Genomic DNA, 56,729 nt, shown 5'->3' with positions numbered 1-56,729 from the left:
GCGGCGCAGGACGATGTGGTGCTTTATCGCGCGATCAGTCAGGAAGCACCCGAGATCATGGCCAAAAAGATCGAAGGCTATGCCGCCGAAGGCTACACCAAATTTCAGCTCAAGGTGGGTGGCGAGGCCAATGACGACATTGACCGTATCCACGCCACCCGCGCCGTTCTGAAAAAGACGGACCTGCTGGTAGCGGACGCCAATACCGGCTGGACCCGGCACGAGGCCGCCCGCGTGGTGGGAGCGATTTCGGGTCTGGATGTCTATGTGGAACAGCCTTGTCTGACCTATGAGGAATGCGTGTCGATCCGCCGCCGCACCGCATTGCCTTTCGTGATGGACGAGGTGATCGACACCCCCAACACGCTGGTCCGCGGCATTGCCGAAGACGCGATGGATGTGATCAACCTCAAGATCTCGAAAGTCGGAGGGTTGACCAAAGCCCGCCTTATGCGTGACCTCTGCGTGGCGCACGGCATCCCCATGACGATCGAAGATACCTGGGGTGGTGACATCACCACCGCAGCCATTGCACATCTGGCCCGTTCAACGCCGTCCGAGTTCACATTCTCTGCCACGGATTTCAATTCCTACGGCACGGTGGACATTGCCGAGGGTGCGCCAAAGCGTGTCAACGGCCGGATGACCGCACCCGCCCGTCCGGGTCTGGGCGTTACACCGATTTTCGACGCTCTGGGCGAGCCTGTCGCACAATATTGAGAGATCCGATGCGGAGCAGCAAAACCGTTCATGTCATTTCAGCCCATGCAGAAGGCGAAGTAGGGGATGTTATCGTTGGGGGTGTCGCCCCGCCACCGGGCGATACTCTGTGGGAACAGCGCAGCTTTGTCGCGGGCGACCAGACGCTGCGCAACTTCGTTCTGAACGAACCTCGGGGCGGTGTTTTCCGTCATGTCAATCTTCTGGTGCCCCCGAAACACCCCAAGGCCGACGCGGCCTTTATCATTATGGAGCCCGAAGACACACCACCCATGTCCGGTTCGAACTCGATCTGTGTTTCAACCGTATTGCTGGATGGCGGGATCATTCCGATGCAGGAACCCGAAACTCATATGGTGCTTGAGGCCCCGGGCGGGCTGGTTCGTGTACGGGCGGAATGCAGCGGTGGCAAAGCGCAACGCATTTTCGTGCAGAACCTGCCCAGCTTTGCCGACAAACTGTCCGTCCCGCTTGAGGTACCCGGATTGGATACGATCATGGTTGATACCGCCTATGGGGGTGACAGTTTTGTCGTGGTCGATGCACAGGCATTGGGATTCGAGATTGTCGAACACGAGGCCCGTGACATCGCCCGATTGGGGGTGAAGATCACCAATGCAGCCAATGAACAGCTTGGGTTTTCGCATCCTGAAAACCCGGATTGGGACCACATTTCATTCTGTGCTTTCTGCGGCCCGATCAGCCAGACCGAGACCGGATTAACTGGCAAATCTGCCGTCGCAATCCAACCGGGCAAAGTTGATAGATCGCCCACGGGTACAGCGGTTTCCGCACGCATGGCGCTGATGGCTGCAAAGGGGTTGATGTCGCCGGGTCAGACATTCGAGGCGGTCTCGATCATCGGATCACGGTTCACTGGCAGGATCGTCGATGCCACCGAGGTGGCGGGCCGTGCCGCGATTGTCCCCGAAATAAGTGGGCGCGGCTGGATCTCCGGCATTCATCAACACATGCTTGACCCAGATGACCCCTGGCCTGGCGGGTATCGCTTGTCGGACACCTGGGGTGTCTGACTAAACAGTGCATTGACCGTGCCCGCTCTCAGGGAAAGGCGGTCACAGAAGGTTCCATTCGCACTTGGTCTTACCTCGCTGTCTCAGCAGGGTTGAAACAACATGGATATTGGATGCATTATTAAACGGAGTGTCCTTAATCAGCTTTCTAAGTGGTCGCGTCGCGGCTCAGCTTGGAATAACCGCCGGTAACCGGTAGCTGTACCCAAACAAGTGGCAGGAAAAATATGGCAGGAAAGCGCGCAATAACCAAGCAAAGCCTACCAGATGTCATCGCGAACGATCTTCGTGAGCGGATACTGAATGGTGAACTTGCCGAAGGTGAAGCTATTCGCCAGGAAGCTCTGGCCGAGGAATACGACGTATCGCGGATGCCCATCCGCGAGGCCCTGAAGCGTCTTAACGCTGAAGGCCTGATTCAATGGGCCAATAATCGGGGCGGATCAGTCACTAAACACTCCCTGAATGAAATCGGAGAGATATTCGACCTTCGAATGCTTATTGAAGTCGATCTTTTCCGCAGAGCCATTCCGCAGATGACATCTGCCGACTTTGCACGATGCAACGACATATTGACACAGATGGAAGCGTCTTATGACGAGAATGACGTCGGGAAGTGGGGGATCCTGAACTATCAATACCACTCCGCCCTCTACGCGGCATCGCAGAGGAAACTGACAAATGAATTGCTGGATCGCGTCAATCTGCAATCAGACCGCTATGTCCGAATGCATCTGAGCGTTATGAAGCAGCGGGAACCGGCGAAAAAAGAACATCGAGAGCTGTTGAAACTGGCGCAAGCAGGGAACGTCGACGAAGCCTGTGACATGCTGATGCGGCACATCCGGCGAACAAAGGAACAGCTGCTGGAGATGATCGTGGCAAAACGCGCCATGGAGGAGACCTAACAGGGCGCTTGATTGTCCCCCTTAATTGGATACATTATCCATAACTTTAGAATCGTAGATATGGAACATTCATGACCTGCTCCCCTCATGGTAAGCACCTCATCGCTGGAAATTGGCTTTCAGGTGACACGGTTTTTCAGTCACAGCCCGCTTTTGGATCTTCACACAGTTTTTCGGTGGGGCGTCTTCAGGATGTTGATGCAGCTGCGGAAGCTGCCGAAGAAGCGTTCTGGAGCTATGGTTTTTCGACCCGAGAAGACCGCGCGGCATTTCTGAATACCATAGCAGATGAGATCGAAGCCCACGCCGAGGCGATTACTGCAATAGGCACGCAGGAAACCGGCCTGCCCGAGGCCCGTCTGCAAGGGGAGCGGGGTCGCACATCGGGCCAACTTCGCTTGTTTGCCACACATATTCTGAGCGGTGAGTATCTGGATCGGCGCCACGACGGCCCGTTGCCAGACCGCTCGCCGCTGCCGCGCCCGGATCTGAAAATGATTCAGCGCCCTATTGGCCCTGTCGCCGTATTCGGTGCTTCGAATTTCCCTTTGGCCTTTTCAACTGCAGGCGGCGACACCGCAGCCGCTTTGGCTGCTGGGTGCCCCGTTGTCGTAAAAGGGCACAGCGCTCACCCGGGCACCGGTGAGATCATAGCCGAGGCCATACATGCTGCCATCGAACGCTGCAAAATTCATCCCGGTGTTTTCAGTCTGATTCAGGGGGGTGACCGGACCGTGGGTTCCGCTTTGGTACAACACCCGCTGATCAGGGCTGTCGGATTCACTGGCTCATTGGCTGGTGGTCGGGCACTGTTCGATCTATGTGCCGCGCGTCCTGAGCCAATCCCGTTTTTCGGCGAACTTGGCTCGGTCAACCCGATGTTCATTCTCGATGCTGCGCTGACGAACCGGGGCGACAACATTGCTCAGAACTGGGCGGGGTCGCTGACCATGGGCGCAGGTCAGTTCTGTACCAACCCCGGGGTCGCCGTTATGCTGGCGGGTACAGAAGCGGACCGCTTCGCTGAGACCGCGCGAACCGCCCTGTCAAAGACACCCGCGCAGACCATGCTAACCGACGGCATCGCCGACGCTTATCGAGCTGGTCAGGCAAGGATCGCCAATACAACAGGTGTGCAGGAGGTTCTGACCTCGATGTGTGGCCAACGCACCGCGTCCCCGCACCTGTTTCGCACCAATGCTGTGAACTGGCTGGCAAACGAAACCCTTGGTGAAGAGGTTTTTGGCCCGCTAGGCGTTATTGTGACCGCCGAAACGCCTGACGAAATGCAGGCCGTCGCACACAGCCTGCAAGGTCAGCTGACCTGTACCCTGCATATGGATGATGCGGACATGGACACCGCGCGTTCCCTGATGCCGATCCTCGAGCGCAAGGCCGGACGTGTGCTGGCCAATGGCTTTCCCACGGGCGTCGAGGTCTGTGACAGCATGGTGCATGGCGGCCCCTACCCCGCTTCGACCAATTTCGGTGCCACCTCGGTCGGCACATTGTCAATCCGGCGGTTCCTGAGACCCGTATGTTACCAAAACATGCCGGACGCATTGTTGCCCGAACAATTCCTCTGATCCTTCAACAACACGCTGCAAAAGCATCAAGGCTCATCGCGAGAAAAGCGATGAGCCACGTGCCCTATGCGCGAATTTGACGGGTGCTGCGCTTTGGCCTGTTCAATTGCTTTGCTAAACACCTGCCAGTTAGCCCCACTTACGGCTCTCTTTTCCATTGGTGTTAGCATGTTGTTCATACCTACTGACCATGGCGGAGACCATCGCCCACATATCCGTAAGTGTTTAAGCTGGTAAACGCGGATTAAAAAAACAACTTGCTACAAATACACACCATAATGCATAAATATTGCTAGCATTTTAGAGCATTTGAATAAGAATAACACATTTCTGGGGGCAAAAATCGAGCTTGGCGCGCTTCGCGCTTACTTAGACCCGTCGGGGGAAGGGGCTCTGGTTTGACTTGGTTAAAGATTGTGTTGGTTGTATTTGTTGTCGCGCTCATGCCGGCGCAGGCCCTTGCCAACATCGGAACAGTTATCAGCGCCAAGCAAGGCGCTCAGATCATTCGCGCCGGAAACACTCAACCTGTCATTTCAGGAATGGACGTTGAATCAGGCGATACGATATCTACAGATCACAGCGGTTTGGTACAGATCGTATTTGTGGACGAAACAAAAATTGCCGTTGGCCCCAATGCGCATATGGTGTTGGACGTGACTATGCTGCGCGGCAATCGAAAGGCCAAAAGCTTTGCCGTGCAGGCCTTGGGTGGCAGCTTTCGATTCATTTCCGGCAAAAGCCGAAAAGGTGCATATTCGATCAAGACACCGACTGCGACTATGGCCGTTCGTGGCACGACTTTCGACATGTGGATCGTATCACAAACCCAGAGTGCAATGCTTGTACTGCACGGAACGGTTCAAATGTGCAGTGCACAGGGGTCTTGCAGGTCCACAGGCCGCGTATGCAGCATGTATGCCACCAGTGGAGGCGGGACAGTCGGGCGGCCTGCTGATCAGGAGCAGTATGATCAGGCGCTGAAATCTGGTTTCCCATTTGTTCAGTCGCAGGAAGGCCTGCTGCCTCCATTGCAGGTGAGGGTTGAGGGGTGTTCTGGCGAAGGTGCACCCGTGCAGCAGGCCAGAGTCGACAGGGCCGACATTCGCAGAACTGCGCCGCAGCCGCGCGCAATCAGCGTCGCAGCACCGCCATCGCCCCCGTCACAACCAGAGCCGGAAGTAGAACCCGAACCGGAACCGGAAGAACCTGAACCAGAAGAACCTGAACCGGAACCGGAAGAACCTGAACCAGAAGAACCTGATCGGGAGGAACCAGGTCAGGAAGATCCAGAGCAGCAAGAATCAAATAGTGAGCTGCTCCGGTAGCGTTGTCGGAAAAGCTGAAATGGACTCACTTGTCCGGAGAACGACGTGAGCGACGAGAAGAGCAAAACCAGGACAGGGAAATGGGCGTTCCGCCTTGTCGGATTGTGTCTGATCCTGGTGGGCTGTTTCGTCAGGGTCATGGATCCCTATCCGGTGCGAATGACCCGTCTGATCTATTTCGACGTTCTGCAAAGGTCATCTCCGCGAGAGTTCAATCCCGACCTTCCCATACGGGTTGTAGATATTGACGAAGCCTCTCTGGCCAATTGGGGGCAATGGCCCTGGCCCCGGACTCTGGTGGCGCAAATGGTTCAGAATCTGGGTGAATACGGTGCTGCGGCTATTGCATTTGATATGTTGTTCGCTGAGCCTGACCGGTTTTCCCCCGCACGGCTTCTGAACGATCCATCGCTGGAAGGGGTCCTCACAGTTGGACGGCACGCTCAAAAGCTCGATAATGATGTCTTGCTTGGGATGGAAATCGCCTATTTGCCGGTCGTTCTTGGGACTGCCGCACGAATGTCGGCGGAAGGAAACCCCATCACTGCAAAAGCAGGTATCATTGAATTCGGTGAAAATCCCGCCGCGGGTCTAATTTCAGTTCCTCATTGGACGCCAATTGCGCCTCCGTTGGACCGGACCGCGGCAGGTATTGGTGGGGTCAACGTCTCGCCCATCGGCGGAACCGGTATCATGCGCCGCGTGCCGGTTCTTTGGCGCGGGCCGGATGGGCTGTTGCCGGGTCTGTCAATTGAAGCCCTGAGAGTTGCCTTGGGCGAGACCAATATTGTGGCCGAAGGTGCACAGGATGAAACAGGCATCATGTTGGCGGTTGAGGTCGGGGGATACCGGATACCAACAACAGAAAACGGCGAGATTTGGCTGAGATACAGGCGCGATGCGCCCGAGCTGTATATTTCGGCCAACGATATCCTCAAAGGCTCGGATGATGCGGACGTTCGGGCGGAAGTTGAGGGGCGGATCATACTGATCGGAACGTCGGCCGCCGGTTTATTCGATATGCACCAGACGGCGCTTGGCGAGAGCGTTCCCGGCGTTTCAATTCACGCCCAGGTGCTGGAACAGGTCCTGACCAACGAAATGCTAAGCCGCTCGGATGTGACTGCAGCGCAGGAAATGCTTGCCTTCGCCTTTCTCGGGCTTGTCGTGATTGCCGTCATGTCCAGTTTTGGTGCGGTTGCATCTTTCATTGCAGGCGGTGTCGCCGCTGCCGCCGTTCTGATATTGAGTTGGCTGGTCTTTCAAAACCAGTCGGTTTTGTTCGACGCCACATTTCCGCTTATCGGTGGCATGGCTAATTTCGGGCTGCTGGCAGGATATCTTTTCCTGTCTACCGAACGGGAAAAGCGCAAAATCCGAAAAGTCTTTTCTCATTACGTCGCCCCGGAGATCCTTGATGAGATGGAAGCCTCGGGACATCAGCTGCAATTGGGAGGTGAGACGCAGGATATCACAGTGATGTTTTCCGACATCCGGGGTTTTACACCTTTGTCTGAGTCCGCATCTGCCACCGAGCTGGTCTCGCTGCTGAATGCGCTTTTTTCCAGTATCGGCGACCAGATACTGGCTGAACGAGGAACCATCGACAAGTTTATCGGCGACGCTGTTATGGCGTTCTGGAACGCGCCTTTACCTGTCGCTGACCACCCGTGCCGGGCTGCATTAGCCGCGCTGAAGATGCGGCGCGCTTTGGCAGAGTTCAATGCATCCGACATCATGCGAAACCGCCCCCCTATCGCGCTGGCAACGGGGCTTGCGACCGGACAGGCCTGCGTCGGCAATATCGGCTCGCAGAAACGGTTCAACTATACGGTCATCGGTGACGTCGTGAATGTCTCAGCGCGGATCGAACAATGCTGTCGAACGGTCGGCTACGACATCGTCGTTTCAAACGGCGTCCATGAAATCACGCATAGGAATCTGGCCATGTTAGAGGCCGGGCATGTTGATCTGAAAGGCAAAGCCAACCCGGAATCCGTCTTTGTTTTGGTGGGCGATCAGGCCCTGTTGCAAACAGCGGCGTTCCAGGAACTCAGGGTTGCACATGCAGAGCTGATTTTGGCGATCACAAATCGACACCCTAACAGCCTGGTCAATACCTTGTGCCAACAGTGCGAAAATCTGGCTGAAGATATCGAGCCCGGCTTGCGTCAGTTCTACAGGGCGCTGTCCGGTCGTGCCGCTGACTTCCGGTCGAACCTGCCATCCGGGCAATTCATGTTCACACGCCACAATCTTGCATAACCAGTCATGTTTTCCAGCGATTGCCCTCTTTGGGTTACGCTCACACCAGAACAAACTGGTGCAGAACGGGTCGAAAACTGCCGTTACTGTAATCTCTGTCCGTCATTCCCGAAGTAATATGCGCGGCTGGGATCAAACCCGAATTGTACATCGTCACCCGGGGCAATCGCGTGCTGGCCAAACAACCGGACTGTGATTGGCACGTTGCTGGTTTGCAGAATGACATTTGTATCACCACCCAGCTGTTCAACATGTGAAACGGTGCCGGCAATCGGTCCGCCACTTTCCAAGCGGATGTCTTCCGGGCGCAACCCAAGTTCACGCGCATCGCCCGGGGTCAGGCTGTCTGCGGGCAGAAAATTCATGGATGGTGAACCAAGAAATCCGGCGACAAAGCGGTTTGCCGGGTTGTTGTACAGCTCCATCGGGGTGCCGACCTGTTCCACCCGTCCGTCGCGCAGCACCACAATCTTGTCGGCCAGTGTCATCGCTTCTGTCTGATCGTGCGTGACGTAGATCATCGAAGCCGAGAGTTGCCTGTGTAGATTTGCAATCTCAATCCGGGTGTTCATGCGCAAAGCGGCATCAAGATTGGACAGCGGCTCGTCGAACAGAAACAGCTTGGGTTGGCGCACGATGGCGCGACCGATGGCAACACGCTGGCGCTGCCCCCCCGACAGTTCGGATGGGTAGCGGTCAAGGTAGGGCTCCAACCCCAGCATCCGGCTCGCCTCGGCGACGCGCTCGTCGATCACGGTTTTCGGCTGGCGTTCCTGTTTCAGGGCAAGGGTCAGGTTGCCGCGTACATTCAGGTGTGGATAAAGCGCGTAGCTCTGGAACACCATGGCGATGCCGCGTTTCGAGGGCGGGGTCAGATTGACCTGCTCGCCAGCAATTCTGATCTCGCCCGATGTGGCGTCTTCAAGCCCCGCAATAACGCGCAGAAGAGTGGACTTTCCGCATCCGGAAGGGCCGACAAAAACCACAAACTCGCCGTCCTCAACCTCAAGATTGATGTCCTTCAGGACCTCTACATTGCCAAAAGATTTGTGAATGTTTTTCAGTGACAGGGCGGTCATTGGCGGGTCTCCTCAAGAGAAACGGGTTGGCCGGTGCGGATGCTTTGGTCAGCGGCCAGGCAGATTGCAAGGGATTGTACGGCGTCGGACATGTGGCGGGTCAGGTCGATATCCTCGGCGATGGCGCGCAGCATATAGGCTTGTTCAGCATCGCAGAGTTCCTGATGACCGGGCTCATCAGGCATGTCGATAGTCCGGTCGCCCTGCGGCGTGTGAACCAGAAGGCCACCAACCTTGGTATGACCATCGATGTCTGCTGACGCGCCCTTGTTTCCGTCGGTGATCGAAACAGACCCGTTGGGCGAAACGATGTCCTTCACGAAAAACGCGGTTTCGGACATCATCGGACCCCACCCAGCCTCGTACCACCCGACCGAACCGTCGTCGAACACGACCTGGAACTGGCCATAATTGTACATGTCAGGCGCGATTTCATCCGACAGGCGCAGACCCATGCCATGAACGCGAAGGGGTTTTGCGTCGGTGATCTGGCACATCACATCGACATAATGCACACCACAATCCACGATGGGTGACGTGGTCTGCATCAGGGCCTTGTGCGTCTCCCACTCAGGCCCTGAGGATTGTTGATTCAGGTTCAGACGGAACACATAGGGGCCACCCAGAGTGCGAGCCTCGGCGATCAGGCGCATCCAGGATGGGTGGTGGCGCAGGATATAGCCCACCACCAGCTTTCGGTTCAGCCGCGCCGCTGTTTCGACCACACGCCGCGCATCGGCAACATTGGTGGTGAGTGGTTTTTCGACAAACACATGGGCACCCGCCTCCATCGCGGCGCAGGCGTAATCGGCGTGACTGTCCGAGTAGGTCGCGATCACAACCAGATCGGGTTTGGTTTCGGTCAGAGCGGCTTCAAAACTTGAATACACCGAATAGCCCGTCAGATCAGGGTGATCCACGCGGCCGGATCGGTTCACCAGCCCGACAATCTGCGCGTCCGGGTGATGGTGATGTGCCAACGCATGGCTCAGCCCCATGTTCCCAAGGCCTACGATCAGGACGCGGGTCATTTCACCGCTCCTGACGTGATGCCGCGGATAAGCTGTCGCGAGAAGATCACATAGAGGATCAGCACCGGCAGGATCGCCATTGAAAGGGCTGACAGGACCGCGTTCCAGTCTGTCACAAACTGACCGATGAAGACCTGGCTCCCCAGCGTCAGTGTCTTGGTCTCTTCCGCAGGAGCCAGGATCAGCGGGAACCATAGATCGTTCCAGATCGGGATCATGTTGAACACGGCAACCGTTGCCATTGCCGGACGCACCAGCGGCAACACAAGCCGAAAGAAGATTGTGTATTCGCTTAGCCCGTCGATACGGCCCGCATTCTTGAGGTCGTCACTCACCTGTTTCATGAACTCGCTCAGGATGAACACCGCCAAGGGCAGGCCCTGCGCCGTATAGACAAGGATCAGCGCCCACAGGGTGTTCACAAGCCCGGTCGCCACCATCATTTCAAGGATGGCCACAGTGCCGATGCGGATCGGGATCATGATTCCAAGCGCCAAGTACAGACCCATAAGCATGTTGCCCTTGAACCGGTACTCACTCAGCGCATAAGCCGCCATTGCGCCAAACAGCAGGACCAAAGTCAGGGATGCAACCGTCACAATCAGAGAGTTCTGGAAATAAAGGAAGAAATCCCCCTGCTTCATCACTGTCTGATACCCGATCATCGAAAAACTGTCGGCATCAGGCAGCGCCAGCGGTTCGCGAAAGATTGCCTTGCGGGTCTTGAAGCTGTTGATCAGGATCACAAAAACCGGAAACAGAGCGATCAGCGTATAAAAGATCAGAGCACCATGCATCGCGAAGGTGTTTAGCGGGTTGGAGCGGGCCTTGTTCATGTCATCTGCTCCTTACAGCTGGTACCGGCGCATCCGGGTCTGGATGCCGAAAAGGTAGACACAGACACCCAGCAGGATGATTGCAAACATCGCACCAGCGATGGCCGAACCCATATGCGGGTCACCCAATTGCAGCTGGAAGCCAAAGAATGTGCGGTACATGAAGGTGCCAAGAATATCGGTCGAGAAGTCAGGCCCCGCCAAGGCACCCTGTGCAGCATAGATCAGATCGAAGGCGTTGAAATTACCGACAAATGTCAGGATTGAGATGATCCCGATCGAAGGCAGGATAAGCGGCAGCTTGATCTTCCAGAAGGCACTTGTGCCGGTGATGCCATCCACTTCCCCGGCTTCCAGGATTTCCTCAGGGATCGATAGCAAGGCCGCGTAAATCAGCATCATAGGGATACCGACAAACTGCCAGACCGAAATCAGCGCCAGAGTGGTCAGAGCGTATTCCTCCTTCCCCAACCACGGGGCAAAGAGGGATTTCAACCCAACCGCATCCAGCATCGAAGGCGCGATGCCCCAGATGGGCGACAGGATCAGTTTCCATGCAAATCCGACGATCACAAAGCTCAGGATTGTTGGAATGAAGATCGCCGACCGATAGAGCACCGCAAATCGCAGGCGCGGATGGCTGAGCAGCGCTGCCAGCGCGATGCCGATGGGGTTCTGTACCAGCATGTGAATCAGAAAGAACCAGAAATTGTTGCCCAGCGCATTCCAGAACTGTTCCGACCAGATCGGATCGAAAAACAGCGTTTGAAAGTTCTGCAGTCCAACAAAAACGCGGCTCTGGTCGACCTCAGAGTAAAGGGCCAGACGGAGCGTGTTGAACAGGGGAAAGATCATCACCGCTGTGTAGACAAGCACGGCTGGTGCCAGAAACACGACGATATGCCAGCGGATGCGGGGGCGGGTCATGGGAACGCTTTCGATGGAATGCTTGGCGTACCCGGGCAACTCATGCTGCCCGGGTATGGTTCAGCTTACTGATGTGGTGCGTACCACGAGGCGAGGCCCGCCTGTAGTTCTGCACCCAGCTCTTCAGGCGACTTGGCACCTTTGATCGCGGCAACGGATGCGCCCCAGGTCTCGTTCTCGAGGTTTGGTGTGCCGCGGGACAGGATTTGATAAGTCGAGCGGATGGTCGATTCACATTCTTCACGCCAACCGACGATTTCCTTGGCCAGCGGGTCCTGCAACTCGACCGGAGTGCTCGACAGCGGGAAGAAGCCGGGCAGAGCGTTGCCGAAGATTTCAGCAAACTCGGGGCTTGCGACCCAGGTCAGGAATGTTTCAGCGGCTTCAGGATTCTTTGTGGCCGCGTTCATGCCGATGCCAATATCCGTGTGGTCCGAGATATAGCAGGTGTCACCTGCGTTCTGAACCGGCGGCTTGAAAGCGCCCATTTCGAAATCGGCTTGTGCGTTGAAGCCGGAAATCTCCCATGATCCCGCAGGATAGATGGCTGCGCGGCCCAAAGTGAAGATGTTCTGGCTGTCGGGATAGGTCTGTGCTTCGTACCCATCACCCAGATACGCACCCCAACGGGCCAGCGTCGCATAAGGGGCTGTCCAGGCTTCATCGGTCAGCTTCTGTTCGCCTGCGATCAACGCCTGACGACCTTCTTCACCCTTCCAGTAGTTCGGCCCGATGTTGTTGTAGCCCATCGTGGCAGCTTCCCACTGGTCGTTGGTACCCATTGCCATTGGGATGTAAGTGCCGTCTTCCTTGATCTTGTCCAAAGCGGCAAAGAACTCGTCTTCTGTGGTCGGCACTTCGAGGCCCAACTCGGCAAAAGCGTCCTTGTTGTAGATGAAGCCGTGAATAACCGATGCCATCGGCACGCAGAAGCTGGCCGAACCGTCATCCGTCTGCCAGGCAGACTTTGCAACGTCCGAGAAGTTGTTCATCGCCTCGACCGAGGACAGATCGGTCAGGTGACCGGCCTCATAAAGCGCCAGCGAAGCATCGAAGGGGCGGCAGGTAATCAGGTCACCGGCAGACCCCGCATCAAGTTTCGAGTTCAAAACCGCGTTGTATTCTGCCGGGGCAGACGGCGTGAACTGGACTTTGATGCCAGGATGCTTTGCTTCAAAGGCCGGGATGATCTGGTCCTGCCACAGTGTCAGGTCATCGTTACGCCAGCTTTCGATAGTCAGGGTGACGTCCTCGGCATAGGCGGCAGAGGCTAACAGCGTCCCACCAAGCAAGGCCAGTTTCAGGCTATTACGTTTCATTGTACTCTCCCATTTGGTTTGCAGTTATTTATCAGGTGTCAGTGCCGCGCTCAGAACTCCGCCCGCTTCTTTCAGGCGCGCATTGGCTGCCGCCAGTGAAACGCCGCGAGCGGCGATGAGAATGGCGGATTTGGTGTCTCCTTGCGCTTCAGCCAAGGCGTTATGGGCGGTGCCTGCATCAACTCCGGCGATCCGGGCGACGATGCCGGTCGCACGCGCCCGCAGCTTTGCGTTGTCTGCTCGCAGGTTGACCATCATGCCCTCGTGAACATGACCCAACTTGATTGCCATAAGGCTGGACAGCATGTTCAGCGCGATTTTCTGGGCTGTACCGGCGCCCATTCGGGTTGAGCCTGAAATCAGTTCAGGCGGGGTGGCAAGCAGAATCGCGTGATCGCATTGCGCCAACAGCGGGCTGCCCGGGTTGTTGGCTATCCCGATCGTGCTGGCACCCGCGGCACGCGCAAGTCGCGCGGCCTCAAGTGTATAGGGGGTGGTGCCACTGGCAGAGACAGCAATGACCGTATCGTTGCACGTAAGCACGGCCAGCCCGTCGATCAGCCCATCGGTATCGTCCTCGGTTCCACCGGGCATATGCGCGGATTGCGGCAACCCTCCGGCCATCAGGATATGGACTTGGTTTTCATCAATGCCGAAAGTACCGCCCAGTTCCATTGCATCAGCCGCAGCCATCAGCCCCGAAGACCCCGCCGCCGCGTAATACAATGAACCACCTGATGCCAGACTGCGGGCCATGGCGTCGGCACCGTCGCAAATCGCACGCAGGGCGCCCTGTGGGGCACCGGCCGCTTCCTGCTGACCCCTGGACAGGGTCAGCGCCGCCTCTTCCAGCGGTCGGTTGCCCAAATCGTATGCGTCCGGGTGGAGTTGTTCTGTGATGTGTGGCAGCACGTGTTTCTCCTCGTTGCCAGAAAGCATACCTATACAATACCATTTGTCCACTAATTTTTTTTCAGCCGCTATTGGCCTTATTAATCAATGTATTTTTGATCTTTCTGCCCTTATTGGATTTACTTTGGCATTTACATTTCAGCATAGGCATTATATAGGTATCATCATGTTTAGGTCGAAAAACAATCCAATCATCGCAGCAGACGGCGGCGGAACAACCTGTCGGATCGCTTATGACGATGGGGAGCAGCGGCTGGTGGTCGAGGTTGGCCCCGCCAACGTCGCCAGCGATTATGACGGCGCGATTGTGCGGCTGAAAGACGGCCTGAAGATGCTTGCAACCAAGCTCAATGTTCAGCCTGACACCCTGAGACCGGTACCGGCGTATTTTGGACTGGCCGGTGTTACCGGCGAACAGATCGCCCAGCGAGTAGCCGCGGATTTGCCGTTGGACAGGATACTGGTCGAGGATGATCGCCACCCTGCGCTGGCGGGTGCGCATCAGGCAACCGATGGTGCAATCGCTCATTGCGGGACGGGTTCGTTTCTGGCCCTGCAATCGCAAGCCGGCCGACGCTTTGCCGGTGGCTGGGGCTCTGTGCTGGGGGATGAGGCTTCTGCTCAGTGGATTGGGCGCAGAGCGCTTTCCGTTACGCTGGATGCATGGGACGGGCTGGTCTCAATTTCCAACCTGACCGAGGACTTGCTGAACGAATTTGGCAGTACAAGCGGCATTGTCGCTTTCGCGGCTGCGGCCCAGCCTCATGAATTCGGTCAAATTGCGCGACAGGTGACAGCGGCAGCGAGGTCAGGGGACGAACGGGCGGTTTCGCTTATGCGCGAAGGCGCCGCGCATCTTTTGCGGGCACTGGAAGCAATGGGTTGGACCCCGACCATGCCATTATGCCTGACCGGGGGTATTGGCCCCCATTACGAGGCGTATCTGCCGGATCGTGCGCGTGGCGCAGCTACAGAGCCCAAAGGTGCGCCTATCGACGGGGCCATCGCCTTGGCCCGGGCTTTTCAAGTGGAGCATTCGGCATGAACGCAGCATCCTTTCTGGCTTCTGACGACTGGCTCGAAAACAGCGGCGGGCCGCGTTATGTCCGGCTACGTCAGCGACTGGAGGAAGGCATCGACGCTGGTGTCCTGCCCCCGAATTCCTCATTGCCGCCCGAGCGCGAGATCGCCGAGATTACCGGCCTGTCCAGGGTCACCGTGCGCAAGGCCATTCAGGAACTGGTGAAACAGGGCGCAATCGTGCAGCGGCAGGGTTCCGGATCTTTCGTACGGAACGCCGCGCCAAAATTGGAACAATCGCTTTCGCATCTGACCTCGTTCAGCGAGGACATGCGCCTGCGCGGCATGGAATCAACCTCCAAGTGGTTGGAACGGGGCGTTTTTCTGCCATCACCCGAGGAAACGGCGGTGCTCGGGCTGCCCGCTGACGGACAGGTGGCGCGCATTTGCCGCCTGCGAGAGGCTGGTGGACGCCCCATGGCAGTCGAACGTGCCTCGTTGCCATTGGACATTCTGCCAAATCCGCTTGCCGTGCGCGACTCACTCTATGATCTACTGGAAGAAAGCGGCTGCCGACCTGTTCGCGCCATCCAGAAGATTTCCGCCGTTAATCTTGAGGCTGAAGATGCCGCACTGCTTGGCGTCGCCGAAGGCGCGGCAGGGCTGAGCATCCAGCGGATTTCCCATCTGGAAGGCGGGCGTGTCGCCGAGTTCACAAAATCCAACTATCGCGGCGATGCCTATGACTTTGTGGCTGAGCTGCGACTCACTCCATGATCTGCGATTCCGATGGAAAGGCTGCCCCGATGACCCCGAAAACGACCCTGATGCGTCAGGAAATCGAAGAAATTCCTGTTGCTGTCGAGCGATTACTCAGCAATGGCGGAGACGCCCTGAGCACAGCAGCAGACGTCGCCCGGAACGGTGGGCTGAAGTTCATGATTTCGGCGGCGCGTGGCTCTTCAGACCACGCCTGCACCTTTCTGAAATACGCAAGTGAATTGCTTCTTGGCTTGCCGATGGCATCCGTCGGCCCATCGGTCGCGTCAGTGTATGGCGCTGACCTGCATGTGGCCGGGGCGCTTTGCCTTTCTGTTTCACAATCAGGAAAAAGCCCGGATATCGTGCAACTTACGCAAAGTGCGCGAAAGGCCGGGGCCAGCACCGTAGCAATCACAAATGACCCATCTTCCCCCCTTGCACTGGCGGCTGAGGCGGCTTTGCCGCTGCACGCAGGCCCCGAGCTTAGTGTAGCGGCGACAAAGACATTCGTGACCTCGCTGGTTGCCGGGCTTTGGCTGCTGGCGGAACTGAAAGGCGACAAAGATCTTCTGGCTGCGCTACGTGGCCTGCCCAGGCACCTTGATGCCGCCACGCGGTGTGACTGGAGCAGAGCGGCGGCGGCTGTCACCCAAAGCTCGCTGTATACGCTTGGTCGCGGACCAAGCGTGGCGATCTCGAACGAGGCCGCGCTGAAATTCAAGGAAACCTGCCAGATCCATGCCGAAAGTTATTCCTCGGCCGAGGTGCTGCATGGCCCTGTCTCGATCGTGGAAGGCGGATTTCCGGTTATTGCCTTTGCCGCCAATGATCCCGCAGAGCCGCTGTTGGCCGAGGTTGCCGACACGCTCGCAGCCAAGGGGGCACAGGTATTTGCCACCAGCCCAATGGTCACAAAGGCCGAGGTGCTGCCTCATGTCCGCACGGATCACTGGCTGACGGACCCGGTAGCCGCCATCGTGTCCTTTTATTCAATGGTCGAGCAGGTCGCTGTACAACGCGGGATCAACCCGGATGCGCCACGTCACCTGCGAAAAGTGACGGAAACGGTATGAGCGACCAGGCGACCATCTACCACGGCGGGCTTGTTTTTGACGGCACCAAACTGCACGACGGTGCCGCGCTGCGGCTGGAGGCTGGCCGCATCACTGACATAGGCGTTGACGTGAAGACAGACGCTGGCAAGCTTGTCGATCTGCAAGGTGATATACTGGCCCCCGGCTATGTTGACCTGCAAGTGAATGGCGGTGGCGGAGTGATGTTCAACGCCGCCCCGTCTGTCGAAACGCTTGCGCGCATTGCCGAGGCGCACCGGACGCTTGGGGCAACCTCGATCCTTCCCACCCTGATCACGGATACCGCAGCCAAGACCCGCGCCGCCATCGAAGCGGTCAAGGCCGCGATTTCTGCGGGTGTACCGGGGATCGCTGGCCTGCATCTGGAAGGGCCTCATCTTTCGGTGGCTCGGAAAGGTGCCCATGATGCAGCCCTGATCCGCCCCATGGATGACGAGGACCTGACGACGCTTGTCACGGCTGCGCATGCCCTGCCCGCATTGATGCTGACGGTTGCGCCTGAAAACGTATCAATTGCGCAGGTAAAAGCGCTGGTCTCGGCCGGTGCCGTTGTATCGCTGGGCCACAGTGATGCGGATTTTGATACCTGCCTGTCTTATGCCAAGGCCGGTGCGTCCTGCGTGACGCATCTGTTCAATGCCATGAGTCAGCTGGGCAATCGATCTCCGGGGCTTGTCGGGGCGGTTCTGGCCTCGGGTCGATTGAACGCCGGACTGATCGCTGACGGCATTCACGTTCACACCGAAGCCATGCGCACAGCCTGGGTCGCCAAGCGGGGCCCGAGCCGGATATTTCTGGTCAGCGATGCGATGGCACCGGCTGGCACGGACCAGCGCATGTTCGAACTGGAAGGCCGCCGCATTTCCCGCAAAGACGGCCGTTTGACACTGTCTGATGGCACTTTAGCGGGGGCTGATTTGGACTTGACCACAGCACTGCGTGTCCTGACCACGCAGGCAGAAGTGCCGTTGGAAGACGCATTGGCTGCCGCAACTCGCATACCCGCCGAAGTGACAGGATTATCCGACGCGGGGCGGTTAACCATAGGAGAGCAATGCCCGCTGATCCGCATTGCCAGAGATCTGAGCAATGTAGCCGTGCTGGTTTGACCCAGCACACCAAACGTTTTTTGCGTTGCTCAGAACCAGTGTCATAAGACCTGCGCTGACAAATGCCCGAGTTTCTGCAACCAGTAGCCAATTCACTGAACGGGAACGGATTTCAGATAAGCAGCAATGGCCAATCGGTCTTCATCGCTTAGTTTCGAGGTGTTCTCGATGACTTCGACCATTTCGCCTCCGGCGCTGTCATAATCCGGTGTGAAACCGGATTTCAGATATTCAGCGATGTCAGCCTCGGACCAGTCAAGCTGGGCGGTGGTCAGACCGGGGATGCGCCCCTTGCCATTCGGATTTGGCGCTCCGGTCAGCCAGAGATCCCGCTTCAACCCTCCCAGTCCGTTTCGCGGTGTATGGCATTCCGCGCAGTGCCCTAAAGCTTCCACCAGATACCGCCCCCGGATTTGCTGATCGGTCAAATCACCTTCAACCACCCAGCCCGAGCCTGAAAACACAAATTTCCACAACCCCAGCCCGCGCCGGATATTGAAAGGGAAACCAACGTCATGCGGGATACTTGCCGCATCAGATGCAGGCAGGGTGTTCAAAAACGCATGAAGCGCCGCGACGTCCTCGACCGTCATCTTGGCATAAGAGGTATAGGGAAAGGCCGGGTAATAATGTTGTCCCTTTGGTCCTGTTCCGTGTTTCAGGGCATTGGCCAGATCCAGCACGGACCATGATCCAATTCCGGTGTCTGGATCACTGGTGATGTTTGGAGCTACAAACGTACCGAAATCCGTTTCAAACCGGCGCCCGCCTGCTAGAACAAGCTTTCCTTCCGCGCGGGCATCCGGGTCCGAGTGGCACGAGGCGCATCCTGCTGAATAGAAGACAGACGCCCCTCTGGTCACGTCGGGGGTCAGACCGGCCAACTGTGCCGGATCAACTCTTTGCGGCCGGGTTAGCAGCAAACCGGCCAACCCGACCATAAACATGACTAGAACGGCGAAAAGTAGAATGCGCCGCACTGATCAATACTCCTTTAATTTTCTGGTGCTCTGTATGCTTTGTGACAGGCCGAACAGGCTCCGCCAAGTTGGCCCATCGCCCCTTTCAGAGCTTCAACATCCTGACCTGCCGCAGCCTGCATCGCAACAGCGGCATCGGCCAGTGCCTGCCCTTTGGCCCCGACATCTGCGAAGTTTTCCCAAATAGCGGGCAAGGCGCGGGTTGACGGGTCTGACACATTATCCGATCCGGCTGGCCACATCGCGGACTGGTCGATCTGCGACACAACGACAATATTATTTGCGGCTCGCGTAGCCGCTTCGGCATCATATTCTGCCTCTCCCTTGGCCATGGCGCCCAACGTGCCAAGGTTGAAAGCGTAAAGCTGCATAATCGAAGTCCGCGCTTTTACAGCCGGGTTTTCGCTATCCTGAGCAATTGCAGTTCCAACTACGGCCAAGGACAAAAGACCTGCCGCAAAGATCGAAGACTTCTTAATCATGGTGTGGCTCCCTGTTTAATGTGCCATATGATAGCTTGAACGATTTTTCTTGTAATTGTTTGTTATTCGGCCTCTCCTGTTCATTTATGAACAACGACAATTGGGACGATATTCGGTATGCCCTCGCCGTCAGCAAACACGGCTCGTTGAATGCGGCGGCGACAGCCCTGGGCGTTGCACATGCAACCGTCCTGCGCAGAGTTGCCGCCTTCGAACACCGATATGGCTGTGTTGTTTTTCGGAAAGACCCGTCAGGGTATTCAGTACTTCCCGAAGCCAGAACAATTCTGTCCGCCATGGAAAGCGTTGAAGACGCCGTGCTTTCGGTAGAACGCGCCGTTGTGGGCGCAAATCGTTCGCCTGCGGGTCATGTGCGTATCGCGTCCACGGACAGCCTTTGCCAGTTTGTCCTGCCACAGATACTAAACTCAATTTCCGCCCTCTATCCGAGCCTCGAACTGACGATCCTCAGCGGTAACAGTCACCATGATCTGACCAGGTTAACTGCGGATATAGTTGTCCGCCCTTCAGTTCAACTTGGTGAAGGGTTGACCGGAGAGCGCGCAGGAACGTTGTTCTTTGGGGTTTACAGTGACGGTACCCGTGACCAAAAATGGATGCGGCTTGATGGGGCTCTCAGCCGTTCACTCCCGGCCAAATGGTTGGCTGAACATGTTCGCGCCGATGACATGACAAACGGAGCAGACAGTTTTCTGGTGCTTCAGCAGATGGTTGCATCGGGTGCGGGGCGAGCTTTGTTACCTGCTTTTATTGGCGACGCTGATCCCCGGCTTCACAGGTTGAACGACATTGATCCCAGAATCGAGGTTCCACTTTGGGTCGCGACGCTAGAGGAAATCGCACACACGCCAAGATTTGCGGTCGTGCAACGGGCTCTGGTTGAACACCTGCCGCATGCGCTGGCTGGGTGACGTCACAATTGTAGTGTCCTGGTAGGTCGCTTTGCGTTGAAATCTCCTGCAAGCCGTGGCGGGTGCCCTGCACCTGCAACAGGACATCCTGCGCCGCGATGCACAGGTTTTCACCGCCGCTCCAGGTAGTCCATTCCGTATCTGCTTCGCAAAGACGTGTCAAAGGTACTTTGGGATGGGCCAGATGTGCGACACCTTGCTGCGAACATTCCAACGCAAGTGGTGGAAAGCCCCAGAGATAATGTGCCGTCCGCGTCATTCATCATTTACAAATAAAAACATTCATCTTAATGATTATGTATGAGCAGAGACCCACATTTCTCCCGGCGCACCTTCCTGTCTCAGGGCGCATGTCTGGCGCTCTGCCTGCGACCCAGCTTTGCGATTGCGGAGATGACACTTGGCCAATCGGCAAGGATTTCGACTTTGTCAGATGGGTATCTGTCGTTGCCGCCCGAAATGGTCTTTGGCGCAATGCCCGAGGCAGAGCTAACAGAACTTCTGAACCGCTATCAGGCAGATCTGACCAGTTACCAGCCCGAGTGCAACATTGTGCTCTACCGCGATGACCAGAATACCATACTGTTCGACGTTGGAGCCGGGCCCGACTTCATGCAAACCGCTGGCAAACTTCCGGAAACTCTGGACGCCGTCGGGTTGTCTCCGGATGAGGTCACGCAGGTGATCTTCACCCATGCACATCCAGATCACATCTGGGGTGTGCTGGACGACTTCGGAGATCCACTCTTTCCCAATGCCAGATTTCATCTTGGCCGCACGGAATGGGACTATTGGTGGAACCCCGCAACCGTGGAAACGATAGGGGCCGACCGCACGGCCTTCGCGGTGGGCGCAAAGCGGCGCATGGAAGCCATCGAAGGCATGGTTGCGTTTTTTGATGATGGGCAGGAAATCCTTCCCGGTATCGCAGCACGCGCTAGTTTCGGGCACACGCCCGGACATATGGCCTTCGAGATTCGCAAAGGCAGTGACGCGGTGATGGTCGTGGGCGATGCGCTCGGCAATCCGCACGTCGCGTTCGAGCGTCCGGATTGGCGCAGCGGTACGGATCAGGACCCCGACGCCGCGGCAAGTGCACGGAAATCGCTGCTGGATCAGATTTCTCATGCCCAAATGAATATTATTGGATTCCATCTGCCAAATGGCGGATTTGGCCGTGTCGAAAAGGCCGGTTCGACCTATCGATTTATTGGAGAGCCTGCATGATGCGCGCTTTGTTGATTGCCTGTACCCTGGCCACACAAACCTGGGCCAGTGAGGATATTGCTGACCAGTACCCGCAGAGCGTTCTTTACTCGAAACCTGTCGAGTTTATTCCCGGCGTCTTTTCCGCCATCGGTGCAACCGCACCCCCAACCTATGAGAATTCGGGCCACAACAACAACCTCAGCTTCATCGTGACCGGAGAGGGCGTTGTCGTCATCAACGGTGGCGCGGCTTATGCGCTTGCCGAAGCGCTTCACAAAGAGATCCAAGCGATCACGGATCAGCCCGTGAAGCTTGTCTTTAACGAAAACGGTCAGGGGCACGCCATGCTGGGGAACGCCTACTGGTCGGAACTTGGAGTGCCCATCGTCGCTCATTCAGATGCGGCGGCTGAGTTCGAAGAATATGGGCCGCAAATCCTTGAAGGGATGCAGGCATATAACAAGGACAAGGCAAAAGGAACTTTTCTGGCCGGTCCGACAGAAACGTTTGACGATGAATACATCGTCGAACTCGGCGATTTTCGCATCGAGGCCAAACATCTTGGACCTGCGCACAGCCCCGGCGACATTTCGATCTGGTTGCCCAATCAAAGCCTTGTCATCGCAGGTGACATGGCATTTCACGAACGTATGCTGCCGATCTTTCAGGACACCTACACCGCAGATTGGCTTGAGACCTGGGACAATGAGTTCGAGGCACTGGAAGCCACATATGTGATCCCGGGGCACGGTCATCCTACGAACATGGATCAGGTGCGCCGGTATACACGTGATTATCTGGTCTACCTGCGCGCAAAGATACTGGAACATATGGATGCAGGCGGGGATCTGGCCGAGGCCTATTACGTCAACCAATCCCCTTACGCCCATTTGGACACGTTCGAGGAACTGGCCACAAAAAACGCCGGTCGTGTCTACGAACAGATAGAATTCGAATAAGTCAGGACCGCCGAAGAACGAGCATTCGCATCATCATCCGATGGGTGGCGACGGCCCCGACCCACATCGAGAAGACGGCAAGCCACGCAGTTAGCGACAAGGACGATCCCCCGGACAATCCGGCACCAACGGCGCAGCCACCTGCCAACATTGCACCAAATCCCATCAAGACGGCCCCCACAAGGTAGCGCTCCATCGGAGTATCCGGGCCAAATTGTTCGATCTTCCACTCGCCGGAAAGAATGGCAGAAACAGCGGCGCCAATTGCAACGCCCGGAACCAGACCAATGCCAAAGGACAAGGCAATTTTCCGCTCAGCCACCAGCGCCATCAATGTGTCCGTTGCCGGGCCGGTGAACGTGACCGAAGACACCGGCACGACGTCGAAGGAGGCTTGTGCAATCGCAAATGTCATCAACCAGCCAAGCGCCACAGCGACACCAACTCCGGCTGCCATGACAATCTTTGTCATTGTAACCTGCTGGCGCGCTGCAAACACGACGGCCAGAACAAATGTCCCTGCGGCAAAGGCGGTGTATGCGATCGGCGAAAACCCAAGTAGTGCCGAAAGGTCGCGCGCGTTACCACCTGCGATCGTCCAAAGACCGGACAGCGCCTCGCGCGCGGGGCTGAGCACACCTGTGTAAGCCGCTTGCGCGACCAACGTCAGAACCAGCCCCGTCACCATAGCCCTCAGGTTGCCGCATGAGGCCAACACCAACAGGCGCGACGCACATCCGCGCGCCAAAATCATTCCGACGCCAAACATCAAACCGCCGATCACCGCGCCACTCAGGCTGCCTGTCGACGCAATTGACCGCGCCTCGGACAAATCCAGCCATTCAATCGAGACGAACCCCTGTACCAGCGTCAGCGCCGACGTGAACGCGACCAGCCAGACGGCCAGACGGGGGCCAAGCTCGCCCTCGGCGACTTCAACAGTGGATGCCCGCAAACAGAATTGAGATTTCTGAGCGGTGACTCCGAACAGGATGCCAACAAGCAAACCGGCGGCAGCCAATGTGCCCGAATCTCCCAGCAGATCGATGAGGCGTTCCATAGACAAAACTCTCACCTCTTTACGTGTCCGTCTTTGCCTTCCGTCAAGTTCTCACTGTGCGGCCATCGGTTTGCGCGCAAGCTGGCACTGTGTCCACAATGCACCCAACGCCTCGACCAACAGGGTTACATCTTCTGACGAATGTACAGGTGACGGCGTAATCCGAAGGCGTTCGGTGCCTTTCGGGACAGTAGGATAGTTTATCGGCTGGATATAAATCCCGTAGTCGCGCATCAAAACATCCGAGATGAAGCGGCACTTGACCGGATCACCGACCATGACCGGGATAATATGGCTTGGGTTGGGCGTGTGCGGGATGCCCAAAGCGTCCAGCCTGCTCCGAACCTCGCTTACGCGTTGCTGATGCAGGCACCTCTCCTCATTGCTTTGTTTGAGGTGCCGTACGGACGCTGCGGCACCAGCGGCGACGGCCGGGGGCAATGCGGTGGTAAAGATAAATCCGCTGGCAAAAGAACGGACAAAGTCGACAAGTTCCTTTGACGCCGCGATGTACCCACCAACCACGCCGAACGCTTTGCCCAACGTGCCTTCGATGACCGTCAGGCGATCCATCAACCCTTCGCGTTCGGCGATGCCACCACCACGCGGGCCATACAGCCCTACTGCATGAACCTCGTCCAGATAGGTCATCGCGCCGTATCGATCCGCCAGATCGCAGATTTCGGCAATCGGTGCGATATCGCCATCCATCGAGTACACACTTTCAAACGCGATCAGTTTTGGCGCGTTGAACGGCAGGTCCATGAGATGTCGTTCAAGGTCCTTCAAATCGTTATGCTTCCAGACCCGCTTTGCGCAACGACTGTGACGGATACCCTCGATCATCGACGCGTGGTTCAATTCGTCGGACAGAACCGTGATACCGGGAATTCGCGAAGCCAGAGTTCCCAAAGCAGCCCAATTTGAAACATACCCGGACGTGAATAGCAGCGCTGCTTCCTTGCCATGCAGATCCGCAAGCTCCTGCTCAAGCAGAACATGTTCATGCGTGGTCCCCGAAATATTCCGAGTCCCGCCAGCCCCTGCGCCACAGGTGTCGATCGCTCGGTGCATGGCCGCCAGAACCTTTGGATGCTGACCCATTCCCAAATAATCGTTCGAGCACCAGACTGTGACTTTCTCAGGTCCGTTTTCTGCATGGTTGTGTGCAGTTGGAAATGCTCCGCAATGACGCTCAAGCTCGGCGAAGACCCGGTAATTTCCTTCGGCCTGCAATTGCCCTAGCTGATCACGAAAAAACTGTTGGTAGTTCATGTCAGTTTCCAACGGCTTCTTCTACGATACCGGCCAACAAGGCTTCGACTTTCTCCATTGGTCCGTCAGGATAGCTTCGGTAGCCCACTTTGACACCGCCTTCGTCCTCGGCCACGAAGATCCCGTAGGGGCAATAGCCGATATTCATCGGGTCAGCCTCCATCATTTCGCGCGAGAGCCTTGCGGAACAGAAGATAAATATTTCAGCAGCTGCGAATATCTGTTTGTCGCTGCCGACATCCGCCCCCGTCCGGTTCAGCATGTCACCAACATGGCTCACATAATCGATAACCAGCCCCTGGCCAACAATTGCTGATTCAACGGCAAAGGTGGCGTCATCAAAGCTGCCGTCAAAGGGGACGGCAATGACCTCCCCTGCAAAAACCGGGTTTGCTAATGCAACCGAAAAAGCGGCTGATGCGATAAAGTGTTTCATGATGATGTTCCTCCTCCTGAACCACATTTCTTCAGATTTCACCGCCAAGGCTTTGACACCGGTCAAAGCCTTGGCGTTTCTTAACCGAACATGTCCGATGTGATACCGGCATACCAACCCAGCGACTCTTGGTAGGTTGCTTTTCTCAGGTCGGAGCCTTCGCCGGTCTGGCTGATAAAGCCGTCCACCTTGGCAATCTTTTCTGGCGTTGCTTCATAAGTCGCACCGACCTTGACCCCGTCATCCGTATCAATGAGCGACCAGCACGTGTTCGAAAACTTGGCCGGGAATATCTTTGATCCGGTCAATGCACCGCGAACGGCATTGGCGCAGACTTTCGCCTGGCTGTTGGCCGAAAAACCGGATTTCGGCATGTCGCCTTGCTGGCTGGCATCACCAAGAACATAGATGTCAGGGTCAGCTTTCGATGACATGTCCGCCGCATTCACCGGTGCCCAGTTGCCATCGGTCACACCGGCCATTTCCGAAATACGCCCGGCTTTCATGGCCGGGATCACGTTGCAGACATCGACCTGGGTTTCTTCACCATCGATGGTCACCGTCATGGCATCCGGATTGACCGAGACATTGCCGCCGCCAAAATCCTCTCCGATCCAGTCGATCATGCCTTCGTAGTGGTCGGCCCAACCTTCCTGGAACAAAGACATCTTGGAGAATTTGTCTTTCGGATCAGCAATGATGATTTTCGCTGTCGGATTGTTCGCCTTCAGCACATGCGCAACCATCGAAACCCGCTCATAAGGTCCGGGGGGGCAACGGTACGGGTTCGGCGGCGCGACCATCGCAAAGGTTCCACCCTCGGGCATCGCCAGAACCTGCGCCTTCAACAGCTCGGTTTGAGAGCCCGCCTTATACGCATGCGGCATCTTGTTCTGTGCAGTCACATCCCACCCCTCGACCGCGCCATCGACAAAGTCGATACCCGGGCTCAGGATCAGTTTGTTATATGGAATAGATCCGCCACCCGCTAACGAGACGGTTTTGGCGTCGCGGTCGACACCGACGGCCCAATCGTGAACCACGTTGATACCGTATTTTGCGGCAAGCGTGCCATAGCTGTGCGCAATGTCCGAAAGCTCCTGAAACCCGCCCAGATACAGGTTCGAGAAAAAACAAGTGTAATATGTTTTGGACGGCTCGATCAGGGTGACGTCAATCTCGCCCTTGCTGTCTTTGGCAATATAGCGCGCGGCGGTTGCGCCGCCTGCCCCGCCCCCGACCACCACGACACGGGGCTTTCCCTGCGCCAGCACCATCGGGGCCGACAGCCCGGCGGCAAGTACCCCTGCGGTTCCCAGAAATGTCCGTCTGTTGAGTGTCATCGCGTTTCCTCCCCTTGGGCATTGTCACTGTGGGTTGTTGAAGTAAGCGGCCAATGCCGCGATCTCATCGCTGCTCAGGCGGCCCGCGATCATCTGCATGACGGGATGGGGCCGCTGCTTGTCCTTGTAGGCGTGCATGGCGACAACGAAATCCTGGTCGGGCCAGTAAACGATCGAGGGAATCCCATCATCGCCTCCCTCTATCTGGTGGCATGTCGTGCATTCGCTGCTCAGATATTCGCCGTATTCCGGATCACCCTGTATCGCGAGGATTTCGGGGTTGACGGAATGGTCCGTTCTCTTTGCCGTTGGGTCGGCTTCGGGGATGTCCTGCGGGTTGTCGGAAAACACACGCAAATAGGCAATTACATTGGCCCGATCTTCCGGGTTCTCGAGCCCACGAAAGCTCATTCTGGTGCCGGATGCGAATGCGCGGGGGTTTTCAATGTAAGCCGACAATGTGTCGGCGTGCCATTCCAGCCCCGAAGTACCTGCACGGATCAGGCTTTTGGAATAGGTGAACTCCTCTAGCCCGGCAGCCCGGCGGCCAAATACACCATTCAGGTGCGGACCGATCCTGTTTTCAGCATCGGCGCCGACCTGATGACATTCTTTGCATTGGGCAAACACAAGTTTGCCGGCTACAGCATCGCCCAAGTCTTCGGTCGCGGTGGCGGCAGTTGTCAGTATACTCGCAGCAAACATGACACCTGTTGCCCACCGCCGCCACATGATCAGCTTCCGAACGACTTCAGGTAAACGATGACCGCGTCGATTTCATCCTGTTTCTTCAGCCCGGCAAAGGACATACGCGTCCCCTTCATGTAGGCTTTAGGCTTGGCCAGAAACGCGGCCATCTCTTCATCCGTCCAGATCAAGCCATCCTCGGCGGCAGCTTTCATGGCCTTGGAGTACTTAAAGCCTTCGACGGCGGCCGCATTGGCACCGGCAACGCCGTTCAATGCCGGACCCGTGCGATGCTTGGCCCCTTCGCCGACCTGATGGCATGACTTGCACTTCTTGAAAACTTTTTCGCCATTTTCGATCATTTCGGGATCAAGTGCTGCTATGTCCTCAGCAGGTTCTTCGACTTCGACGGATGTTTTTTCGTATACAGACGCCTGGTCCGGACTGTCAGCCCCGGCTTCGTCGGGCGTTACATCCAGAACGGCGGCGCGCATGGTGATTTCCACGCCTTCTTTGCAATCCGACATGCATGGCTCGTCCGTCCAGAAATGCGCCTCGGCGGTTTCGCGGTCATCCGCGATGAAACCCCCGGCATTCGGCATTTCCACTTCAAGGAAGTTTTCATGCGACAGCGTGAACTCATCATCAACAATGTCATTTGAATAAAGGATATAGGCGACAATCGCGTAAACTTCGTCAGGCTCCAGCGTTTGTGCGTCTCCAAACGGCATCGAACGGTTCACATAGTCCCATACCGTCGAAAGGTGCGGCCAGTAGGAGCCCACTGTTTTCAGCGGGTCCTTATCTGCAAGCGTGCCCTCGCCGCCCGCCAGTTTCGGCCAATTGCCCACACCTTCTGCAAAATCGCCATGACAAATCGCGCACCGTTCGGTAAAGACCTCTTCACCGGTGAACACGTCGCCGGACCCTTCGGGCAATCCGGTTCCGTCAGGCGCAACGTCGTGGTCCCATGCTGCGATTTCTTCGGGCAACGCAGGGCGCCCAAGTCCAAGCTTGTTTGCATGGGCTGGAACCGCCACGCACAACCCAAGGGCCGAGGCGGCCAATAGCTTACGATACTTCGACATTTTCCGCCTCTCCGTTTTCCTTGATCCACCAGGTCTGGATACAATTGTTGTGGTAGATCGAGTTCTCACCACGCACGTCGCGCAGCTGAGCTTTGCTGGGTTGGACGTAACCGGTCGAATCCTTGGCGCGGGCCTGCAACAGCATCTCTGTACCGTCCCAGTTATGGTCCAAGTAAAACCGGGTCAGCGCCTTGTCTGTTCCGGGGGCCGCCAGACGGGCCGGAACCCAGTTTTTGCCACCATCCACCGACACATCGACGCCGGTAATTGAGCCCCGCCCGGACCAGGCCAACCCGGTGATCACCAACGGCCCCGGCCCATGCGTGATCGGCGCTTGCGGGCTGGGCGAGGTGACGACCGATTTGGCGTCCATTACCCATGTCCATTTGCGTGATGTTCCGTCTTCGAGTGTATCCGTATACTTGGATGTCTCTTCGCGACTTTCGATAGCAATCTCGGTGACCTCGACCCGGCGCAGCCACTTAACCCACATGTTGCCTTCCCAGCCGGGAACGACCAGCCTGACCGGATAGCCGTGTTCTTTGCGCAAAGCCTCTCCATTGGCTTTGAACGCAACAAGTACGTCGTCCATTGCCTTTTCCAGTGGGATTGAGCGGCCGTTCGAGGAAGCATCCGCGCCTTCGACGTAAACCCATTTGCCTTCGGTCTTTACCCCCGCTTCTTCCAGCAGGGTGCGCAGCGGCACACCGGAGTATTCCATGTTGTGGATCATTCCGTGCGTGAACTGCGCGCCGTTGAGCTGCGCACCGGCCCATTCCATACCGGTATTGGCAGCGCATTCGCAGAAATAGATACGGTTTTCACGCGGGAAACGTTCCAGATCTTCATATGTGAAGATCAGCGGAGTTTCGACCAGACCGTTGATCATCAGACGGTAGTCCGCCTTGCTCAGCTCGATCGCACCCGAATGGTGCCGCTCGAACGCGCATCCCTGCGGGGTGATCGTACCGTCCAGCGCGTGGATCGGCGTGAAATTGATCGAACTGATCGTGTCTGCGGTCAACCACTCGACATTGCGCCGTACAACATCACTCTCGAATTGGATTGGCAGGCCGTAGGGGGTTGCATCCACGCCTTCGCCCGTTGACTGTGCCCATTCCTGAACCTGCGTGATCAGCGGGTCAGGGCCTGCGGCGCGCGCCGCTGAGGCTCCGACCGCACCTACGCCAACCGCGGCGGCACCGCTTAGAAACTGGCGACGCGATGGGGCTTTTCCCCTTGGGTTCTCGCTCATCTTGTTTGCCTCCGTCATTCGATCAGCAAATCTTGTATTCAATGTTTGAAGTTCGGTTCGCGCTGTCAGGCTCCGATCACCTCGACCGATGTATTCGGTTCGACAGTTACGGTACCCTGGCTGCGAATGTGGTTTTCGACGACATCCCAGATGGGCGGGCCTTCGGTGCCTTCGTTGACGCTGGCCCAACCGGCCACAACATAGGATTTCGCCGGATCAATCGCCTCACCAGTCTTGAGCAGGGTCATGTCGCTGATCCGCTGCCCTTGCGGTTTGGTCACATCGATACGGTATCCAAGTCCGCCGACACGAACCATGTCGCCACCCTGCTGGTAATAGGGATCGGGGTTAAACAGGTTGTCGCCAACATCCTCGAGGATCACGTGAATGAATTCACCCGTCATTTCCGTGCGATACGCATTCGGATAAGACATCGAGGTGATGTTCCAGATATCCTCACGCGTGATCTCGTGACCGGGCAGAATCGACGGACCCCAGCGCACACCCGGCGACATGGCAATATCCGCCTCGCGCTCGCTGATCAGTGCGTCACAGATCAGATCGTCCCACGTGCCATTGAAGTTTCCGCGGCGATACAGCAGCGAGTCCGTCTTGCCAATCACTTCGCTTAGCGCCGCATCATATGGTGCACGCTGTTCGTTGATCAGGGCCGTGATTGCCGGATCAGGCGCGATGACGTCTGAAAAGATCGGGATCAGCTTGTGCTTCAACCCCATCATCTGGCCATCCCGCACGTCCAGATCAACGCGGCTGACGAACTTGCCGTTCGAGCCGGACGCGATGATATGCGTCTTTTCGACCAGAACCGGTTCAGGCAATGCGTCATGGGTGTGACCGCTCAGGATTACGTCAATCCCCTGAACACGGCTCGCCATCTTCTTATCCACGTCAAAGCCGTTATGGCTGAGGACAACGACCACATCGGAACCGACGTCGCGCACCTCGTCCACCATGGCCTGCATGTTCTCATCCCGGATCCCGAACGAGTATTCCGGGAACATCCAACTGGGGTTGGCAATTGGCATATACGGGAAAGCCTGTCCGATAACGGCAACTTTGGCCCCGCCGCGCTCGAAGAACTTGTAGGGCCTGAATAGTTCCGCAGGTTCATCCCATTCCGCGTCAAAGATATTCTGACCTAGCGCCGCAAAGGGCAAACCTTCGACGATCTCGTTGACCCGCTCGCTGCCCAACGTGAACTCCCAATGGAATGTCATCGCATCGGGCTTGAGTGCATTCATCACGTTGACCATGTCCTGACCCGCCGTCTGATAGCAGGTATACGAGCCATGCCAGGTGTCGCCCCCATCCAGCAACAGCGCATCTGGCCGGTCGGCACGGATGGCGTTGATAACAGTCGAGACCCGGTCAAGCCCTCCGACGCGGCCATACGTTTTTGCCAATGCAGCAAAGTCATTGTAGGTAAGCGCATAGGCGGACGGGCTGCCATCTTCGATTCCGTAAGCCTTGCGAAACGCGGCCCCCGTCACATGCGGCATTTGCCCGCGCGCGTCTCCGATGCCCAAATTGACCTCGGGCTCGCGGAAGTAGATCGGTTTAAGCTGCGCGTGGATATCGGTGATGTGAATCAGGCTGATATTTCCGAAGGTCTCAAATTCCAGCAACTGGTCCTGGCTCAGGCTTTGCTGGGCCGCCAGCCTTGCCCAGTTCCCTAAACCGGATGCCCCATATAGCGCTGAGGCCGCCATGGAGACCTGTAGAAAATCACGTCGCGATATCATCTGTCGGCTTTCCTGTTTCACATATAAATGTGTGAATGTAGTAGAAATGAAAAACCCGCGCCCGACAATCCCGGCGCGGGTTCTTTGTTACTGGCGTACCGACGGCGTTTCGACCGAAAGCCCATTGCCGCGCGATGCTACATAAAGCTCCAGTGCGCGGAATTCGTCCGAGCCTTCTGCAAAGGTTTCAGCGCGTGTATCGCGAATACAGCCGCGGAAGCGATTGTGGCGCGAGATCAGCTTGGCCTGTTTCAGACGATAGGTCGGGAAACCGTTGACCATCCCCTGGCTCAGATGGTCGGCCCGGATCATGTTGCCCCAGTTGTCTTCGTGACAGTTGGCGCAGCTCAACTCCAGCTGACCATATCGTGTGTAGTACATTTCCTTGCCCTGCTCCCAATACGGGGCCGCATCACCATCAATGGCGACATTCATGGGCAATCCACGCGATTGCAGAGCGATCAATGCCACCACACCCTGCATATCCGCACCCGACCACTTCCACGCGTCCGCTTCCATGCGTTCCGTGCGGCACTTGTTGATCAGGTCTTCCATTACCACCAGCTTGCCGGTTTCCGCATCGACCTTGGGCATAGATGCCTGCAACCCCTCAAAGCTTTCCACGTCACTGTGGCAGGACGCGCAGCTTTTGCCAGCCGCCCCATCGACAGTCTGGTACAGGTCCGAGGCCTGATCGACAAATACCATCGCCGGGTTGTCGAAATCGTCGATCTGCAAAGCCTGGGTTTCATCGGTCCTGAAATGCCACCCTGAGTAGATCGTATCGAAGTTCTCGACATGGGCCGGGGCTTCGGTCACCGAAACCATTTCCAGTTCTTCGTTGATCACCAACTTGTCTTCGTCAGGTCCGGCGGCCACTGATACTGGGAATGCCAGAACTGCCGCGATCGCCGTGAGTGCTTTTTTATTCATTGCGTTCCTCCCTTGGGTGATCAGCGCAGGTTTCGCCACCGGCGCTGATCTGCCAGTGCGGTCGAGCCGTCAGGCGATCTCAATCGAGTTTTTTGTGTCGTAAACAGAACCGTCATCGTCATACCACGTGAAGACGAATTCCCCGGCTTCGGGCACGGTTGCATCGAATTGAAAGTACGGGTTTGTCGAAATCGCTGGTTCCATGGCCACGTCTATCACGAGCTGGCCGTTAAACTCGCAGGTGAATCGGTTGATGATCGACCGCGGGATAACGTTGCCTTCCTTGTCCTTTCGCTGACCGCTTTCCATATTGTGGCTAATCAGCGTTTTGATCGTGACTGCTTCGCCAGCAGCGGCTGTTTTTGGAACCTTGACGCGGGGTTTTACACCGGATGCCATTGGTTGTTCTCCTGTTCTTCAGGGCGCGCGGCGATCAGCCGCCGCAGCCGCCAATTGTCACTTTTACGGTTGCCGAGGCCTTGGCAAAGCTGCCATCAGCCATTTTGGCCACAGCAATGACATCCTGCGTTCCGGCAAGTCGAATACGGGTCGAAGCCGCCTGTGCAGCAGCCAGCGGGCCAAAGTTGAACGTGGCAACGCCGGGCTCGGGGTTTCCGGCCGCTACGATCAGGATCGCAGCCGCACCCGGCGCGCTGACTTCGATCGGAACGGTGTTTCCGTTCTCGGCAATTTCCGGCGCCGTCAGTGTCACACCGCCGTCGGCCATGTCTGCACCGCCAGTAAACGCGGCTATCGCGTCTTCCGCAGCCGCATTTGCGCGGAACGGCATCAGGGTCAGGACCGCAGCGCCCAGACCAAGAGCCAGAGTCTCGCGACGAGAAAATTCCATTTTCAATCTCCTTTGGATCCTCACGAATTCACGCCTGAAAGCGTGATTATTGTTCTTTTAGGGTTGCGAGGAACGCGACGACGTCCTCAATTTCCTGTGCAGTCAGGATTGACGTCAAAGGCCCTGATGGGGCTTTGCCCGTATAGGCGTCGCCCGGGCGGATATAGCCGTCATCCTTGTAGAAGGCCGGCATGACCGTTCCGTCAAACGTCATCTTGGCATTTGCGACCAGTCCTCGAAGCTCCGCCTCGGACCACCGGTCCCCGGCCCCATCCAGCAGCGGACCGACTTCGCCATGGAACGGAATATCCGCCAAAGCCGTGACCTGATGACAGGCCACACAGTTGCCCTTGGATTTCTCGCCCACGATGACCGCACCGTTTGCCGCATCGCCAGCGACGCCGGTCAATGAAGCCTCCACCGCGCCATAATCGTCGAACTGTACCTCTTTTGGTCCTGTTTCTGCCGCGATGGCGGCACTGCCTGTTATGATACAGGCCAAAGTCAAGTGTCTCAGCTTCATGATCCCTCCCATTTGCTACCGCGCCGATGGCGCTTTGCGACCCAAAGCCTCTGTGTACCGTAGTCGACGGGCAGGGTTCATCGCAACATTAAATTCATCTTAATGAATTTTTTTATTTATATTGCAACACGTCAATCTTGCGAAACATTGTTTCTCTCTTGAATGCGGCGCGCGTGATACCGTTGAAAATCTTCCCCGTTATCAAGCTCGTACCGTTTTTCATTGACCCAGGTAAAAAGATCGAGGGTCGTTCCCTTCGAGAACGCCCCGGGCATGACCGCAACGGCCGCTTCGATTGCTGTGGCATCCTCTGACACGTCCTCCGGCAAGAAAACCAATGTAGGGGTGAACAGAATCCCCCATTTGCGCATCAGTGATCTTTGCTCGGCTTCTTCTCCGTCAAAATCGGTGGCCATCGTACTTCCGTGTAGGTCCAGCTGAACGACAAAGAAGTTTTCTTCGATATACGCAGACAGGTCGGGTTGCGGGAAAACCTCTTCATGCATCTTTTTGCAGTAGATGCAGCCCTGTTGTTCAATGAACAGAACCAGCCGCTTGCCTTCCCCCCTCGCTTCTTCAAGGTCTTCACGAAGGTCTTTGAACGTGTCTCGCATCCACGGCGTTTTATGCAGACCGTCATCCCCCAGTTCAGCTGCGTAAACCGCCCCAGCAAACAGCCCTGCAATCAAGAACAATACTATCCGTTTCATGGTGTTCTCCCGAATTAGCCAATGGCCGCCAGCCAAGGCATGTGATCCAGCATCCATTGTGCGATTAGATTTATGGAATTGGTCGCGATCAGGATGCCAAAAAGAATCAGCAAGACACCCATCGCCTTTTCAATCATTCCCAGATGTTTCCGGAAACGTGCCATCCATTGCATGAAGGGCCGAACCAGAAAGGCTGCCAGAACAAACGGCGCTGTCATGCCAACCCCATAGACGAACAAAAGCACGGCACCGCGCCAAGCGGTCTCGGTTCCAGCCGCCGTGAACAGGATCGCCGCCAAAACCGGCCCGACGCAAGGCGTCCAGCCAAAGGCAAAAGCCAGCCCCAGAACATATGCCCCGATCACGCTTACATTTCTCGTCTCACCGATGTCTGCACGAAACTGCCGATACAGGAAGCCGATACGGAAAAGACCCAGAAAATGCAGGCCCATCGCGATGATGATGAGCGCAGCGATCCATCGCAGAATGTCGAAATACGCGCGTACCATCTGACCGAAGATCGACGCCGTGGCCCCAAGCGCCATGAAGACCGTTATGATCCCAGCGGCAAAAGCTATCGCTGACAGGGTCGCCCGGCGGCGAACATCCGGGGTGATCGTCGAACCGGCCGAAATCTGCTCCATCCCGACGCCCGCCAGATAGCTGAGGTAGAACGGGACTATGGGCAGAATGCAGGGGGACAGGAAAGACAAAAGCCCCGCGATCAGAGCCCCTGCAAACGTGATGTCGAGCATGGTCAAATCCGTCCTGACAGGCTATTATTCATACATTCAAAATAATAAAAATATACTACCTCGGTCAATCGGAGCTTTTGATGCGTCACGCAATTCAAACATTGTTCGTCATCACATTGTTGATCTGGCCTGCTGCGTCGCGGGCCGAAATGGTGTTGCTGATGGCGGAAGAAGACGGGTGCATGTGGTGCGCCCGCTGGGACGCCGAAATTTCCGAGATCTACCCGCTGACAGCGGAAGGAAAAGCTGCCCCATTGCAACGAACGGACATCCACGCAACCACGCCCGAAGGGATTACCCTGGATCGGCCTCTTTTCTATACGCCGACCTTTGTTTTGCTGGAGGACGGTCAAGAAATCGGCCGGATCGAGGGTTATCCTGGCGAAGACTTTTTCTGGGGGCTATTGGGTGTTTTACTACGTGACGCCGGAGTAATGATCGAGAGCTCTGGTTAAATCCTCAGGATTTACATATACTGTTTTGAATACGTGAAGCCACGAAAGCGAGAGGATCTTGTTGGACAAACAGTCGAAACTGCCCGTGTTCACCAAGGACATGTGCGACGAGGACTTGGACAGGATGATGGATAACGCCCAGACGGCGTCCAATTTCCTCAAGGCGATCAGCCATGAGGGGCGGCTGATGATTCTGTGTTATTTGTCATCTGGCGAGAAATCCGTCACGCAGATGGAGGAAATGCTGTCGGCCAGACAAGCTGCCGTTTCCCAGCAGTTGTCCCGCCTGCGCTTTGAAGGGCTGGTCAAGACACGACGCGAAGGCAAAACGATCTACTACAGATTGGCGGACGACCGGTCGACTCAGATTCTGGAAGTCGTCTACAATCTTTTCTGTCGGGACAAGTAGAAGCCCGAGAGAAACACCGCCAGCTTTGGGAGGAGACTGGCCATGTTCGAACTTCTGGGAGACGCCAATTCAGTTGCGCTGGTCGGTCTGGTCGGCGGCATTGTACTTGGGCTTGCCGCGCGCATTGGGCGGTTCTGCACCTTGGGTGCGATTGAAGATTATCTTTATGCAAATGACGACCGGCGCCTGCGTATGTGGGCCGTCGCGATTGGTGTTGCGATCGTCGGCAGCCATTTGGGCATGGCGTTAGGGTGGATTGATCCACTCAGCACGACCTATATTGCGCAGACGTGGAATCCGATCGGATCGGTCATTGGCGGATTGATGTTCGGATATGGCATGGCCATCAGCGGAAACTGTGGCTATGGCGCGCTCGCGCGCCTTGGCGGCGGTGACCTTCGGTCATTCGTCATTGTCCTGATCGTGGGCCTTTCCGCATATGTGGTCATGTCCGGCCCTCTGGCCTATGTCAGGATCTGGCTTTTTCCCGAAGCCATGGATCTCGGTAATCCACAAAGCGTCAGCTTCCTTGCCGAACGGCTGACGTCGATACCTGCATGGGTTACAGGAACGCTTGTCGGCTCTGCCATAGTAGTGTTTGCCCTGACAAATGATCGTTTTCGTAAATCACCTGCGCAGGTTTTTTGGGGTGCGGCGGTCGGATTGGCAGTCGTTTCAGGCTGGCTTGGCACCAATTGGGTAGCCACACACGGGTTTGACGGTGAGACCTTGCAGACACACACGTTTGCCGCGCCTTTGGGTGATACCGTGTTCTATCTCATGACCGCCTCAGGCACCACGCTCTCGTTTGCGGTCGGTTCAGTTTCAGGGGTTCTGATTGGTGCTTTCCTCGGGTCATGGTCAAAAGGTCATTTCCGCTGGGAAGCCTGCGAAGATCCACGTGAGCTTAAGCGGCAGATGCTGGGGGCGGCGATAATGGGGCCCGGAGCAATAATTGCGGTTGGATGCAGTGTCGGACAAGGCATCTCCGCTTTTTCTCTGCTGGCCTATAGCGCACCCATAACCTTTGCGGCGATCTTTGCCGGAGCAGCTCTTGGCCTGCGACAGCTTGTGTCAGGATTGTCTTTCATTCCCGAGCGTTAAGCCCCACCACACGCTACGGTTTCTTCGTACAGTCCCTGCGCAGGTTTTCGGCGCATGCTTCAAGCACCGAAAACCTGCAGCAGACCTTTCGATCAGCCATTGGCCATGATGGAATCCAGTGTGTCATGTTCCGCTACAAAATGGTCTGGAGCGACTTCTTGCAGCTTTGGAACATAATCACTGCGACCGTTGACCAGCCGACTGGGCAAAAAACGTAATGCAGCTTTGGGATCAAGCGGCGATGGCAGCTCACCCGGCAGTTTGAGGCGCTGCCGCGTCCGCTCTACATCCGGGTCCGGTATTGGCACGGCCGAAATCAGCGATTGAGTATAAGGGTGGATCGGTTCCGAGCAGATCACCTCACCGTCACCCATTTCCACAATCCGACCAAGATACAGAACCATGATCCGGTTCGATACCGCACGCACAACCGACAAGTCATGGCTGATGAATATCATCGACAGGCCAAATTCCTGCTGAAGTTCCTTTAGCAGCTCGACAATCTGTGCCTGAATGGAAACGTCGAGCGCTGAAACCGCTTCGTCACAGATAATCAGCCTGGGCTTGTTGATCATCGCCCGTGCAATGCCGACGCGCTGGTTCTGACCTCCGGACAGCTCGTGCGGGTAACGGTTGATCATGTTGGCCTGCAGCCCGACCCGCTCCATCATCGCGGCGACCATCTGCTTGCGTTCCCGGTCCGTAAGATCGGGGCGGTAGGTTTTCAGCGGCTCAGCAATCGACGCTGAAATCGTCATGCGTGGATCAAGACTGGCCAAAGGGTCTTGGAACACGATCTGCAGGTCCTTGCGGTACTTGTTCAGCTCGGACCGCTTCAAGCCGACGATCGGATGGCCCAACCAGCTGACGCCGCCCGCGCTGGGTTCGATCAGTTGCAAAACCGCGCGCGCCAGTGTCGATTTTCCGCAACCGGATTCGCCCACGACACCCAGAGTTTCGCCCTTGCGAATATCAAAACTGACACCATCGACAGCCTTCAGCGGAACCTTGCGCCCGAACAACCCGCCAGAGACATGAATGGGGAAATGAACTTTGACGTCATCGACCTTGAGAAGGGGTTCTTCGACCTTTTCCAAAGCGCGCGGCGCGTCGCCGGCATCAATCCGGGGCATCGCCTCCAGCAAGGCCCGCGTGTATTCGTGTTGCGGATTTCGGAACAGCGCGCGTGTTTCGCCGGCTTCGACGAATTCGCCCATCCGCATGACCTGAACCCGGTCGCACATGCGCGCAACAACGCCCATGTCATGCGTGATCAGTGCAATCGCGGTTCCCTCATCCTTCTGCAGATGAACCATCAGATCAAGGATGTCTGCCTGAACAGTGACATCCAGCGCCGTCGTCGGCTCGTCCGCAATAAGCAGTTTGGGACTGCACAGCATCGACATCGCAATCATCACACGCTGTCGCATTCCACCGGATAATTCGTGCGGGAACTGGTCCAGACGGCGGCCCGCTTCGGGAATGCGCACCCTGTCCAACCACTCCAGACAGCGCGCGCGCGCGGCTGACCCCTTCAGGCCCTCGTGGACCTGCAGCACTTCACGCATCTGTTGCCCAATCTTCAGATGTGGCGTTAATGCAGTCAGAGGATCCTGAAAGATCATGCCGACATCGTCGCCGCGAATCTGGTTCAGCTTGTTCACTGGCAGGTTCAAAATCTCCTGACCGTTCAGCTTGGCTGACCCGCTGGCATGTCCGGCAGGGGGCAGCAAACCCATTGCCGCCATGAAGGTCTGGCTTTTGCCGGATCCACTTTCACCGACGATACCAAGGCATTCGCCCGGATTGATATCAAAACTGATGTCTTTGACCGCCTCAACGACACCATCGGGGGTGTCAAACCGGACGCTCAGGTTCTTTACGGAAAACAGACTCATATCAGCGGTCCTTCGGGTCCAAAGCGTCACGCAAACCATCGCCGATGAAGAACATCGTGATGATAATGGCGACATAGAATGTCAGCGGGAACATCAATTGCCACAGCGTTCCATAGCCCATGGTTCCCGCCCCTTCTGCGATCAGCCTCCCCAGCGACGTGTAAGGTTCTGAAATCCCCAGGCCCAGAAATGAGATGAAACTTTCGGTCAGGATCATCTCGGGCACCAGAAGCGAGGCATAGACGATCACAACACCCAGCAGATTGGGCAAAATATGACGATACATGATCGTAAATTCACTGACGCCCGCCGCTCGGGCGGCCTCGATGAATTCGCGGTTCTTCAGGGCAAGCGTCTGCCCGCGCACGATACGTGACATGGTCAGCCAACCAACCGCGCCCAATGCGATGAAAAGTGTGAAGAAGGATCGCCCGGCAACAACCAGCAGAAGAATGATGATCAGAGTTGTCGGGATAGCCAGAAGGATGTCGACAAAACGCATCATGGCGCCATCCGTCCGACCCCCAAAGTAACCGGCAGTAATGCCATAACACGTACCAACGATCAGAGCGGTCGCCGCCCCGATCAACCCCACAAGCAGGGACGTCGTGGTAGCCTGAATGACGCGGCTGTACAGATCGCGCCCCAGATCATCGACACCGAAATAGTGACCCGTTTCCATCGACGGCATTCCCATGCCCCGGACATCGCCCATGACATTCCAGTCGATCTCTTCATTGCTCCAGACCGCAAAATACGGGCCAAGGATTGTGAACAACACGATAAGCAGCAAAATGAACACACTGGCCATTGCCGCTTTGTTTCTTACAAAGCGCATGCGCGCGTCCTGCCAGAGCGAACGCCCCTGAACGGCTGTATAATCGGTGATTTCTTCGGCCAGATGCGCGGCTTTTTGTGATTTTCCTAGCATATCCAGCCCCTCAGTAGCGGATCTTCGGATCGAACCAGGCATAGGCCAGATCGGTCAGCAGGTTTACCAGAACGGTCAGAACGCCATAGAGGATCGTAACCCCAAGCAGCACAGCATAGTCGCGTGACAAGGCCGAGCCGACATAAGCCTGCCCCAGACCACCGGTCGAGAAGTAGATGTCAACAAAGACGGATCCGGTCAGCACATAAACAAACACCGGCCCCAGATAAGATACGACCGGCAGCAAGGTCGGCTTCATCGCATGGCGCCAGATCACGGTTCTTGTCGGCAGGCCCTTGGCACGGGCGGTTCTGATAAAGTTCGAATTCAGAACCTCCAGCATTGAAGACCGGGTGATCCGTGCAATCGATCCCATGTAAGATGTCGCAAGGGCGATAACCGGCATGATCAGATAGGGCCATTGACCACCATTCCACCCACCGCCGGGCAACCATCCCAGCCACAGGGTGAAGGTCAGGATCAGGATCGGACCCATGATGAAGTTGGGCAGCGCCTGCGCTGCAATCCCCAGCCCAACCGCAAAGTAGTCGATCCAGCTGTTGTGCCGGATCGCGGCGGCAATCCCCAGCCCGATGCCAACCACAGTAGCGACCAGAAAGGACAGCGACCCATAGGTCAGCGAGATCGGAAAGCCCTGCGCGATGATGTCGTTCACATCGCGGTCCTTGAACTTGAAGGACGGTCCAAAATCGAAATGCACAACGATATTGTACAGATAGTCCCAGAGTTGCTTCCACAACGGCTGGTCCAGACCATACCGCGCCTCGATATTGGCCAGAACCTGCGGCGGCAATGTCCGTTCCGAGGTAAAGGGCCCACCGGGCGCATAGTGCATCAAAAAGAAACAGGCGACGATCAGCAGCAGGATCGTCGGTATGGCGGTCAGCACCCGCCGAATGACATAGGCAAGCATTCAATGCCCCCAATAGATGGCGCTGCCCCGAAGAAAACTTCGGGGCAGGTCATGGTCAGAAGATGATTACTCGGCGATTTTGTAGAGGTTCTTGGAATACCAGTTTTGCTCTACGTTTTTGACCGGCCAGTTTCCGACATCGCTGTCCATCATGTAGACACCAGCATAGTGATAGATCGGGATAACGGGGGTTTCCTGAGCGATAATACGCTCGACCTCGGTGTACAGCGGTGCCGGATCGTCCGAAGTTTTGGCTTCGGCCAACAACTCGTCCACACGGGCATTGTTATACTTGCCGTCGTTGTAGCCCGAATCCGACTGCAACAGGTCAAGGAAGGTTGAGGCTTCGTTATAGTCGCCACACCACGCGCCGCGGGCCAGATCAAAGTTCTGGTTGCCCCGCTCTTCCAGGAAGACTTTCCATTCCATGTTGGCCAGTTCAACATTGGCGCCCAGTTTTTGCTTCCACATCTGACTCAGCGCGACAGCAACTTTCTTGTGGGCTTCCGAAGTGTTGTAGACCATCGAGAAGGTCAAAGGGTTATCCGCACCAAAGCCGGCCTCGGCCAACAGTTCCTTGGCCAGCTCATCGCGCTCGGCCTGGCTCATTGACGCCATTTCAACGACCGGAACCGTAAAGCCTGCGGTTGCTTCTGGCACAAATGTATACGCGGGCGGCTCGCCACCGGCCTTGATGTTCTTGGTGATGATGTCCCGGTCAACGGCTAGCGACAGAGCCTGACGAATTTTGGGGTTCTTGAATTCTTCAGGGCCGCTGTCAGACACGTTAAACGTGTAGTAATAGTTGCACAGGCGCGGGAAGCTGATGGCCTCGCCCGGATGCTCTTCTTGCAGACGCGGGAATTGACCGGCAGGAACTTCGGTCCGGTCCAGTTCACCGGCCAGATAGCGGGTCAGGGCTACGTTTTCATCATTGATGACCAGTGCCACAACCTTGTCGATGATGGTGTTGTCATTGTCCCAGTACATCTCGTTGCGCTCACGGACCGAACGTTCCTGCGGCAAGTGCTCGGTCAGAACATACGCGCCATTCGACACGATGTTTCCCGGTTTGGTCCATTCATCACCAAATTCCGCGATCACCTTCTGAGGTGCCGGGAAGGTTGTCGAATGCGTCGTCATCTGCGGGAAATACGGCAGCGGCGCGCTCAACGTGACTTCCAGGGTTGTGTCATCGATGGCTTTGACGCCCAGATCATCAATCGGCTTTTCGCCTGCGATGATTGCCGAAGCGTTTTCGATCGACATCAGCTCCATGAACCACGCGTAAGGAGAGGACAGTGCCGGATCAACTGCGCGTTTCCAAGCAAAAACGAAATCTCCGGCGGTTACCGGGTCGCCATTCGACCATTTCGCATTGTCGCGCAGTGTGAAGGTGTAAACCTTCTTGCTGTCATCGACGGTGTAACCTGTTGCAACGCCCGGAACCAGATTGCCATCCTCATCCTGGTTCATCAGCCCTTCAAACAGGTCACGTACAATTTCAGCACCGGAAACGTCTTCGACAACCTGCGGATCGACCGAGCTGTGCTCGTCCAGAATGCGGTAGGTAAAGGTCTGATCGTCCGCCAGCGCTTCGCCGGTTTCAGGATGCGTGCCAGCGGCAAACGCGGCACCTGTGATCATGGTCGACGACAAAAGCCCCGCCACTGAGTTCCGAATGTATCTGTTCATGATTTCTCTCCCATAAGTTCGTCGCTGCGCGGCCCCACTTGATCGGGGTCGCACGCAGCAGCCGGATTAGACCGACGCCCGCTGAGACTTCGTTCATTTCGATTTTGATTTTGCCAATTCGCAAGGAACACTGCGTCGCAGCTTTCTTGGTTTCTGTCGGTAAAGAAGTTGCGAAAGTTGTCTTTCGCTGCCGCAAACCGTGACATCTTTTGGCTCTGGGATAAAGCCTTGATGAAATTTCAAGCAACCATAAGCAGAAATATCCCCAACGACCTGTCGCTGGCAATTTTCTGAGGATCGGCCCGGTTTTCGTGACATTTTCGTGAAGCCACGCGGGTTCCGAACGATCCCTCGTGCCCGAATGGCAACCGCATCCCGGTCTCCGACAAACCAAAACGGCGCGAATCAGTGGCGACGTTTTAACAATCCTGCAATCCGTTACCCGTCACGCGTGGTTTAGAATATCACCGGTCAGAACGTTGAGCTTTGCAAGCCCCTCTCGCAAGTGGTCTTCCGGCAGTGCGGAGCTGAACCGAAAATGGCTTTCGACCCCTAACCGTGAGCCGGGAATGACAAGCACATCTTTCTCGCGCAACAGGCGCAAACTCAGCTCTTCCGACGCGATGGAAAGGTTGAACCGGACAAAAGACATGGCTGAGGCCTGAGGCGGTACAACAGAAAACACACCTTGGTGTCGCGCCAATTCCTGTGTCAGCACATCGAACCCGGTGCGGATCAGACGCCGCGCACGGTCTTTCAGCTTGGACCGTGCCGGTTCAGCAAGTGCCTTGTCCGCCAGTTCCATTGACAGAATCGACGCCGCAATCGAAGCATATTCATGCCGCCGCCAGCACTTTTGAATGATGTCTTCTGGACCAACCAGCCAACCCAGCCGCAAGCCCGGCAAGCCATAGGCCTTTGACATGGAGTTCACCACCAGCACCCGATCTGTGCTGCCCCAGAATGACGGTGTTTCAATGTCCCCTTCCCGCTCAGTTCCGGCGTAGACCTCATCGACGACAATCCAGGCACTGACACGATTGGCGGCCGCTATGATGTGCGCTCGATCGGTGTCGCTCAACACTCGGCCCGTCGGGTTGTTGGGATTGACCACATGAATGATACGCGTTTTGTCATCGACAGCGCGGTCCAGTGCTTCAGCGTCGATGCCCCATCCGTTCGCCTCAAGCAGATTGACCCAACGCACCTCGTGCCCACGATTGGCGACATTCCCCGAAATCTGTTCATATGTCGGACGAAAACACACAACGTTGTCCCCGGCGGTCAGCAAGGTATTTGCCACCAGAGTATTGGCCTCAGTTGCTCCGACCGTAACCATGACACCATCGGGCGACGCGCTCGGATAAAACCCGGCAATGGTTTCGCGCAGGGATTGCTTTCCGTTGACTTGCGGATAGTCGATCATGGTCGCCAGCAGTTGATCCAGATCGATTTCCGCCAGATCCACCAACCCCTTCAACGACATCGGGTGCACGCCACTTTCCGAGAAGTTGAAAACCACACCATGTTCCATTTCAGACAAGAATTGTTCGACATGAAAGGGAAGAAAACTCTCGGAAACCATGATGCGTTCTTTACTCGGGCCAGGTCGTTCGATACCGGCAGATCGGCTTCGATTGGGTGTTCGTATCTGTTTCCCTGGTCAACTGAACGAGGAGATCCCGCAGGATACACAGCAAAAGTCAGTTATTCGGCAGCGTCCACGCGAACCGTCCTGATGCCCGGATCGACGCGGCTGTAGGCAGCCAACAGTCGCGCTGTCCACTTTTGCGAAATATAGTCGGCCATGAAGCGTGACGGCGCGACAAGAACAACGCGCCCCCCTGCCCTTTCTGCTTCGGACAGATGTTGAAACCAGCTGGCCCATAGTTCTGGATCGCGCCCGTGAAGAATCGCCTGAACCTGAGACCACACATCCCCTTCGGTGCTTTCCGGGGCATTTGGTTTGGTCGCGAAAGGAATAACATTCGTTTCAGGTTCTGGCACGTCGGTCATCCGGGCTTGAAAGTCTGTTCCGATAACAGGCCAAACCTCTTCGGTGTCTATCAGGATTTGTTTCAGGTCAATCTCGTACACAGCAACACGACCCCGCGCAGCAGGCCGTTTTACCGTTATCCAACCTAATGCGCGAAATCTGGACATTTCGCGCTTTACTGTTCTTTCGTTCACTGTCCACAGGCGCGCAATTTCTTCCCGCCCAATGGATAATTCGTTGTTACGCCAGTTATATCGGGTCGTAATCAACGCAATGATACGCAGAATACTTCGTTGCCGGTGCTTGTCGCCTGACAGCGCATGAACGGTCAGTGCGGACAGTATATCATATTTTAAAGCCGGCGCATTTCGCCCGACCGGTTTCGCAAGCTGCATACCCGTTCTCACCGCTCTGTCTGCCTCAGGCGGGTGTGTCCCGCCAATCTCGCGCCGTTTGCCAACGCTTTTCACCATCTTGGGATAATTAGCGTCCAAAGCTTCGATTCTGTCAAGAAGAGACTGGAACTTCGCCTGATCTTGTGCGGATCAATCTCAAAAAACTAAAAGAAATTTGGTGAAGTATTGGTGATGGGGGCCATTCTGGGTGTCCCCCTATCGGCCCTTTATGTCCCCCAATATGTAGCATTTCTTGCCGGAATGCCCCCCTATATACTGGTCGCCGGGGGCCTTCCGGGCCTTTTGGTATTCACAGGGTCCGCCGAATCGCTTCGTAGGGTTTAAGGCCTTGTTTTCTTACCCACGGGTAAGAGCGCACCCTCATCATAATTTCTTTTGCGTAAAGTGCAAATCAGGCGTAAATAGGAAGCGAGCAGAAATTTACGTTCCAAACTACGAGACCTGAGGCATGTACACGCACGAAGACCTGAACGCATTGCGCAATCAGTCCCTCAAATTGCAGGGCTGGATTCGCCAGCAGACCTTTAGCCCTGAGATGGAGAAAACGCTCCGCCGGTTTTCCAGTTGGGAGGTGTCCGAACTGATCTTCCGGGTTAACCAGTCGACCTTTCGCGGAAAGCTTGCAGCCGATCCTTCCCTGCCTGGCGGAGAAGTTGAGCCCGACGGGCGTCAGCGCTGGTTCAGCCTGGAAGAAGTGAATGAGCTGCGGCGACGGCTCAAGATTAATCGCAAGTCCCTGATGCCCCCTCGCCCTGAAGGCAAGCGCGCCATTCGTGCGGCTGTCGCAAACTTCAAGGGAGGCGCGGGAAAGTCGACCGTGGCGCTGCACCTCGCCCATGCGGCCGCCCTGGACGGGTATAGGGTCCTCGTGGTGGATTTCGACCCTCAGGCAACATTGAGCCATTCGATGGGCCTGACGGATGTGGCCGAAGACTACACGGTTTGGGGGATCATGGCGCGCGACCTCATTCGTGAGACAGAGCGCATGAATAACCGCCCCGCCGCTGCGGAATCGGGAACCACCCTGCCCCGCCGGGAGTTGCCGCCCGCGATAACGGACATGGGCCTTGGTGATCTGCGAATTGGTGATTTCATCAAGAAGACCTCTTGGTCGACGATCGATGCGATACCTTCCTGTGCGAACGCAGCCTTTGTTGAATTTGCGTCGGCCCAGTACCGGCACCTGAATCCCGAATGGTCCTTCTTTGCGTCGGTTTCCCGGTATCTGGATCAGATTCCGGATGATGCTTATGACCTCATTCTGTTCGATTGTCCGCCCGCAATCGGATACCAGTCTATGAATGCGGTCTTTGCCGCTGACATGCTTTATATCCCTTCTGGGCCCGGATATTGGGAGTATGACTCGACCACATCGTTCATCGGCCAGTTGGCAGAAGCGTTGGAAGATCTGGCCTATGGGTTCGACAAGACCTTACCCACGGGTAAGATTGGATTGCCCAAAACCTTCTGTGAGTTGCGGTTCCTGTTGACGCGGTATGAACCGGGCAATGCGCTCCATCTGGCGATGTTTGATGCCTTTAAGAAGGTCTTTGGCGAACATGTCGCTCAGCACCCGGTAGAAATGACCCGCGCGGTGGAGCAGTCGGGACGTTTTCTGAGTTCGGTTTACGAAATGGACTACCGCGAGATGACCCGCGAAACCTGGCGGCGTGCCCGCTCGACTTTTGACAATGTGTATGAGGAATTCCGGGGCGTAATGTTATCGGCCTGGGACAAGGTGGAGGATGACGCATGAGCCGCAAGCGGAGAATGTTCGATATTGACCTACCTACTATGGATGACATTCCTGTTGGTAAAGTACCGGACAAAGTTTTTGAAAAACGACGCGGTCCAATGGCCGCGGCAATTTCGGAAAATGCCGACGCTTTACGTGATCAGCAATCGACGGAACAATCCATCCGCGCCGAAAACGACCGTCTTGCACATGAACTGGTTCGGCTGAGAGCCGAAGGTTTGGTGACAGAACGGGTGTTGCTGAATGACGTTGTCACAGAAAAACTGACGCGAGATCGCAAACCAGGTCCTGATCCGGAACTGGATGAACTCAAAGATTCGATCCGGGACATCGGCTTGTCCAACCCGATCCGTCTGGAACGCAGATCGGACGGGCTGTATGAATTGATCCAAGGCATGCGCCGTTTGTCCGCCTATCGTGCTTTGTACGATGAGACCGGGGACGAAACCTACGCCAAAATTCCAGCGGGGATTTCTGACGCGGGTGATCTGGACAACAGTTACCGGCGCATGGTTGACGAGAACCTGATCCGAAAGGATATCTCATTTGCGGAAATGGGCGCCCTCGCCCGTGCATATTCCGAAGACCCAGCGAATGACTGTCCGGATGTCGACAAAGCGGTTTCCACGCTGTTTAAGTCTGCCAGCTATACTAAGCGTAGCTATATCCGGTCTTTCGCCAGTTTGTTGCTGATGCTGGACAAAGTTCTGATCCACCCGAACGACATTCCGCGAAACGTGGGCGTAGAGCTAAAGCGCAAGTTCGACGCGACGCCGGGTCTGGTTCGCCAAGTGAGCGAGGCACTGAAGAGCGAGCCTGATCGGGATGGTACGCGCGAGGTTGCAATTCTCAGGTCATTTCTGGCTGAGCCAGAAGCCACGTCTTCAAGCAAGTCGGATGCAGTCAGCGCAGGTAAACCGCGCCGTGCGAAAACGACATTTCAGGTCTCGGGTAGGGCTGGGATCGCAAAATGCGCTGCCTCAAGTGGACGGATCGAGATCCGGTATGATCTGGATTTCACACGCGTTGATCGAAGCAAGCTGGAAGCGGCGATTGCCGCGCTGATCGATGCGCTTCCCGAAGAAGACGACCTTACCCACGGGTAAGATCATGGGCCAGCAAAGCAGGAAAAGGCGTCGGAAAGGTTCCGGCGCCTTTTCTTGGCGCGCTGGGGAAGGGGGCTTGTTGGCATCGTCGGATACATCGCCTGTCCAAGCTGAACCGGACGTCACGGGCACTGAAGCGAACAAAGCAACCGACATGTTAAGACTTGTTCTTTAGTCGAGTTCGAGATTTCCCAAGATATCGAAAATTTGCAAAAGGAGTTTTATAGAATTTACGGCCATCCAGTCGGAAACTAGAGGTGGCGCGGAGGCGTCGCGCTTTCACCGCTGACCATCAGAACGCAACCCTTGAAACACAGTACAAGCTTCAAAACAGAGTTTGCAGCTGTTCATATTTCAGGCGTAAATTACACTATATATAGGTATCAAATACAGTTCGTTTACAAAATATGCTAAGACCCTTGGCTTAGCGGATTGAACAGAAGTTGCTTATCCAAAGTGCTGCGGAACGGACTTTGTTCGCGATTCTGAGGCAACTAAATGCGTCCCACGACATCAGTTTTGACCAAATGACCACCGGCACCTTCGGGTGCCAGCTTTACTACGGTAACAGCTGAAAAATCTTAGGAAGCAAGGCTAAGGAGAAGGGGAGGGGGGCTTGATCTGAGCAGATAACACGCCTCATCTTTTTTCTTGAGGCGATTGTGTAATTATAGGACTGTATTCGAAAAATCGAATGCAGAACAGAGGAGTAGGCGTCAAATGGCCGGGAAGTTCGAAATATACAAAGACAAGGCCGGGGAATTTCGGTTTCGTCTGAAAGCCGGGAATGGTGAAATCATTCTGGCCAGTGAAGGATATGTTCAAAAGGCAAGTGCCACGAACGGGATCGAGTCAGTCAAGAAGAACGCACCGGATGACGAGCGGTATGAACGCAAGGAAACCAAGTCCGGCGGTCACATGTTCAATTTGAAGGCCAGCAACGGGCAGGTCATCGGCACCAGCGAGAGCTATACCAGCGCTTCTGGGCGGGATAACGGGATCGAGTCGGTCAAGCGGAACGCACCGGACGCACGTGTCGACGACCTGACCTAACTTGGCGCGGTAACGCCCTGCCACTCCTATAGGTGCAAACTGCGACGCCGGGATGCGTGGACGCATCTCGGGTAACTCGACTTCGCCACCGAGGCCGTTTGCCCGGAATTGCCGTTACCTACGCGAGTTCAGTCAAGGAATCCGCACCTGCTCTTGTATCCGAATTCTTGAGGGTCGCAGAAAATACCCCGACTGAGCCGGGGTCTTTTACGAGTTTTTGCCGTCCTGGGAGATTGCGCCATACCCGTAGGTTAAGGAGCCATTTTCGAGAATTGGCGAAGCGAGCTGAGCCCGGGCATGAACTGATATTTGCAGATCCTGTTCACGATTTTGACCGTACCCCAAAGTTGCCTTTGCTGAAGAGAAGGCTTTGAATCCCGGCGCCGGTCAAGAGTGCCGCTTAAAGACACGGTGGTCCAACTCGACGACTTTGTTCAAATACGTCCGCTTCACAATCCGGATCACGCAGCCAAAGCTCTGCAACATCTTGTTGATGGTCTTGAGGCCCGCCATCGTTATGCAGCTTTAATTGATGACGATCTTCCTCGGCACTCCATTTACCTACAATATTCAGTTTAAGAACTTGGCGGCGGCAGCTTTTTCAACGCTGTGAAAGCATGAAGTTAAGGGGTTTTCCGTGCTTGTCGAAAGTTTGAAAATGGTAAACCCACGTTCTTTGCTTTGACGTAAGTTTCGTCCTAACTCTGCAACAACATGGCGTTTTTTGACGGCGTGCTATTTCAGCGATCGCACCGGAAAATCGTATAACGCACCAGTGCAATGTGGTTTAACTGACATAAACGCCAAGCTCGGCACGGAGCGTCGCTCCTATCAGGAGACGAAACACCCGTGAGAGTTGCAGGGGGAAGGACAATCAAATACTAGATGACGATTGCCAAGCTGCCCCTGGCCAAAGAAGTCGATGAGTTCAGCTTCGAAGGCACGCCGGTCAACGAGGCGCTGGTCCGTGATCTGGCGACCGGGGAGTTTCTGGCGCGGCAACGCAATGTCGTGCTGATCGGCGGCACGGGAACCGGTAAGTCTCACCTGGCCACCAGCATCGCTCGGGCGTGCATCCGTCGCGGCAGACGGGGGCGCTTCTTCAACGTTGTGGACCTGGTGAATAAACTCGATGCGTAAGCCCGCGCTGGTCGACAGGGGCGCACGGCGGATCTGCTGTGCCGCCTCGACTTCCTGATCCTCGACGAGCTTGGCCATCTTCTCTTTGCACAAACCGGTCGTCAGCTATTGTTCCACCTCATCAGCCGCCTCTACGAGCGCACATCGATCATCGTGACGACCAACCTCGACTTCGGCGAATGGCCCTTGGTCTTCGGCGATGCCAAGATGACTACCGCGCTGCTCGACTGCCTTACCCGCCATTGCGACATCGTCGAAACTGGCAACGAGAGCTGGTGCTTCAAAACCCGAGAATAGCCGAGCAAACGCGGGCCCGATACGGCTTCGTCTTGTGGAGGCTACACCGCATCGCGCCAGTTAACCGCACGTCAACAGGGGGTCAATTTTGGATGCCCTTAGGGGGCCAAAGTTCCATGCCGATTGACATCTAGGGGGCGTTCTCGGCTGATGCAGATGGCGTGCAGCTTTGTGTTCATGCCGCCCTTGGTTCGACCAATCAGGCGTCCACGCCCGCCGCACTGACGCCCGAACTAGACGCCGATCAGTGAGCCTTCAGGTGGGTGGCGTCGATCATCACGGTCTGCTCTTCTGCGTGCTCGACGGCCAAACCCGGCATCATCTGCGCGAAGATACCTTTCTTGCTCTAGCATTTCCAGCGGCTGTAGAGCGTCTTGTGTGGTCCGTAGGCTGTGGGTGGGCTTCGCCAACACAGCTACTACGATTGACCAATATTATCCCGCTCAAGACTCGCTTGTCGTCAACCCGTGGTATTTTGTGAGACTTCGGAAAGAAAGGCTCGAGACGCGCCATTTGCGCGTCGGTCAGCTAGAAAATCACTCATGTCACCGCTCCGTTTTCGGAGCTGTGAAGCACGCGGCACAACGAAAACCAATGAACCTTGACCCTAGATTTGCTGCAAAGCTGTCCGAGAAGACGGGACCACTTCATCTGCCTCCTGTTGACCACTTTGTCGTGCCTTCAGTCGGTGGCCGACCTGAACAATCGCGTCAAGGGCCGGGATCAATTCGGCCCCAAGCTCGGTCAGGCTGTATTCCGTCGAGGGGGGCGACGTGCGTCGGACATGGCGGACCAGTACACCTCGCGCAGCCAGTTCCGACAAACGGGCCGAAAGTACCTTGGCAGAAATCGGCGGAATATCCGAACGCAACTCGCTAAAGCGACGTGGTCCAGCCCGCAGCGACCAGATCACATTTGGCGCCCACGCGCCAGAAATCACTGCCATGCATTCGGTCAGCATACAGGGTTCGGGTGGGGCCGGGCTTCGGTTTTTCCGCATCTTCAGGACCATGGGGCGTTACCAGGTTTCTGCTCGGTTACTCATTTTTCGGGGTAACCAAGCGAAACCTAGTTGTCAACGGTTATCACCTTCGCCATGTCACTGGTGTCAACATTGATCCCCAGAAAGGAACATCATGAAACTCTACTACAAACCGGGCGCTTGTTCGCTTGCCTGCCACATCGCACTGACCGAAATCGGCGCTCCTTTTGAAGCCGAGGCCGTTGATACTGCTGCTGGCCGAACTGAATCCGGCGAGGATTTCTATACCATCAACCCCAGAGGATACGTGCCAGTGCTTGCGCTGGACAATGGTGAAATTGTCAGGGAAGGATCCACCATTCTTCAATATCTTGCTGATAAGAACCCGTCTTCTGGTCTGGCACCCTCAAACGGAACGATGGCCCGGACATGGGTTCAGGAATACTTGAGTTTCGTGTCGGCCGATTTGCACAAATCTTTCAGCCCGCTGTTCAAGAACGATTCCACCGACGCCGAAAAAACTAAGGCACGCAGCATCGTCAAAACGAAATTCGATCAAGTCGAAAACATACTGGCCGATGGGCGGGAATATCTTGTGGACGGTAAGTTTTCGGTCGCAGACGCATATCTCTTCGTTGTCTCGAACTGGGCGAACTTTACGGATATCGATTTGTCTGGTTGGCCAAAACTGAAAGCTTATGTCGAGCGGGTGGCAGCACGTCCTGCAACACAAACGGCGATGCGCGCCGAAGGGCTTATCCAATGACACCAGCCGATCACAAAGCTGTGGTCGGATTGATGGAGGCCTATTTCGAGGGCCTTCATCACGCTGACAGCAACGCCCTGAGAAATGTGTTTCACCCGAAGCTGGCCTATGTCTGCGCCACTGACGGCGACGAGCTGTATCTGGATCTCGAGGCCTATATGGCCCGTGTGGATCAACGCGAACCACCTGCCAAGCGCGGTGACCCGCGTGATGAAGAGATACTGCAGATTTCCTTCGGCAGCCCGAGGCTGGCCCATGTCACGGCTCGTATGTCCATGATGGGGCGCGACTATCTGGACTACCTTTCCCTTGTCCGCCACGGCAACGACTGGCGGATTGTCACCAAGGTCTTCGCTTACGTTCCACGAAAGGAGTAAACCCATGCCATATGTGAATATCAAAGTGACCCGCGAAGGCGGTCCTGACGGAACCGGCCCAAGCCAAAGCGAGAAAGCAAGGCTTGTCGCAGGGGTGAGTGAACTGTTGCACGAGGTGTTGGGCAAAAATCCCGCAACGACTGTCGTCGTGATCGACGAGGTCGATCTGGACAACTGGGGCATCGGCGGGCTTCCTGTTGTCGACTACCGAAAGAAGGTCACGTGAAAACCCGGCTGACCGAAAGCCTGAGCCTGTCCCTCCCGATCATTCAGGCGCCAATGGCGTTTGTTGCGGGTGGGGCATTGGCCTCGGCTGTGACACAGGCGGGCGGGCTTGGGCTGATTGGAGGTGGCTACGGCGATCTGCACTGGATTGCGCAACAGTTCGATGCAGCCGGAACCACCCCGGTCGGGTGCGGTCTGATCACATGGAAGCTGGCAGAGCAGCCCTCTTTGCTCGATTACGTGCTGGAGCGCGGGCCAGCCGCGGTCTTTCTGTCCTTTGGTGATCCTGCACCCTTTGCCGACAGGATCAAACGGACGGGCGTTCCGCTTATCTGCCAAGTCCAGACGCTTCGGGACGCGCGGCGCGCCATCGCGGTTGGCGCCGATGTCATCGTGGCTCAGGGGGCCGAAGCTGGTGGCCACGGCGAGGTGCGCGGCACGATGGCGCTTGTGCCCGAAGTGGCTGACAAAATTGACGCATCGAACAGTTCGGCTGTACTTTGCGCCGCCGGTGGTATCGGCGATGGTCGCGGTCTGGCTGCGGCCCTGATGCTTGGCGCAGATGGCGTTGTGATCGGAACTCGGTTTGTTGCTGCAGATGAGGCGCTGATCCATCCGCAGATTCTCAGCGACATCTTGCGCGCATCAGGGGATGAAACCGTCCGAACCTCGGTTCCCGACATCATTCGCGGTTATTCTTGGTCGGACCGATACTCAATCCGGGTGCGTCGAAATGATTTTGTCAATAAATGGCATGGTCGAGAAGCCGCGCTAGACGCCGACTTGGATGCCGAAAGACGGCTTTGGAACAATGCTCAGAAATCCGGAAATCCGTCAATCGCTCCCGGTATTGTCGGCGAAGGTGTGGGTATCATAAGAACCTCGAAACCTGCAGGACAGATCATTGACGAGATCATGCGCGATACGATCAACCTTCTTAAAGGTGAAGGCGGCAGACATCTGCTTCGGCATAAGGCTTGATTGTCTATCGGTCAAAAAAACTCGATTAGATGGGATCTAAGGCCAGGCCTTGGTGAGTTGTCCCTTTCTGATCGGTAACGTTGTGGGCAGCTAGGCTGACCGGCGCTCTTGACTACCGGGGAGGCCTCGGCAGTTAATTCCGGCTTGGGCAATGAGATCACTGTAGCAATCGCATCCCTGCTGAGTCAGTAATACATCGTATCCAGCTCCGAAAATCCAAGGACGACCGGTATTGCGAGAAAGGCCAGCCCCATCACCAAATCAACTGTATGGTGAAGCTTGTATGGCTGCAATCGAGAACAAACCCGGACGGTATTCGGTGAACACGGTCAGGACCATCGCAGCAAGACCGAACGCCGGCGAGATATAGAGGGTCAGGAAGTTGAAAGTGCCCAGTCCGAGAAAGAAGAAGGCACCATCAAGGCGATGGCGACGGGAGAATCGATAAGGGCGGTTATATCTTTGGTGGCAAATAGCAGAAACTTTCTTCTCCGTTGTTTTGCGACGGAAAAGTGTTCTCCTCAGCAACAGGTACTTTTGAGCACTGTCGTTTAAATGAATATATACCCGGCAACATTGCAGATCGTTCAGACCTGAGTCGGTAACGCAGAGGTTCGAAATCTGGCAGGTGGTTGCCCGATCTCTTTCTTGAACGCGCGGCTGAACGCTGCTTCTGAGGAATACCCACTCAGATCCGCGGCCTCGGCAACACTGACACCTTTCTCTACCAACGCGCTGCGGGCAATCTGCATACGCCATGCAGTCACATATTGCATCGGTGTGATCCCAAGCTTCTCGGAAAACCGCATTGCGAAACTTGTCCGAGACAATGCCGCCCTGTTGGCCAAAGAATCGACACTCCACTGCGCTGTCGGGTCATTGTGGAACGCCGTCAATGCGCGGGTAAGATGAACATCGGCGAAACCTGCGAGTTTTCCCCCTGTTCTGGCGGTATCTTCGATATGGCACCGGATAGCCTGCGCAAAAATCGCCTCTGACATCTTCAGCGCAATCAAATCACCTCCAAAACGGCCGAACCCTGCCTCGGACCCTATCACGCGCAACGTCGCTTCCAGCCAATCGCTGGCCTCGGCGCCATAATCCCGGATGACAATGCTTGGCGGCAATCGGTCAAGCAACAGATGCCTTGATCCTTCGGCTAGTGAAAAATGACCACAAATCAGCTGGTTCTCCATGTTGGGGTCGTTGCCGCCATACACCAGAACACCCTTACCATCATAGCCGGACCTTTCCAGCACGTCATCCAGCGGCAAGGCGTCTTCCGGGCCCGAAACACGACAATTCAACGTATGCGCCGCCCCGTGTGGAACCAGGACAAGATCGCCTTTGGTAAGGCGTAGCGCCCGATCTTCTCCTGCGACGCGCACCACGCACTCACCGCGATGTACATAGTGGAACCGGGCCACGTTCTGAAACGCCGGCACCTGGATCCCCCAGGGCTGTTCGCTAAGGCTGGTGCGGAAATACAGTGTCCCCTTGAGCGACAGGCGGGTCAGAATATCACTTAGCAGATCAAGCATGGTTGCTGATATTACCAAGAGTTCGATATCTGTCTACATGTTCGAACGATAGGGCATGTCTTCTGGACGGCAGGTAATTCAAAGACAAGGCAAACTGTACGCATATCAGGGCTTCAATCAACTTTGGAGATTCCAGATGAAAACCGCTTTCCTTTCTGCTGCTCTTGTCGTCCTCGGCTATGCTGCTGTTGCAGATGAGAACAAGATGAACGACCTTGAAATCGCGCATACAGCGTATACTGCCGGTGAAATTGACATCCGCTATGCGCATCTTGCTCTTGCTGTGTCCGACAATAACGACGTTCGGGATTTTGCAAACACAATGATCCGTGATCATGCGGCCGTGAACCAAGCTGCTGGGGCGTTGATCCAACAACTGAATGTAACGCCCCAGGACAACACCCTTAGCCAGGCCCTGGTTAAAGGTTCGGCCGAAAAACGCGATGAGCTGAGCGGGCTGCGCGGCAAAGCCTTTGATTGCGCCTACGCGCAGAATGAGCTCGCCTATCATCAGATCGTGAACAAAACGGTTGAGGACGAGTTCATCCCCAACACCACCGTTGAACCGCTCACCAACCTGTTGCAGGACGCTCTTACCACATTCAAACAGCATGAAGGCCATGCCGAACAGATGGTTTCTGGGCTGAATTGCGGCTGATGGCTGCACTGTCACGCAGAAAGCTTGGTGCGGTACTGGGTGCGGCACCGCTTTCTCTCCTGGCTGGCGCACGGGGTGCGTCCGCCGGGGCAACCAGCCATCAGGTTTCCATTCGCAAATTCAAGTTCGCGCCTGAAGAACTTGAGATTTCGGTTGGTGATGAGGTGATCTGGACCAATCTGGACATCGCGCCTCACACCGCAACAGAACAAGAGATGCAAGATTGGGACACCGGGTCGCTAGAGCGAAACGAAAAGGCAACCGTGATATTCGGCAAGCCCGGGGTTTATGTCTACTTCTGTGTGTTTCACCCGCATATGATGGGGACTATCATAGTGAAAGAATAATCGGCTGCCACCTTTGATTGAGATCGTCACGGCCTGCTTAAGTCAATTTTGCGCAAGCGACTATCATAACTGCATTCCGCTTGGCAGATGGTTAATGAAATGCGACAAAACCAGATAGCCGCCTGGAATGAATAACCTGTCCGTCGTAAGAGTCTTCCGGAGAGCTGAGGCGGTTTTTCAACGGAGGCTCTAGTTCGGTTTCGTTTGAGTTTAGGCGGCTACGGCCTGGTGCTGTAACCGGCGTTTTCGGATTGTCTGGTTCTTGATCTCTTCTCTCATCTTTAGGATCTTTGCGCCTTGGCCGTGATAGACGTCGGCGGGTGTCAGATTCTCCAAGCTCTCATGGTAACGACGATTGTTATAGTTGTAGCGGATTGCACTTATCCTGAGTTCGGCTTGCAATCATCGTGAATTTTCGCTCGAATTGTTTGCGTTTATCCGGAGGCTCAAACTCACATTAATTGCGAATGAGATCAGATGGCATTGCCAACT

At 56.0% G+C, this 56,729-nt stretch carries 55 protein-coding genes and 2 pseudogenes (1 of these 57 running past the window's edge); 26 read left to right on the top strand and 31 right to left on the bottom strand.

Annotated features, from left to right (window positions below):
- The 6 genes from ACR0JI_RS18685 to ACR0JI_RS18660 all read left to right on the top strand — a co-directional run.
- Positions 1-720: the 3' portion of a cis-3-hydroxy-L-proline dehydratase gene (locus ACR0JI_RS18685; protein ID WP_480478136.1), read on the top strand. The gene continues 381 nt to the left of window position 1, outside the view; only the last 720 of its 1,101 coding nucleotides appear in the window; its start codon lies off the left edge, out of view; its stop codon occupies positions 718-720.
- A gap of 8 nt (positions 721-728) precedes the next feature.
- Positions 729-1,754 (top strand): trans-3-hydroxy-L-proline dehydratase, encoded by a 1,026-nt coding sequence (locus tag ACR0JI_RS18680; RefSeq protein WP_480478134.1) that lies wholly within the window; start codon positions 729-731, stop codon positions 1,752-1,754.
- Between the two features lie 227 nt (positions 1,755-1,981).
- Positions 1,982-2,662, top strand: a complete 681-nt coding sequence (locus ACR0JI_RS18675) for a GntR family transcriptional regulator (protein ID WP_480478132.1) — start codon at positions 1,982-1,984, stop codon at positions 2,660-2,662.
- A 71-nt stretch (positions 2,663-2,733) separates the two neighbouring features.
- On the top strand, positions 2,734-4,248 hold the full coding sequence (locus ACR0JI_RS18670; RefSeq protein WP_480495945.1) for an aldehyde dehydrogenase (NADP(+)): 1,515 nt from the start codon (positions 2,734-2,736) through the stop codon (positions 4,246-4,248).
- Positions 4,249-4,646: 398 nt separating this feature from the next.
- The gene (locus ACR0JI_RS18665) at positions 4,647-5,576 is read left to right on the top strand and encodes a FecR family protein (protein WP_480495944.1); all 930 of its coding nucleotides are present in this window, start codon (positions 4,647-4,649) and stop codon (positions 5,574-5,576) included.
- Between the two features lie 45 nt (positions 5,577-5,621).
- Positions 5,622-7,841 (top strand): CHASE2 domain-containing protein, encoded by a 2,220-nt coding sequence (locus ACR0JI_RS18660; RefSeq protein ID WP_480478125.1) that lies wholly within the window; start codon positions 5,622-5,624, stop codon positions 7,839-7,841.
- An 83-nt stretch (positions 7,842-7,924) separates the two neighbouring features.
- On the opposite strand, the gene ACR0JI_RS18655 is transcribed toward ACR0JI_RS18660, so the two are convergent.
- The 6 genes from ACR0JI_RS18655 to ACR0JI_RS18630 form a co-directional block, all read right to left on the bottom strand.
- Positions 7,925-8,920 (bottom strand): ABC transporter ATP-binding protein, encoded by a 996-nt coding sequence (locus tag ACR0JI_RS18655; RefSeq protein ID WP_480478123.1) that lies wholly within the window; start codon positions 8,918-8,920, stop codon positions 7,925-7,927.
- Entirely contained in the window at positions 8,917-9,951 is a 1,035-nt protein-coding gene (locus ACR0JI_RS18650; RefSeq protein WP_480478121.1) for a Gfo/Idh/MocA family protein, read from the bottom strand. Before ACR0JI_RS18650 ends, ACR0JI_RS18655 begins: the two co-directional genes overlap by 4 nt.
- Positions 9,948-10,787, bottom strand: coding sequence for a carbohydrate ABC transporter permease (locus ACR0JI_RS18645; protein WP_267366204.1), 840 nt, complete (start codon positions 10,785-10,787; stop codon positions 9,948-9,950). Before ACR0JI_RS18645 ends, ACR0JI_RS18650 begins: the two co-directional genes overlap by 4 nt.
- Positions 10,788-10,799: 12 nt before the next feature.
- Complete coding sequence (locus ACR0JI_RS18640; RefSeq protein ID WP_267366203.1) at positions 10,800-11,714, bottom strand: carbohydrate ABC transporter permease; 915 nt, start codon at positions 11,712-11,714, stop codon at positions 10,800-10,802.
- A 65-nt stretch (positions 11,715-11,779) separates the two neighbouring features.
- Positions 11,780-13,033, bottom strand: coding sequence for an ABC transporter substrate-binding protein (locus tag ACR0JI_RS18635; RefSeq protein ID WP_267366202.1), 1,254 nt, complete (start codon positions 13,031-13,033; stop codon positions 11,780-11,782).
- A gap of 24 nt (positions 13,034-13,057) precedes the next feature.
- Complete coding sequence (locus tag ACR0JI_RS18630; RefSeq protein WP_480495942.1) at positions 13,058-13,945, bottom strand: N-acetylmuramic acid 6-phosphate etherase; 888 nt, start codon at positions 13,943-13,945, stop codon at positions 13,058-13,060.
- A 166-nt stretch (positions 13,946-14,111) separates the two neighbouring features.
- Here ACR0JI_RS18630 and ACR0JI_RS18625 point away from each other — a divergent pair, with 166 nt between their 5' ends.
- From ACR0JI_RS18625 to nagA, 4 genes are read left to right on the top strand one after another with little or no spacing between them, the layout of a single operon-like run.
- Complete coding sequence (locus ACR0JI_RS18625) at positions 14,112-14,990, top strand: glucosamine kinase nucleotide-binding domain-containing protein (protein ID WP_480495940.1); 879 nt, start codon at positions 14,112-14,114, stop codon at positions 14,988-14,990.
- Positions 14,987-15,742 (top strand): GntR family transcriptional regulator, encoded by a 756-nt coding sequence (locus tag ACR0JI_RS18620; protein ID WP_209597491.1) that lies wholly within the window; start codon positions 14,987-14,989, stop codon positions 15,740-15,742. The genes ACR0JI_RS18625 and ACR0JI_RS18620 overlap by 4 nt, the downstream gene beginning before the upstream one ends.
- Before the next feature lie 29 nt (positions 15,743-15,771).
- A complete protein-coding gene (locus ACR0JI_RS18615; protein WP_480495938.1) occupies positions 15,772-16,800 on the top strand; it encodes an SIS domain-containing protein in 1,029 nt (342 codons plus the stop codon).
- Positions 16,797-17,930 carry an N-acetylglucosamine-6-phosphate deacetylase gene (gene nagA, locus ACR0JI_RS18610; protein WP_480495936.1) on the top strand — a complete coding sequence of 378 codons (1,134 nt, stop codon included), beginning with the start codon at positions 16,797-16,799 and terminating at the stop codon, positions 17,928-17,930. The genes ACR0JI_RS18615 and nagA overlap by 4 nt, the downstream gene beginning before the upstream one ends.
- 92 nt (positions 17,931-18,022) lie before the next feature.
- On the opposite strand, the gene ACR0JI_RS18605 is transcribed toward nagA, so the two are convergent.
- Both ACR0JI_RS18605 and ACR0JI_RS18600 read right to left on the bottom strand, forming a co-directional pair.
- Positions 18,023-18,910 (bottom strand): c-type cytochrome, encoded by an 888-nt coding sequence (locus tag ACR0JI_RS18605; protein WP_480495934.1) that lies wholly within the window; start codon positions 18,908-18,910, stop codon positions 18,023-18,025.
- A 14-nt stretch (positions 18,911-18,924) separates the two neighbouring features.
- Complete coding sequence (locus tag ACR0JI_RS18600; RefSeq protein ID WP_480478107.1) at positions 18,925-19,392, bottom strand: c-type cytochrome; 468 nt, start codon at positions 19,390-19,392, stop codon at positions 18,925-18,927.
- Positions 19,393-19,478: 86 nt separating this feature from the next.
- On the opposite strand from ACR0JI_RS18600, the gene ACR0JI_RS18595 reads away from it, so the two are divergent.
- The 3 genes from ACR0JI_RS18595 (at position 19,479) to ACR0JI_RS18585 (ending at position 22,492) form a co-directional block, all read left to right on the top strand.
- On the top strand, positions 19,479-20,324 hold the full coding sequence (locus ACR0JI_RS18595; RefSeq protein ID WP_480478105.1) for a LysR family transcriptional regulator: 846 nt from the start codon (positions 19,479-19,481) through the stop codon (positions 20,322-20,324).
- Between the two features lie 300 nt (positions 20,325-20,624).
- The gene (locus ACR0JI_RS18590) at positions 20,625-21,551 is read left to right on the top strand and encodes an MBL fold metallo-hydrolase (protein ID WP_480495932.1); all 927 of its coding nucleotides are present in this window, start codon (positions 20,625-20,627) and stop codon (positions 21,549-21,551) included.
- Positions 21,548-22,492 (top strand): MBL fold metallo-hydrolase, encoded by a 945-nt coding sequence (locus ACR0JI_RS18585; protein ID WP_480495930.1) that lies wholly within the window; start codon positions 21,548-21,550, stop codon positions 22,490-22,492. Before ACR0JI_RS18590 ends, ACR0JI_RS18585 begins: the two co-directional genes overlap by 4 nt.
- 1 nt (position 22,493) lies before the next feature.
- Here the strand turns inward: ACR0JI_RS18585 and ACR0JI_RS18580 are convergent, their stop codons facing one another.
- From ACR0JI_RS18580 to ACR0JI_RS18515, 14 genes are all read right to left on the bottom strand, one after another.
- On the bottom strand, positions 22,494-23,552 hold the full coding sequence (locus ACR0JI_RS18580) for a YeeE/YedE family protein (RefSeq protein WP_480495928.1): 1,059 nt from the start codon (positions 23,550-23,552) through the stop codon (positions 22,494-22,496).
- A gap of 51 nt (positions 23,553-23,603) precedes the next feature.
- On the bottom strand, positions 23,604-24,827 hold the full coding sequence (hemA, locus tag ACR0JI_RS18575) for a 5-aminolevulinate synthase (RefSeq protein ID WP_480495926.1): 1,224 nt from the start codon (positions 24,825-24,827) through the stop codon (positions 23,604-23,606).
- Position 24,828: 1 nt separating this feature from the next.
- A complete protein-coding gene (locus ACR0JI_RS18570) occupies positions 24,829-25,263 on the bottom strand; it encodes a DUF302 domain-containing protein (protein WP_480478095.1) in 435 nt (144 codons plus the stop codon).
- Between the two features lie 80 nt (positions 25,264-25,343).
- Positions 25,344-26,606 (bottom strand): FCSD flavin-binding domain-containing protein, encoded by a 1,263-nt coding sequence (locus ACR0JI_RS18565; RefSeq protein WP_480478093.1) that lies wholly within the window; start codon positions 26,604-26,606, stop codon positions 25,344-25,346.
- A 24-nt stretch (positions 26,607-26,630) separates the two neighbouring features.
- Positions 26,631-27,311: a c-type cytochrome gene (locus ACR0JI_RS18560; RefSeq protein WP_480495924.1), complete on the bottom strand. Its 681-nt coding sequence runs from the start codon at positions 27,309-27,311 to the stop codon at positions 26,631-26,633.
- A 29-nt stretch (positions 27,312-27,340) separates the two neighbouring features.
- Positions 27,341-28,381, bottom strand: coding sequence for a c-type cytochrome (locus ACR0JI_RS18555; RefSeq protein ID WP_480495922.1), 1,041 nt, complete (start codon positions 28,379-28,381; stop codon positions 27,341-27,343).
- Positions 28,365-29,636, bottom strand: coding sequence for a sulfite dehydrogenase (gene soxC / locus ACR0JI_RS18550; protein ID WP_480495920.1), 1,272 nt, complete (start codon positions 29,634-29,636; stop codon positions 28,365-28,367). The genes ACR0JI_RS18555 and soxC overlap by 17 nt, the downstream gene beginning before the upstream one ends.
- A 65-nt stretch (positions 29,637-29,701) precedes the next feature.
- Positions 29,702-31,399 carry a thiosulfohydrolase SoxB gene (soxB, locus tag ACR0JI_RS18545; RefSeq protein ID WP_480495918.1) on the bottom strand — a complete coding sequence of 566 codons (1,698 nt, stop codon included), beginning with the start codon at positions 31,397-31,399 and terminating at the stop codon, positions 29,702-29,704.
- Between the two features lie 87 nt (positions 31,400-31,486).
- On the bottom strand, positions 31,487-32,332 hold the full coding sequence (gene soxA / locus ACR0JI_RS18540) for a sulfur oxidation c-type cytochrome SoxA (protein WP_480495916.1): 846 nt from the start codon (positions 32,330-32,332) through the stop codon (positions 31,487-31,489).
- A gap of 69 nt (positions 32,333-32,401) precedes the next feature.
- Positions 32,402-32,731 carry a thiosulfate oxidation carrier complex protein SoxZ gene (soxZ, locus tag ACR0JI_RS18535; protein WP_480495914.1) on the bottom strand — a complete coding sequence of 110 codons (330 nt, stop codon included), beginning with the start codon at positions 32,729-32,731 and terminating at the stop codon, positions 32,402-32,404.
- Positions 32,732-32,765: 34 nt separating this feature from the next.
- On the bottom strand, positions 32,766-33,182 hold the full coding sequence (gene soxY / locus ACR0JI_RS18530) for a thiosulfate oxidation carrier protein SoxY (protein WP_209507502.1): 417 nt from the start codon (positions 33,180-33,182) through the stop codon (positions 32,766-32,768).
- 46 nt (positions 33,183-33,228) lie between these two features.
- Positions 33,229-33,705, bottom strand: coding sequence for a sulfur oxidation c-type cytochrome SoxX (soxX, locus tag ACR0JI_RS18525; RefSeq protein ID WP_267366181.1), 477 nt, complete (start codon positions 33,703-33,705; stop codon positions 33,229-33,231).
- A 131-nt stretch (positions 33,706-33,836) separates the two neighbouring features.
- The gene (locus ACR0JI_RS18520) at positions 33,837-34,415 is read right to left on the bottom strand and encodes a thioredoxin family protein (RefSeq protein ID WP_480478083.1); all 579 of its coding nucleotides are present in this window, start codon (positions 34,413-34,415) and stop codon (positions 33,837-33,839) included.
- A 14-nt stretch (positions 34,416-34,429) separates the two neighbouring features.
- On the bottom strand, positions 34,430-35,170 hold the full coding sequence (locus ACR0JI_RS18515) for a cytochrome c biogenesis CcdA family protein (protein WP_480478081.1): 741 nt from the start codon (positions 35,168-35,170) through the stop codon (positions 34,430-34,432).
- An 80-nt stretch (positions 35,171-35,250) separates the two neighbouring features.
- Between ACR0JI_RS18515 and ACR0JI_RS18510 the strand changes: the two genes are divergently transcribed.
- The 3 genes from ACR0JI_RS18510 to ACR0JI_RS18500 all read left to right on the top strand — a co-directional run bounded on the left by ACR0JI_RS18510 (position 35,251) and on the right by ACR0JI_RS18500 (position 37,138).
- Positions 35,251-35,625 carry a hypothetical protein gene (locus tag ACR0JI_RS18510; protein ID WP_480478079.1) on the top strand — a complete coding sequence of 125 codons (375 nt, stop codon included), beginning with the start codon at positions 35,251-35,253 and terminating at the stop codon, positions 35,623-35,625.
- 100 nt (positions 35,626-35,725) lie between these two features.
- Positions 35,726-36,034 carry a metalloregulator ArsR/SmtB family transcription factor gene (locus ACR0JI_RS18505; protein ID WP_480478211.1) on the top strand — a complete coding sequence of 103 codons (309 nt, stop codon included), beginning with the start codon at positions 35,726-35,728 and terminating at the stop codon, positions 36,032-36,034.
- Between the two features lie 42 nt (positions 36,035-36,076).
- Complete coding sequence (locus ACR0JI_RS18500; protein WP_480478077.1) at positions 36,077-37,138, top strand: YeeE/YedE family protein; 1,062 nt, start codon at positions 36,077-36,079, stop codon at positions 37,136-37,138.
- A 92-nt stretch (positions 37,139-37,230) separates the two neighbouring features.
- Here the strand turns inward: ACR0JI_RS18500 and ACR0JI_RS18495 are convergent, their stop codons facing one another.
- The 6 genes from ACR0JI_RS18495 to ACR0JI_RS18470 form a co-directional block, all read right to left on the bottom strand.
- Positions 37,231-39,036: an ABC transporter ATP-binding protein gene (locus ACR0JI_RS18495; protein ID WP_480495912.1), complete on the bottom strand. Its 1,806-nt coding sequence runs from the start codon at positions 39,034-39,036 to the stop codon at positions 37,231-37,233.
- Between the two features lies 1 nt (position 39,037).
- A complete protein-coding gene (locus ACR0JI_RS18490) occupies positions 39,038-39,967 on the bottom strand; it encodes an ABC transporter permease subunit (protein WP_480478073.1) in 930 nt (309 codons plus the stop codon).
- Positions 39,968-39,977: 10 nt separating this feature from the next.
- On the bottom strand, positions 39,978-40,901 hold the full coding sequence (gene oppB, locus ACR0JI_RS18485; RefSeq protein WP_209507493.1) for an oligopeptide ABC transporter permease OppB: 924 nt from the start codon (positions 40,899-40,901) through the stop codon (positions 39,978-39,980).
- 66 nt (positions 40,902-40,967) lie between these two features.
- Positions 40,968-42,596: a peptide ABC transporter substrate-binding protein gene (locus tag ACR0JI_RS18480; RefSeq protein ID WP_480495910.1), complete on the bottom strand. Its 1,629-nt coding sequence runs from the start codon at positions 42,594-42,596 to the stop codon at positions 40,968-40,970.
- A 445-nt stretch (positions 42,597-43,041) separates the two neighbouring features.
- Positions 43,042-44,181, bottom strand: coding sequence for an aminotransferase class I/II-fold pyridoxal phosphate-dependent enzyme (locus ACR0JI_RS18475; RefSeq protein ID WP_480478069.1), 1,140 nt, complete (start codon positions 44,179-44,181; stop codon positions 43,042-43,044).
- A gap of 122 nt (positions 44,182-44,303) precedes the next feature.
- Positions 44,304-44,987 (bottom strand): DnaA N-terminal domain-containing protein, encoded by a 684-nt coding sequence (locus ACR0JI_RS18470; protein WP_480478067.1) that lies wholly within the window; start codon positions 44,985-44,987, stop codon positions 44,304-44,306.
- Between the two features lie 469 nt (positions 44,988-45,456).
- Between ACR0JI_RS18470 and ACR0JI_RS18465 the strand changes: the two genes are divergently transcribed.
- The 4 genes and pseudogenes from ACR0JI_RS18465 to istB all read left to right on the top strand — a co-directional run.
- Complete coding sequence (locus ACR0JI_RS18465; protein ID WP_480478066.1) at positions 45,457-46,764, top strand: AAA family ATPase; 1,308 nt, start codon at positions 45,457-45,459, stop codon at positions 46,762-46,764.
- A complete protein-coding gene (locus tag ACR0JI_RS18460; RefSeq protein ID WP_480478064.1) occupies positions 46,761-47,870 on the top strand; it encodes a ParB/RepB/Spo0J family partition protein in 1,110 nt (369 codons plus the stop codon). The genes ACR0JI_RS18465 and ACR0JI_RS18460 overlap by 4 nt, the downstream gene beginning before the upstream one ends.
- 720 nt (positions 47,871-48,590) lie before the next feature.
- Positions 48,591-48,923, top strand: coding sequence for a YegP family protein (locus ACR0JI_RS18455; RefSeq protein WP_480478062.1), 333 nt, complete (start codon positions 48,591-48,593; stop codon positions 48,921-48,923).
- Positions 48,924-49,790: 867 nt separating this feature from the next.
- A pseudogene (istB, locus tag ACR0JI_RS18450) lies at positions 49,791-50,360 on the top strand (IS21-like element helper ATPase IstB); the annotation flags it as partial.
- 131 nt (positions 50,361-50,491) lie between these two features.
- On the opposite strand, the pseudogene ACR0JI_RS18445 reads toward istB, so the two are convergent.
- Positions 50,492-50,873 (bottom strand): annotated as a pseudogene (locus tag ACR0JI_RS18445) (transposase); the annotation flags it as partial.
- A 94-nt stretch (positions 50,874-50,967) separates the two neighbouring features.
- Complete coding sequence (locus ACR0JI_RS18440; protein WP_480478060.1) at positions 50,968-51,306, bottom strand: winged helix-turn-helix transcriptional regulator; 339 nt, start codon at positions 51,304-51,306, stop codon at positions 50,968-50,970.
- A 190-nt stretch (positions 51,307-51,496) separates the two neighbouring features.
- On the opposite strand from ACR0JI_RS18440, the gene gstA reads away from it, so the two are divergent.
- Genes gstA through ACR0JI_RS18420 form a run of 4 tightly spaced genes read left to right on the top strand, consistent with a single transcriptional unit; the run spans position 51,497 to position 53,691 of the window.
- Positions 51,497-52,108 carry a glutathione transferase GstA gene (gene gstA, locus ACR0JI_RS18435; RefSeq protein WP_480478058.1) on the top strand — a complete coding sequence of 204 codons (612 nt, stop codon included), beginning with the start codon at positions 51,497-51,499 and terminating at the stop codon, positions 52,106-52,108.
- The gene (locus tag ACR0JI_RS18430) at positions 52,105-52,485 is read left to right on the top strand and encodes a nuclear transport factor 2 family protein (RefSeq protein WP_480478056.1); all 381 of its coding nucleotides are present in this window, start codon (positions 52,105-52,107) and stop codon (positions 52,483-52,485) included. Before gstA ends, ACR0JI_RS18430 begins: the two co-directional genes overlap by 4 nt.
- A gap of 4 nt (positions 52,486-52,489) precedes the next feature.
- The gene (locus ACR0JI_RS18425) at positions 52,490-52,711 is read left to right on the top strand and encodes a tautomerase family protein (protein ID WP_480478054.1); all 222 of its coding nucleotides are present in this window, start codon (positions 52,490-52,492) and stop codon (positions 52,709-52,711) included.
- The gene (locus ACR0JI_RS18420) at positions 52,708-53,691 is read left to right on the top strand and encodes an NAD(P)H-dependent flavin oxidoreductase (RefSeq protein WP_480495908.1); all 984 of its coding nucleotides are present in this window, start codon (positions 52,708-52,710) and stop codon (positions 53,689-53,691) included. The genes ACR0JI_RS18425 and ACR0JI_RS18420 overlap by 4 nt, the downstream gene beginning before the upstream one ends.
- A gap of 587 nt (positions 53,692-54,278) precedes the next feature.
- On the opposite strand, the gene ACR0JI_RS18415 is transcribed toward ACR0JI_RS18420, so the two are convergent.
- Positions 54,279-55,232, bottom strand: a complete 954-nt coding sequence (locus ACR0JI_RS18415) for an AraC family transcriptional regulator (RefSeq protein WP_480495906.1) — start codon at positions 55,230-55,232, stop codon at positions 54,279-54,281.
- A gap of 136 nt (positions 55,233-55,368) precedes the next feature.
- Here ACR0JI_RS18415 and ACR0JI_RS18410 point away from each other — a divergent pair, with 136 nt between their 5' ends.
- Positions 55,369-55,890, top strand: coding sequence for a DUF4142 domain-containing protein (locus ACR0JI_RS18410; protein WP_480495904.1), 522 nt, complete (start codon positions 55,369-55,371; stop codon positions 55,888-55,890).
- Positions 55,890-56,237, top strand: a complete 348-nt coding sequence (locus tag ACR0JI_RS18405) for a cupredoxin domain-containing protein (protein WP_480495902.1) — start codon at positions 55,890-55,892, stop codon at positions 56,235-56,237. The genes ACR0JI_RS18410 and ACR0JI_RS18405 overlap by 1 nt, the downstream gene beginning before the upstream one ends.
- Positions 56,238-56,729 lie beyond the last annotated feature (492 nt).

Source organism: Ruegeria sp. N10 (genome assembly GCF_056531545.1).
Note: the sequence above shows the minus strand (reverse complement) of the source record. Positions and strands in the feature narration are given on the sequence as shown.

Excerpts from the sequence above, each read along its gene's own strand:
- ACR0JI_RS18405 (WP_480495902.1), top strand. The coding sequence starts at position 55,890 with ATGGCTGCACTGTCACGCAGAAAGCTTGGTGCGGTACTGGGTGCGGCA.
- ACR0JI_RS18440 (WP_480478060.1), bottom strand. The coding sequence starts at position 51,306 with ATGGCAGTGATTTCTGGCGCGTGGGCGCCAAATGTGATCTGGTCGCTG.
- ACR0JI_RS18490 (WP_480478073.1), bottom strand. The coding sequence starts at position 39,967 with ATGCTAGGAAAATCACAAAAAGCCGCGCATCTGGCCGAAGAAATCACC.
- ACR0JI_RS18520 (WP_480478083.1), bottom strand. The coding sequence starts at position 34,415 with ATGAAACGGATAGTATTGTTCTTGATTGCAGGGCTGTTTGCTGGGGCG.
- ACR0JI_RS18565 (WP_480478093.1), bottom strand. The coding sequence starts at position 26,606 with ATGACACTCAACAGACGGACATTTCTGGGAACCGCAGGGGTACTTGCC.
- soxY (WP_209507502.1), bottom strand. The coding sequence starts at position 33,182 with ATGGAATTTTCTCGTCGCGAGACTCTGGCTCTTGGTCTGGGCGCTGCG.
- soxC (WP_480495920.1), bottom strand. The coding sequence starts at position 29,636 with ATGAGCGAGAACCCAAGGGGAAAAGCCCCATCGCGTCGCCAGTTTCTA.
- ACR0JI_RS18625 (WP_480495940.1), top strand. The coding sequence starts at position 14,112 with ATGTTTAGGTCGAAAAACAATCCAATCATCGCAGCAGACGGCGGCGGA.
- oppB (WP_209507493.1), bottom strand. The coding sequence starts at position 40,901 with ATGCTTGCCTATGTCATTCGGCGGGTGCTGACCGCCATACCGACGATC.
- nagA (WP_480495936.1), top strand. The coding sequence starts at position 16,797 with ATGAGCGACCAGGCGACCATCTACCACGGCGGGCTTGTTTTTGACGGC.
- ACR0JI_RS18655 (WP_480478123.1), bottom strand. The coding sequence starts at position 8,920 with ATGACCGCCCTGTCACTGAAAAACATTCACAAATCTTTTGGCAATGTA.
- ACR0JI_RS18495 (WP_480495912.1), bottom strand. The coding sequence starts at position 39,036 with ATGAGTCTGTTTTCCGTAAAGAACCTGAGCGTCCGGTTTGACACCCCC.
- ACR0JI_RS18670 (WP_480495945.1), top strand. The coding sequence starts at position 2,734 with ATGACCTGCTCCCCTCATGGTAAGCACCTCATCGCTGGAAATTGGCTT.
- ACR0JI_RS18620 (WP_209597491.1), top strand. The coding sequence starts at position 14,987 with ATGAACGCAGCATCCTTTCTGGCTTCTGACGACTGGCTCGAAAACAGC.
- soxZ (WP_480495914.1), bottom strand. The coding sequence starts at position 32,731 with ATGGCATCCGGTGTAAAACCCCGCGTCAAGGTTCCAAAAACAGCCGCT.
- soxX (WP_267366181.1), bottom strand. The coding sequence starts at position 33,705 with ATGAAGCTGAGACACTTGACTTTGGCCTGTATCATAACAGGCAGTGCC.
- ACR0JI_RS18510 (WP_480478079.1), top strand. The coding sequence starts at position 35,251 with ATGCGTCACGCAATTCAAACATTGTTCGTCATCACATTGTTGATCTGG.
- ACR0JI_RS18415 (WP_480495906.1), bottom strand. The coding sequence starts at position 55,232 with ATGCTTGATCTGCTAAGTGATATTCTGACCCGCCTGTCGCTCAAGGGG.
- ACR0JI_RS18410 (WP_480495904.1), top strand. The coding sequence starts at position 55,369 with ATGAAAACCGCTTTCCTTTCTGCTGCTCTTGTCGTCCTCGGCTATGCT.
- gstA (WP_480478058.1), top strand. The coding sequence starts at position 51,497 with ATGAAACTCTACTACAAACCGGGCGCTTGTTCGCTTGCCTGCCACATC.
- ACR0JI_RS18430 (WP_480478056.1), top strand. The coding sequence starts at position 52,105 with ATGACACCAGCCGATCACAAAGCTGTGGTCGGATTGATGGAGGCCTAT.
- ACR0JI_RS18505 (WP_480478211.1), top strand. The coding sequence starts at position 35,726 with ATGTGCGACGAGGACTTGGACAGGATGATGGATAACGCCCAGACGGCG.
- soxB (WP_480495918.1), bottom strand. The coding sequence starts at position 31,399 with ATGATATCGCGACGTGATTTTCTACAGGTCTCCATGGCGGCCTCAGCG.
- ACR0JI_RS18645 (WP_267366204.1), bottom strand. The coding sequence starts at position 10,787 with ATGAACAAGGCCCGCTCCAACCCGCTAAACACCTTCGCGATGCATGGT.
- ACR0JI_RS18470 (WP_480478067.1), bottom strand. The coding sequence starts at position 44,987 with ATGCAGCTTGCGAAACCGGTCGGGCGAAATGCGCCGGCTTTAAAATAT.
- ACR0JI_RS18570 (WP_480478095.1), bottom strand. The coding sequence starts at position 25,263 with ATGAAACACTTTATCGCATCAGCCGCTTTTTCGGTTGCATTAGCAAAC.
- ACR0JI_RS18560 (WP_480495924.1), bottom strand. The coding sequence starts at position 27,311 with ATGTTTGCTGCGAGTATACTGACAACTGCCGCCACCGCGACCGAAGAC.
- ACR0JI_RS18460 (WP_480478064.1), top strand. The coding sequence starts at position 46,761 with ATGAGCCGCAAGCGGAGAATGTTCGATATTGACCTACCTACTATGGAT.
- ACR0JI_RS18615 (WP_480495938.1), top strand. The coding sequence starts at position 15,772 with ATGACCCCGAAAACGACCCTGATGCGTCAGGAAATCGAAGAAATTCCT.
- ACR0JI_RS18580 (WP_480495928.1), bottom strand. The coding sequence starts at position 23,552 with ATGGAACGCCTCATCGATCTGCTGGGAGATTCGGGCACATTGGCTGCC.
- ACR0JI_RS18675 (WP_480478132.1), top strand. The coding sequence starts at position 1,982 with ATGGCAGGAAAGCGCGCAATAACCAAGCAAAGCCTACCAGATGTCATC.
- ACR0JI_RS18425 (WP_480478054.1), top strand. The coding sequence starts at position 52,490 with ATGCCATATGTGAATATCAAAGTGACCCGCGAAGGCGGTCCTGACGGA.
- ACR0JI_RS18465 (WP_480478066.1), top strand. The coding sequence starts at position 45,457 with ATGTACACGCACGAAGACCTGAACGCATTGCGCAATCAGTCCCTCAAA.
- ACR0JI_RS18500 (WP_480478077.1), top strand. The coding sequence starts at position 36,077 with ATGTTCGAACTTCTGGGAGACGCCAATTCAGTTGCGCTGGTCGGTCTG.
- ACR0JI_RS18475 (WP_480478069.1), bottom strand. The coding sequence starts at position 44,181 with ATGGTTTCCGAGAGTTTTCTTCCCTTTCATGTCGAACAATTCTTGTCT.
- ACR0JI_RS18590 (WP_480495932.1), top strand. The coding sequence starts at position 20,625 with ATGAGCAGAGACCCACATTTCTCCCGGCGCACCTTCCTGTCTCAGGGC.
- hemA (WP_480495926.1), bottom strand. The coding sequence starts at position 24,827 with ATGAACTACCAACAGTTTTTTCGTGATCAGCTAGGGCAATTGCAGGCC.
- ACR0JI_RS18640 (WP_267366203.1), bottom strand. The coding sequence starts at position 11,714 with ATGACCCGCCCCCGCATCCGCTGGCATATCGTCGTGTTTCTGGCACCA.
- ACR0JI_RS18585 (WP_480495930.1), top strand. The coding sequence starts at position 21,548 with ATGATGCGCGCTTTGTTGATTGCCTGTACCCTGGCCACACAAACCTGG.
- ACR0JI_RS18455 (WP_480478062.1), top strand. The coding sequence starts at position 48,591 with ATGGCCGGGAAGTTCGAAATATACAAAGACAAGGCCGGGGAATTTCGG.
- ACR0JI_RS18635 (WP_267366202.1), bottom strand. The coding sequence starts at position 13,033 with ATGAAACGTAATAGCCTGAAACTGGCCTTGCTTGGTGGGACGCTGTTA.
- ACR0JI_RS18600 (WP_480478107.1), bottom strand. The coding sequence starts at position 19,392 with ATGATTAAGAAGTCTTCGATCTTTGCGGCAGGTCTTTTGTCCTTGGCC.
- ACR0JI_RS18650 (WP_480478121.1), bottom strand. The coding sequence starts at position 9,951 with ATGACCCGCGTCCTGATCGTAGGCCTTGGGAACATGGGGCTGAGCCAT.
- ACR0JI_RS18480 (WP_480495910.1), bottom strand. The coding sequence starts at position 42,596 with ATGAACAGATACATTCGGAACTCAGTGGCGGGGCTTTTGTCGTCGACC.
- soxA (WP_480495916.1), bottom strand. The coding sequence starts at position 32,332 with ATGAATAAAAAAGCACTCACGGCGATCGCGGCAGTTCTGGCATTCCCA.
- ACR0JI_RS18515 (WP_480478081.1), bottom strand. The coding sequence starts at position 35,170 with ATGCTCGACATCACGTTTGCAGGGGCTCTGATCGCGGGGCTTTTGTCT.
- ACR0JI_RS18595 (WP_480478105.1), top strand. The coding sequence starts at position 19,479 with ATGAACAACGACAATTGGGACGATATTCGGTATGCCCTCGCCGTCAGC.
- ACR0JI_RS18555 (WP_480495922.1), bottom strand. The coding sequence starts at position 28,381 with ATGTCGAAGTATCGTAAGCTATTGGCCGCCTCGGCCCTTGGGTTGTGC.
- ACR0JI_RS18680 (WP_480478134.1), top strand. The coding sequence starts at position 729 with ATGCGGAGCAGCAAAACCGTTCATGTCATTTCAGCCCATGCAGAAGGC.